A 57173-nucleotide genomic window follows, 5' to 3' on the forward strand; every position below is an offset into this window, starting at 1 on the left:
GGTGACCCATTTGACCAGGCGCAGAATGCAGGTCAGGCACAGCAGCGTCGGCAGGGCCACGGTCAGCCAGAACGGCGCCACCTTGATATAGCTGGTGGCCACGGCAATCGTATTGGTCGTCAGCAGCAGGTAGAGCAGAGGAATCTGTTTGGCGAAGGCGTCATACTGGGCACGCGACAGCTCCGCATTTCCAGAGGGCACCCGGAAGACATTCATTACGCGCTGAAAAAGCAATAATCCGGACACCAATACCCTGCACCTGTCTCCCGCCCTCTGACGGCGGCGGGTACAACCATAGCGCAGTTATGTATATAATCGGTTAGTGGCCGCGTTTTATGCCGCCAGGTTGTCCATTTCCTGCTTCACGCGCCCGGATTCCTCCGCCACATGGGCAAAGGTGTGGCTGATATTTTCCAGGCTCTCGTTGATTTCGCTGACCGCCGTGACCGCCGCCTGCATGTTGGCGGTGATTTCGCTGGTGGCGGCGCTCTGCTGCTCCAGCGTGCCGGCCACGGAGGTCACATTGCCCAGCACCTCATTCATCGAACTGGAAATCAGGCCGAGCGCACCGACCACCTCGCCGGTCACCGACTGCATATTGGCGATTTCGGCGGCGATGGTCTGGGTGGAGCGCGCCGCCTGGTTGGCCGGGGACTTGACCTCGGAGGCGACGACGGCAAAGCCGCGGCCGGCCTCCCCCGCGCGGGCGGATTCGATGGTGGCGTTGAGCGCCAGCAGGTTGATCTGGCCGGCGATATCCTGGATCAGGGTCACCACATTGGTCATGGAGGTGGCCGACTTATTGAGGGATCCGGCCGAGGTGTTGGCGACTTCGGTATGTTTGAACACACCTTCCACACTGCCGCGCGCATGACCCATGCTGTTGGAGATATCGCGCACACTCTGCGCCAGCTCTTCCGAGGCGGCGGCGACGCTATGGATCATGGCCCCCGTCTCGGTCGAGGCGCTGGCGGCGATGCCGGCCTTTTCGTGGGCCTCGGAAATGCTGCCGACCACCACGCCCAGTTCGCCATTGAGTTCGGAGCCGCGAATACGGCGCTTGACCATGTCGGTGATGTCGGTGGCGAACTTGACGACCTTCACCACCGCGCCGGTGTCATCGAAGATCGGGTTATAGGTGGCCTGGATATAGATTTCGCGGCCGTCCTTGCCGATGCGGCGGTATTCCGCAGCCTGGTATTCGCCGCGGCCGAGGCTTTCCCAGAACTGGCGATAGGCCGATGACTGCACATAATCCGGTTCGCAGAACAGGGCGTGGTGCTTACCTTCAATTTCGTCAAGGCTATAGCCGACGGCCGCCAGGAAATTCGGGTTGGCGGTGAGTATGGTGCCGGTCGGGGTAAATTCGATGACCGCCTGAGCGCGGCTGATCGCCTCGATCTTGCCGTTGACATCGAGCTCGCGCAGCCGGGACTCAGTGATATCGCAGGCGAATTTGATGACCTTGATCACCTTGCCGGCCTCATTGCGGATGGGATTATAGGTGGCCTGGAGCCAGATCACCCGGCCGCCCTTGCCGAAGCGCTTGAAGGTATTGGACGCAAAATGTCCCTGCGCCAGGTCGTGCCAGAACTGGCGGTAATCCGGCGTTTTTATATATTCCGGATCGCAGAAGAGACTGTGATGCTGGCCGGTAATCTCGCCCAGGCTGTAGCCGACGGTGTTGAGAAAGTTGCTGTTGGCGGTCAGGATCTGGCCTGACGGTGTGAATTCGATGACGGCCTGCGAAGCGTGAAGGGCGTCGATGATAGCCTTGGTATCGGTCTGGTCGGTCTTTTTGAAAAACATGATACGCCTCACGCCCCTGACACGGTTACTCTTCCGGATCTGGTGCAGGCTAGGCTGTATAAGGTTAATGGGCGGTTTACTGAACTATAAATATATAGCGGATACTTTTTACGTATATCGGATACGGATTTATATATTCAGTAAAGGAAATAAATACTGATCATGCGTTTAAATAAACGAAAGTAAGTTTTGTATCGCTGCATTTTTAATGCAGAGACGGCAGAAAGCTGAAGGCGTGAAATTGTTTGCGGACCGTAACAATTATGGCGTGTATATTGGTCACTCGCTGGCCGCGAACATTGATCTATATTCGCCAGAAGGGCGAAATTTCCATCTAAACAGATTTTGAGCAATTCAAGATTGCGAAGGGCGCGTGAAAGTTGATTATTGTGCTGTCCGAACCGGCACCTGCGCATTGCAGATATCGACCGCGCCGGCGGGCCTGACGAAAAAAACGCCGGAGCGATTAGCGCGGGCCTTGACCCACGCGGCAAAGGCCGGGCTGTCGCTGTCCATTACCTGAAAGGATGGGCGTTCGGCTGGTGGCAGGTCGGCGGCCATTTTCGCGGAGATGATCTTTATGCGCTGGCTGTCGTCCTTGTAGAAGCCAAGCTCTTCCGTGCCGCGCGGGCGATCCGTCAGGAATTCCATGCCGCCCAGGATGCGCCCGACCACGGCCAGGTTGCGGTCGAGATGACGCGGCGCATGGCCGATCACGGTGTAGAGTTGCGTGCCGGAGCCGGTATCGGGGGCCACGTCGCGCGCCACACCTATCATGCCATAGCAATGGATCAGCCAGTCCGTTTTGCCGTCGCTGGCCACCGGCCAGGATTCGACGTGACCGACTCGCTCAGCATAGGCGTCCCGATAGGGGAATGGCTTTAAATCGGCCGGCGGGACGAACTCATATTCCGCCGGCGGGGTGGGGTTTATCCCCTTCGCCTCGGTCTTGTCCTCATCCGGGCGGCCCCATTGCACCACATAGGCATCCTGCACGCGCAGGATCGAGGCGCCGTCGAAATAGCCCGAGCGCACCAACTGGCGGATATTGGCGACATGGACCGGCGCGAATTCGGGCGCCAGTTGGTATTCGACCTGATGACCATCGGCCAGGGTCATTACCACCAGATCTTCAGGCGACACGGTCATCCAGGCGCTGGCTGGCGCGGCATCGAGCACTTCCTGCGGAGACGCCTGGGTTGCGCTGCCCTGTTGCGTAACGGGCGCGGCGCCGATCAGGAAGAGGGCGGCGGTGCTGGTCAGAAGCAGGCGCTTGAGCATGGAGGTCTCCAATCTGTTTCCAGCGAGACTACCCGGCGGGCGCGATCCTGCAAGCAAAATAAAATCTTAACCATGTCTGTTCACCGCGTTTTCGCATCCCTGCTCTAGGCTATGAACATCAACCAATGGAGTTCGCCTTGCTGCCCCAGATGTCCCGCGCCGCTAAAATGACCTGGCTTGTCCGTACCTGCCTGGCGGTGCTGACCGTGACCATAGCCATACTGGTCTTCGGGCCGTTCGGCGGCCTGGAGCAAAAAGGTCGGCTTCACCGACAAGGAAGCGCATGTGCTGGCGTTTTATGCCCTCACGACCCTGAGCCTGCTGGCCATGCCGAAGATCCGCAAATGGGATGTGGCGCTGATCTGCCTGGCCATCGGCGGCCTGATCGAGGTGGTGCAGGCCCTGGTGGGGCGCGATGGCAATGTACCCGACTGGCTGGCGGATGCGTTCGGCATAACCCTGGTCATGGCGCCGCTGGTGATGCAGTCGTTGCGCCGGTCGATGCAGGGCAATCGCCCGTCACGCCGCCGCACCGATCGCGTGGGCGCGAATGCCGATGCGGTCAGCAAACTGCAACCCTGAAGTTTCAACAGGCATAAAAAATGGGGCCGGCAGCTTAAGCTGCCGGCGCCATTTCATTTTGTTCGGGTGTCAGGCCCTATTCGACATAATTGCTGTCGATGGAGGCATAGACGATGCCTGGCTTTTCGATCTGGGCCAGTTCGACCGCACCGGTCGCATCGACTTTTGCCTTGCCGTCAACGGCATAGGCAACATTGTTCGAGACGTAGTTGTAGGTGAACCAGGTGCTGACCACGCCGTCATTGACCTTGCAGCCTTCGACCTTGATCAGGCGCTTGCTTTGGGCGGGGGCGCTGTCGCGCACCTTGTCGGCTGCCGCATCGGCGATGGGCTTGCCAACGGCTTCTTCCTGGGCGGTGGTGCAGCTATGCGAGGACGGATTGCTGAAGCTGCCTTCGGCAAAGCTCGGCGTGGCGGCGATGGACGCGGCCAGCAGGGCGGCGCTGGCGAGGAGAGAGACGGATTTCATCATGGGACACACTCACAAAGTTGGGGTTGCGGTTTACAGCGTGTCACGACCCAGAGAGAGGGGGAGGAGGGCTGTGACAAACCGAGGCTGCACCACATTGACAGCGCTGTCATTAAAAATACCGCGCTGCAACATTTTGTGATCGTATACGATTGTGGGTGAATTAGGCTCTGATGGGCAGGTGTGAAACGTAATCCTCTTCAATCGCATATCTGAATATGAAGGATTGCGCCTTCTAAAATCCCCTCTCCCCATATATGGGGAGAGGGTTAGGGTGAGGGGCTAAATGGTCTGCCGCCTGTGATTTAGATGGTTTTTTTCGCCCCTCACCCGGTCACCTGCGCCGCTAAAGCGGCTTGTTTCCCGTCGGCACCGGCCGCCCGGCTCTCCCCGCTGCGCAAGGAGAGGGGGAAGCCTGAATGACCTAACCCCCGCACCATCTTTTATTGCGGTATATCTTTAAGCCCGCTCGCTTTTCAGCGGTCGTGACAGCAGCGCTTCGATGGCGCGGGAAACGTCCATCTCGCCCGTCAGGACGGCATTGACCGCCTCGCAGATCGGCAGTTCGACCTTGTGTTTGCGGCCGAGATCGACCACGGCGGGGGCAGATTGCACACCTTCCGCCACCGACACCTTGCCTTCCAGGAACTGGGCCAGGGTTTGTCCCCTGGCCGAGCGCCGGGCCGACGCTCATATTGCGCGACTGTGGCGATGAGCAGGTCAGGACCAGATCGCCCAGCCCGCACAGGCCGGACATGGTCTCGAAGCGGGCGCCTAAAGCCATCGCCATACGCGACATTTCGGCGAACCCGCGCGTGATCAGGGCGGCATGGGCATTTCGGCCCAGTCCCTTGCCTTCGGCGATGCCGCAGGCGATGGCGATGACGTTCTTGATCGCCCCGCCGGCTTCGGCGCCGATCAGATCGGTCGATTGATAGGGCCTGAAGGTCGGACCGGCGAGGGTGGCGGCGATGCGCGCGCCCAAGGCTTCGTCCTCACAGGCGATGGTGACGGCTGAGGGCAGGCCCATCGCCACTTCTTTCGCAAAATTCGGCCCGGCCAGCACGCCGGGACTGGCTTCGGGCAGGACATCCTCCAGCACCTCGGTCATCAGGGCGTCGCTGCCGCGTTCGACGCCCTTGGCGCACAGCACCACCGGCAGACCGTCACGGACGTAAGGCTTGAAGGCGGTGAGCGTCGCACGCATGAACTGCGCCGGCGGTACGGCCAGAATCAGGTCGCAAGCCGCCAGGTCGGCAAAGTCGCTGGTGGCGGTTATATCGGTCGATAGCTTTACACCACCCAGATAAAGGCTGTTTTCGTGGCGCTCGTTAATAGAGGCCACCACCTCGGCTTCGCGGGCGTGGAGGATGACCTTGTTACCGCCGAGCGTTGAAACCTGCGCCAGGGCGGTGCCCCAGGCGCCGGCACCGATCACGCCTACCTTGTTGAAAGTTTGAACCGTCACGCCTTGGCTCCCTTGCGGCCGGAATATTTATGGATCGGCGCGTTGGTCGCGCTCGCCTCATCGAGCGGCCAGCGCGGCCGCGCGATGGTGCCCATGCTAGAAGTGGTATCAGGAAGCGCACCCTTGCCCAGCTTTTCATAATGTTCAAGCCCCGCCAGGGCGATCATGGCGGCATTATCGGTGCAGTATTTCAGCGGCGGGGCTTTCAGTACAAAGCGGTTTGTCTCGGCCGTGGCAGTCAGGGCCGCGCGCAGGGCCTGGTTGGCCGCCACGCCGCCGGCCACCACAAAGGCCGGATGGGCCACGTCATTTTGGTCCTTGAAAAGCTTCATGGCGCGATCGGAGCGCTCGACCAGTTGCCGGGCAATAGCCGCCTGAACACCGGCGCAGAGATCGGCGCGGTCCTGTTCGGTCCTGACCTCGGCATGGGCGATCAGGGCCGCGGCGGTCTTGAGGCCGGAGAAGGAGAAATCACAATCCTTGCGGCCGAGCAGCGCGCGCGGCAGGGTAAAGCGGCTGGCATCGCCGGTTTTCGCGCAGGCTTCCAGCGCAGGGCCACCAGGATAACCGAGGCCCAGCACCTTGGCGATCTTGTCGAAGGCTTCGCCGGCGGCGTCATCGATCGTGGTGCCGAGGCGCTCATAATCGCCGACGCCTTTGACGCCCAGAAGCTGGCAATGGCCGCCGGAAATCAGCAGAAGCAAAAACGGGAATTGCACATCCTCGGTCAGGCGGGCGGAAAGCGCATGGCCCTCAAGATGATTGATACCGATGAGCGGCAAATCGCGCGCCAGGGCAAAGCCCTTGGCGAAGGAAAGGCCGACCATCACCCCGCCGATCAGGCCGGGTCCGGAGGTAGCGGCTACCAGATCGAGCACCGGATCACCGGCCTCTACCATCGCCTGACGCGCCAGGTCATCGATCGTCTCGACGTGGCTGCGCGCGGCGATTTCTGGCACCACGCCGCCGAACGCCTTGTGCTGCATCACCTGGCTGTGGATGACCGACGACAGCACATGCGTGCCTGCGCCATCACGGCGCACCACCGCCACGGCGGTTTCGTCGCAACTCGATTCAATGCCTAAAACGGTGAGGGTCTGCGTCATGGGGGTTCTACACCCTTTCATATGGTCGCCCGTCAAGTACTTTGCCAAGTCTTTTGCATTGATCCTGCATGACAAAGTGCTAGTGAAGGCGCATGAGCAAGCTGAAAATCGGTACACGCGGATCGAAACTGGCCCTGACCCAATGCGGCTGGGTGCAAAGGCAGATCGTAGCCCTGATGGGTTTTGATCCGGCGCAGGCCGACGACATCGCGCCGCTGACCATCATTACCACCCAGGGCGACCGCATCCAGGACCGCCGCCTGATCGAGGCCGGTGGCAAGCAGCTTTTCACCAAGGAAATCGAAGACGCCCTGCTGCGCGGCGATGTCGATGTCGCCGTCCATTCGCTGAAGGATATGCCGGCCGCCGAAATCCCCGGCCTGTCGGTCTGCGCCATTCCGGTGCGCGAAGACCCGCGCGATGCCTTTATCAGCCTGAAATATGAGCGTGTGGAAGACATACCGGCTGGCGCGCGCCTCGGCACGGCCAGCCTGCGGCGCCAGGCGCAGATGCTGAGCCTGCGTCCGGACCTTGAGATTGTCATGATCCGCGGCAATGTCGATACGCGCCTGGCCAAGCTGACTGCCGGCGACTGTGACGCCATGCTGCTGGCGGCGGCGGGTCTGAACCGCATGGGTCTTTCGCAGCATATCCGCTCCTTTATCGACGCCGATATTCACGCCTCCGCCCCCGGCCAGGGCGCGCTGGCCGTGCAATGCCGCAGCGATGATCTCGGGGCCGATTGGATGCGCAAACTGCATCACGAACCGACCTTCCTGGCGGTCCAGGCCGAGCGCGGCGCATTGGAAGCGCTCGAAGCCTCGTGCCGCACGGCGGTGGGCGCCTATGCGACGATCGACGGCGATACCCTGTCTCTGTTTGTCGAGGCCCTGAGCGCCGATGGCCGGACGCGCTGGCAGAGGCGGGAAACCCTGACCCATCCGAATGCCCTGAGCGCCCGCAATCTCGGCCTGCGGCTGGGCGTCGAGATCAAGGTCGAGGCCGGGCCTGATCTGATTCAGATCGGCGGCTAGGGATGACGGAACGCGCGCCTCTCGTCTGGGTTACGCGCACCACCGAAGGCGCCCGCCGGACCGCTCGCGCGGTCGAAGCTCTGGGCTATCACACCCTTGTCGCGCCGGTGCTGAAGATTCAGGCGTTAAAACCGGTCATTGATCCGCACAGTTTCGACGCGATCATCTTCACCAGTCGCAACGGACTGAATGCCTTCTCTGCGCTGTGCAGCCGCCGTGCGCTGACGGCCTGGTGCGTGGGGGACGCCACCGCCCAGGCGGCACGCGAAAAGGGCTTTCAGCCGGTGATCAGCGCCGGCGCCGATGGCAAGGCGCTCGTCGAATTGATTCGCCAGACAGCCGATCGCCACAGCCGTTTTTTCTATGCCGCGCCAGCCGAACCGGCGGCGGCGCTCGGCAAGGCCCTGCGCGCCGATGGCTTTCAGGTCAGCGAAGCTGCGGTTTACGAGACGCAAAGCGTGGTGCCGCGCCTGAACGCTGCCGATCTGACCCGCATCAGCCATATTCTGGTGCAGTCGCCCAAGGCCGGTCGCGCCATCGCCGAAGCCGTGATCGCCTGGCATGATAAACTTTGCTTCCCCAATCTCTGCTTTATCTGTATTTCTGAAGCGGCATGGCAGGGTGTAGAAGCGGGTTTGCGCCAAAGCACGGCACCGGAAATCAGGCAGGCGGTGGCGGCGGGCCTGGACCGGCGCATTGCCGAGACGCCCGATGAAGCCGCCATGCTGAGACTGTTAGAGACGGACGGATGATATGAGCGACCCGCTAAATACCAGCGACATCAATGCCGAGGGCCAGGCCATAGAGACTCAAGATTGGGCCGATCCGAAAACCACAAATATCGCGCGCCTGATGGCCTTCTTCATCCTGCCGTCGGTGTTCGTCCTGATCGCCATTTTCGCCGTCTTCTGGGGGCTGACGCACCAGAAAAAGCCGGCCGTCGCCACCACCACCACGCCGGTGCCGGCCGTCAGCGCCCCAGCCGTGGCCACCGACAAGGATGCCCAGATCGCGCAACTGCAAGGCCAGCTTCTGGCCCTGCAAAGCCAGCTTCATCCGGTTGAAGGCGCTCCTGCGGCTCCGGCGCAGCCTTACTATTCTCCAGACCCCACGGCCCTGGCGCAGTTATCCGCCCGTCTTGATCGCGTCGAGGCCGCCCAGCGCGAACTGGTCAAGGCCACCGCCGCGGCCTATGCCGCGCGCAGCCTGCAACTGGCGGCACAGGACGAAAAGCCCTTCCTTTCGGAACTGGCCGTGGCCGAGCCGGCGCTGAACGATCCGGCTGTCGCCGCGGCCTTACGTCCCTATGCCGAAAAGGGTGTGCCGAGCGCGGTGGCCCTGGCCGTCACCTTCCCCTCTGTCGCCGCCCGCGCCAATATCGCCGCCCATGCCGATGACGGCAAGACTGGCCTCTTCGACAAGATTCGCCATGCTCTGGGCGGCTTCATCTCGGTGCGGCGCATTGGCAATCCGGGCGGGCAGGGCGCGGAAGCCATACTCGAACGCGCCGAAATCCGCCTGAACGGCGGCGATCTCAAGGGCGCCGTCGCCTATCTCGATACGCTTTCGCCGGCGGCGCAAAAGGCCCTGACGCCCTGGCTGGAGGAGGCCCGCGCCCGTGTGCTGGTTGATGACACCACGCGCCGTCTTTCGGAAACCGCGCTCAACCGTCTGAGCCAGATGACCAATGCGCAGACGGCGCCCCTGACTAACGGGGGCGTGCTGTGATCCGAACGGTCCTTATCCTGCTGGGCATTATCGCCCTCCTGGCCCTGGCCATTGCCGGTATCGGCGATGCCGGTCAGGCGTCGCTCGTCTGGCTCGGTTATCGCATCGATACATCGGCGTCGGCGGCCATCATTATCGTCGGCGTCATGGCCTTCTGCGCCGTCGGCTTTTGGAATGTTGCCCTGTGGCTGTCACGCTCGCCGCAGCGCGCCGAACGCGCCCGCGCCCGTGCCCGCCGCAAACAGGGAGATGAGACCCTGACGCGCGGTTTCCTGGCCGTGGCCAATGGCGATGGCGCCGAGGCCCGCCGCCAGGCCGCCAAGGCGCTCGACGTCTGCGATAATGTCGCGCTCGTCCGCATCCTGACCGCCATGGCGGCCGAACAGTCGGGCGATGACGCGGTGACCAAAACCGCCTATTCCGCCATGCTGAATGTGCCCGAACTGAAGCTGGCCGGCCTCAAGGGCCTGATGCAACTAGCAAAAGGCCAAGGCGAAAAGACAGAAGCGATCCGTCTGGCCACCGAAGCCTACAACCAGTCAAAACCAGCCATGTGGGCTTTTGAGACCTTGTTCGAGGCCCGTCTCGAAGCCGGTGAATGGGCTGAAGCGCTCGATCTGATCGATGGCGCCCTGAACCGCAAGCTGATATCGCCGATCTTCTCCGAGCGCGCCAAGGCATCGCTGATGGCCGCCTCGGCCGCGCGGCTTGAAACCTCTGACGATGCTCAGATGCGCGACCAGGCGCTCGATTACGCCCAGCGCGCGGCCAAGCTGCAACCGGCCTTCACACCGGCGGCGATCATCGCCGCGCGCCTGCTGAACAAGGCGAAAAAAGTGGGTCGCGCCGAGGATGTGCTGGAAGCGGCCTGGGGTGCCCAGCCGCATCCGGCCATCTGGCTGACCTACCGCGATCTCGTTTCCAGCGAGACGCCGAAGGAGCGCGCGCGCCGCCTTCAGGGTCTGATCGACCGCAACAAGGCCCACCGCGAAAGCCGGATGCTGCAACTGGAACGCGCCTTGCTGGCAGGATCGAAGCCCGACATCACCGCCGCCATGGCGGCCCCGGCTGATGACGCTACGGAAGACAGGCTGACCAAGCGGGTGAGCGGGCTGATGTCGCGGGGGCGCAGGCCCTGGGCGCCCTCGATGCCGCCCGTACCTGGGTGGCGCAGGCGGCCCTGGCGAAGGGCGAACCGGAATGGTCGGATATCGATGCCGAAGGCAATGCCTTTGCGTATGGCGCCTCGGACTGGAGCGATCTGATCCTGACCTTTGCCCGCAACGCCACCCTGGCCCATCCGCGCTATGAACGGGGGGAAAAGGGCCTGCCGGAAGTGCCGGACCTGTCGTCACGCTATGTGCCGTCCATGCCTTTCATCAAGGCGACGCGCAAAACGGCCGGCGGCAAGATCAGTCCGGTTCCGCAGCCGGACGATCCGGGCGATTACGATACGGCGATCACCGGGCAGGATCTGGATATGATCGCGGTGCCGCAGGTCAAGACGGCCCGTCCGCGCCGCACGTCGCCGCGCACAAAGAAATAGCTTTTAGGCCCTTGGCAAGGCGCGCGGAGATGTGTAATGAACGCGCCTGCTCGCAGGCCACGCGCCGCGACGCTGTTTCCGGGCCGCTTTAGCTCAGCCGGTAGAGCACATCATTCGTAATGATGGGGTCAGGTGTTCGAGTCACCTAAGCGGCACCACCCACCTTTGTGTGGAAAATTTCCCTTTAAAAACAACAAGTTAAACATTGCCGCCAAGGTGATGTGTATGAGTTTTTTCAAGGATGTGCACGAGTTTGTGTATGAGTTTTTGCTGTGGGTAATAGAGGTGAAATTCACGCACCTTGCCTAAATACTAGCATGACAATCAGTTACCCTCGCCTCGCCACGACTTACGCCGCTCCCAAAGCGCCTTCTCATATCTATCACCCTGAAAACATCGACCGTTTGATTGATGTTCTGAATGCTCACTTGGACGATGATACCAAGATGACGCTGGTCATGGCCATGCCAGGGCTACAGGGGCATTTGAAAGCTGGCGATCAGGGCGAAGTATAGCATTCACAAATCCTAAAGTTCGGTCGCCTATCTTGCCCCATTTGGAGGGGCAGAACATGACTCTGTATCAAGCGCTTCTTGTAATCACACTGGTCTGCATTTGCTTCTTTGTGTCAGAGACTTTTCAGTTAGTCTTGAAGACCGAACATCGCAGTCAGAAACGATGGAACTGGTCTTTTGGTTTGCTGATCTTGGACATGGTGCTTGTCAGGGTCTTAGATGGCGAATGGTGGCCATTGGCTCTATTACCTTCTGCCATCAAGGGAGTATCGACCCTGATTATGTGCATCGGTGTGTTCTTCGTTTTCGCGTGGGCCTTATAGGCGACGCAATGTCTAAAGTTCCGAGCAAACGGGTCACTTCCGCAGGGTCGGACTCCGATGTTGATTGCCCGACTGGCATTTGATCTGCGGGCAATTCTGTCGGCAAATTCAGCGTTGAAGACATTTGGCTCATAGTGGTTGCTTTCAAAACAGTTTGGCGAGGAGTTCGTCGTGGCTACGCACAAAAGCGCTAGCTAATGGCGAACCTTTTTTAACGGACTTTGCCGATTGAGCCACGGCGAGCGCATCACGTTGCCAGAGGCTGAAAAGGGTTGTGGTGACATCGGTTACGCGATCGATCAGCGCGGTCATATTGACGTCTGCGAGCGCGATTTGAGCGCTGGTAACTTCGTTGGAAGCTTCGAGTGTCTGCAAATTGGCCAGACGCCGCTGAAAACGTTCAAGAAGAAAAGGATCGGCGCCAGGATCGGCATCGATCGCCCGTCGAGAAGCGCCGATGATCCGGCGAAGCCGTCCTTGCTCGCCTTTGATGGCCTCCAGCGTTTGACGCAAGTCATTACGAAGGCGATTTGCCTGGAAGGCCTTGGCCTGTAATTCGCGGACATCTGCGGACACTTGCCGCACATCAAGATCGAAACGCATCTTTGCCTCGATGTCTGCCCCGGTCAGCTGGCTGAGCGGCCCTTGGGACCGGAAAAGTCTTTCCAAGTTCAGATCGCGAAGTTTATTCACCAGGTCGTGGATAGCCGACGTAAGGTCACGAACCGGACTTTGAGTCAGACTGTCTTCGGGCATCGGTACACTGCGGGCCGCCCGACCGAGAAACTCAATCGAAGCCTCATCGATTGCGATTTCACGCCGCTTCCGCTCGGTCGATAAATTTTGCTCTTTTGCTGCCGAGTTCAAGGCGCTCCCCCCTATGACGGTCTGCCAACAAATCGCATCTTCGGGTTGAATTCAGGTTAAGGGGGAGGGTTAACGAGGCTTATCCCATTACCGTTCGAACGCTAAAGGTAAGCTCCCGTTCAAAACCTGGCGAATGGCATGACTGCGGGCGAAATGGCCTTAGCGGAAGCGATGGCCCACAAATTGAGAGGCGAACTCAACTGAACAGCTACGGATAATTCCTTATTTGGGGTGAAGAGAGGCAGAGTATCATGCCCCTAGAGCTGATCTCCGCTGCTCTATCAGGCCGCAGCTCTAGGACAGGAATCGAATCAAATGGCTGTAATGGGATGGATTGGCTGCTCCCTTTGCAGAACATCGGCGCCACAGGGGCTGCGAACAGACTGATCCAAGTTATTTTTTGGCGGAGCCCCCTGCGCAACGCTGTGTCGCGCAGGGGTAGTTTTACTAGGCGTGGTGTTTCACCTCGGTAGCGGAGGTCGTGTCATTCTGGGCGCGCTTCTTCTGCGTCGCCTCCAGAATGACGGCCGAGATCGCTGGCAAGACGAGGAGTGTCAGGAAGGTGGCGCCTACCAGCCCGCCGATGACGACAGTGGCCAGCGGCTTCTGGACCTCGGCGCCGGTGCCGTGGGCCAGGGCCATGGGGATGAAGCCGATGGCAGGCACCAGGCCCGTCATGATGACCGGTCGAACCCGTTCAAACATACCGCTGACGATCGCTGTCTTGAGGTCAGCGCCGTTATCCGTATGGCTTCGGATATTGCTCATCACAACGAGACCGTTGAGGACGGCCACACCCGACAGACAGATAAAACCAACAGCGGCGGAGACCGAGAAGGCGATACCCGTCACGGCGAGGGTAAACACCCCGCCGGCCAGACCCAGAGGCACAGCCGCGAAGACGGCTATGGCGCGTCCGAAGCTGCCCAGCGCCAGATAGAGCAGGGCGAAGATGGCCGCGAAGCAGATCGGAACCACGAGCATCAGGCGATCGCCCGCTGCCTTCAGGTTCTGGAACTGACCGCCCCATTCGAGGTAAGAACCGGCCGGGATGGCAACGGCTTCGACCTTGGATTGGGCTTCGGCGACGAACGATCCGACATCTCGGCCACGGACATTGGCCTGGATGACGACGCGGCGCTTGCCGTTTTCACGTGAGATCTGATTGAGACCGTCCGTGAAGGTGAAGCGCGCCACCTGGCTGAGCGGGATGCTGCCGCCTTGCGGTAGGACGACTGGCAGTGCCATCAGTTGGTCCAGGCTTTCGCGGGTCTGCTGGGGCACACGAACCATGATCGGAAAGCGCCGATCGCCTTCGAAGACGACGCCAGCTTCACGACCACCCATTGCTGCGGCTACCGTGTCGGCGACGTCTTCGACGGACAGGCCGTATTGGGCGATAGCCGCCCGGTCGAACTGCACATCGAGGGTCGGGGCGCCGCCAGTCTGTTCGGCCTTAACATCGGCAGCACCGGGTATGGACTGCAAAACTGCCACAATCTTGTTGGCGGATGCCGACATCTTGTCGAGGTCGTCACCATAGAGTTTGATAGCGACGTCACCCCGCACACCGGCGATCAGTTCGTTGAAACGCAGCTGGATCGGTTGGCTCAGTTCATAGGCATTGCCGATCTGGCCGTTCGCAGCGGCTTCGACCTTGGCCACGACATCTGCCTTGGATTTCACATCCTTCGGCCATTCTTCGGACGGCTTCAGGATGACAAACCCATCGGAAAGATTGGGCGGCATCGGGTCGGTGGCGACCTCTGCCGTACCAGTCTTCGAGAACATCAGTTCGACTTCAGGAAGCGCGGCGACAGCTTTCTCGACACCCAACTGCATCTTGAGCGATTGCTCCAGCGAGGTCGAAGGGACCCGCGACGACGCCAGCGCCATGTTCTTTTCGTCGAGCTGCGGGATGAATTCCTGGCCGAGGGTCGTATAGACCAGGCCTGAGGCAATGAAGATGGCCGCACCGCCGGCGATGAAGCGCCAGGGCTTTGCCACGGCCATGTTGAGCAAGGGCGCGTAGAGCGTCTTGGTCCTGGCAATCAGCCAAACATCCTTTTCCGCCACCTTGCCGCGGATCAGCAGAGCGATCAGAGCGGGCACAAAGGTAAGCGACAGGATGAACGCGGCGCCCAGGGCCAGCATGATGGTGATGGCCATCGGGGCGAAGGTCTTGGCTTCGACGCCCGAGAAGGCAAACAACGGGGCGAAGACGAGGAAGATGATGGCCTGGCCGAAGATGGTCGGTTTGATCATCTCCTGCGCGGCCGCCATGGTTTCTTCCAGGCGCTCTTTGAGCGTCAGCAAACGGCCCTCGTGATGCTGGCGCTCGGCTAGGCGCCTTAAGGCATTTTCGATGATGATTACGCTGCCGTCAACGATCAGGCCGAAGTCGAGCGCCCCGAGGCTCATCAGGTTGCCCGGCACCTTCAGGACATTCATCCCCGTCGCCATCATAAGGAAGGAGAAGGGAATGATCAGGACGGCGATCAGGGACGCCCGCCAATTACCCAGCAGCAAGAACAAGGCGGCGGCCACCAGGATGGCGCCTTCGGTCAGGTTACGCTCGACGGTCGCGACGGTCGCATTGACCAGCTTGGAACGGTCGAGCGTGGTCGTCAGAGAAATGCCTGCGGGCAGAGATTTCTTGACGGCTTCCAGACGTTCACCGACCGCCTTGGCGACGGTACGGCTATTCTCCCCGATCAGCATCAGGGTGGTGCCGACCACGACTTCGTGGCCGTTCATGCTGGCGGCGCCCGTGCGGAGATCGCCACCGATGGTGACGTTTGCCACGTCGCGGACCGCGATACCGACACCATTGCGGCTGGCGACCTTGGCGGAAGCGATGTCATCCAGCGACCGGATGCGGGCATCCGCGCGAACCAGGAAGGCTTCGCCGCCACGGTTGAGATAGTTGGCGCCGGCCGCCGTGTTCGAGGCCTCAAGTGCCTTTGCTAGTTCGGTGTATGAAATGCCCAGGGCCGTCATACGCGCCGGATCAGGCTCGACGACGAACTGCTTTTCATAGCCGCCGATCGAGTCGATGCCGGCCACACCCTTCACTGTGCGCAGCTGCGGGGCGATAATCCATTGCTGAACGGTGCGCAGATATGCTGCTCGCGCAACATCAGTCGTCAGGCGCTCGCCTTCAGGCGTCAGGAAGGCACCGTCCGATTGCCAGCCGGGTTCGCCGTCCTTGATCTTGGCGCCCTTGCCACCGGGATTAGTGAAGTCGACGGCGTACATGTAGACTTCGCCGAGACCGGTCGTGACCGGGCCGATGGCCGGCTGGACGTCGGAGGGCAAGCTATCGCGGGCCTGCGACAGACGTTCACTCACCTGCTGGCGGGCGAAATAGAGGTCGGTCTTGTCGGAAAAGATCGCCGTGACCTGGCTGAAGCCGTTACGCGAAATCGAGCGGGTGCTTTCCAGGCCGGGAATGCCGGCCAGGGCCGTTTCGACCGGGAAGGTGACGCGCTTTTCCATTTCGACCGGCGACAGGCCGGGATCGACAGAGTTGATCTGGACCTGCCGGTTGGTGATGTCAGGGACGGCGTCGATAGGTAGCTTCATCAGTTGCCAGGCGCCGAAACCGCCGACGAGCAGCACGAGGACGAGGACCAGCCATCGCGCTCGAACGGAGAGATTGATAAGGTTCCCGATCATCCCTATTCCTCCTCAGCGCTTTTGCTGATTTCGGCCTTCAGGAGAAAGGCGTTCTTGGTAGCGATCGTGCTTCCCGAGGCTAGGCCCGAGGTAATCTCAACGCGGCCGGCGCTGCGCTGGCCCGTTACGACCGGCTGGGGCTTGAAGCCTTCAGTCGTCCGCACAAAGACTACGTCCTTGCCCTCTACCGATTGAACGGCCTCTTCTGGCACAACGATGGCGCCGGGATTTCCGGTAGAGCCGGAAACGAACAGACGGACACGCACACTGCGGCCGGGCACAAGGCCCGAAGATGGGGCATCGATAACGGCCGTGGCGGTACGCGTTTGGGCGTCAAGCGCGGGCGTCACGGACCGGACAGTGCTTTCAATCGTTTGGCCGTCGCCCAGATCAAGCGAAGCCCGATCGCCGGGAGTGACGCGGCTGGCGTCCATGGCACTGATGGACACCTGGACTTCCGTCTTGGCCGGATCGGAAACACGGAACAGCTCAGTCTCCGGCTGAACAGACGCGCCGAGGATGGCCGTCGCGGCCGTGACGCGGCCGCTGATCGGAGAAATGACGGCTGTGCCGCGCCCATTCGAGGTGACGCCGGCATTACTGGCGGCAATGCTGGCGCGGGTGGCATCGGCCCTGGCGGCTTCGGCTTCGGCAGAGGCGCGCTCATATTCGGAACGCGGCGTGACGCCCTGTTCGAACAGCGATTCTTCGCGGGTCAGGATCTGTTGCGCCAGGGTGGCACGGGCACCGGAGGCACGACGATCGGCGGCGATCTGGGCGGCCTCATTGCTGCTGACCAAGGCAAGGGTTTCGCCGGCCTTCACCGGATCACCCAGGCGTTTTAAGATTTGCAGGACCGTGCCGCCGGTCTTGGCGGTCAGTACAGCCTGGCCGGAGGGGCTGGATGTGACGGTGCCTTGCGCCAGCACTTCAAACGACAGACCGCCGGCCTGAACGGTTTCAACCGCGATGCCGGCGGCGCGAACAGCCTCCGGCTTCAGGGTTAAGGCCTTTGCCGCCGCGACCTCGGCCTCGGCAGCTTCGGTTTTTGGGGCGGCTGGGCCGGAGGTCAGCCTGGCGATGCCAAAGCCCAGCAGGGCGGCAACTATGACCGCAGCAGCGACACCGCCATACAGGGCTGTGTTTGATTTCTTTTTTGGGTAAAGTCGGGGCGCATTAGAGGTCTCCGAATGGTGTGGTGCCGGCCAGGTGGGCAAGTTCCGCTTCGGCGTTGAGCCGGTCCTGGCGGGCGGTAAGCGCCTGGGCGCGGGCTTCGGTAAGGGTGCGGCGGGCAATCAGCACTTCGCTGAGCGCCAGCTTGCCGGATTCGTAGCCGATACGTGTGAGGCGATAGGCTTCCTGGGCGGTGCGTTCACTGTCCTGAGCGGCTTTAACGCGAGCGAAGGAGGCCTTGAGCCGGGCCGAAGCCGACTGAATGTCGGCCTGGGCGTCGAGGCGGGCAATGTTGAGGTTTTGCTCGGCGGCGGTGAGTTCGCTGCTGATGGCGGCGATATTGCCCTTATTGCGGTCGAAGACCGGAAACGGTACGGACACGCCGCCGACGAGGGCCTGGGCATCGTCCGCCTGGAACTGACGCACACCCAGAGACAGGGTGACATCCGGCGTAGCGCGCGTCTGCTCAACCTTGACCCGCCGGGCGACTTCTTCCCGTTCGGCCAGGGCCACGAGATAGGCCGGCGAGGTCAGGGGATCGACCAACAGAACGGTTTCAGCGGTGTCGGCGTGTGCCAGCAGGCTGTCAGGGATAGAGGAGAATGCGACTGGAGAGTCGACCATCGCCGTCAGCTTGGAGAAGGCGGCGTCACGGGCGGCTTGCGCTTCACCGAGTTCGGCGCGTGCGGTCTCCACCGCCGTCTGGGCCTGAAGACTGCGCAGATCGGCTTCCTTCCCGGCCTTGACCAGGGCATGGGCGACGCGGGCATCATCTTCAGCCAGTGATAAGGCCTCGGTCGCCAGTTGCACGCGCAGGTCCGCGACCTCCGCCGCGCCATAGGCTTCCGCCAGATCGAACGCGAAGTCTGCTTCAGTCTGGCGAGCGCGAGCGCGCGAGAGCTCGACGCCGGCACGACCAGCATTGATGCGGGCGCTGCGTTTGCCACCCAGTTCCAGGGTCTGTTCGACCGAGGCAGTAGTTTCGGTCAGTTGCGTGCCCTTGTAAGGGCCGTTGCCGCTGAAGTTCTCGCTTTCGATCGAGAGGGTCGGGTTGAGGCGGGCACCGGCCTGGCGGGCTAAGCCTTCGGCCTGCGAAATACCAGCCTGAGCGGCTTTGAGACGCGGGGCTGCATTGGCCTGACGCAAAAGGTCTGGATAGGACGGCGCCGGATCGGCAGCCGCGATGACGGGCACGAGCGCAATCAGGCTCGTTCCAGGAAAAGCGCGCGCAGCGCCTTCCCGCATGGAAATGACATGGAATTTTCCTCGAAAATGGAACCGAGCGCCAAGCATTGGCGCGCACGACAAAATATCGGTTAGATTTTCGGGGGTTGGTCTGCGGAGGATGGCGTGACGTCCTTGATCACAGCCGTGTAGGTGGGTGATCCTGAGCGCTTGCCGCTATGCAGCTTGGATATGTCGCAAAAATCGGAGATCATGGGACCAAACTGATAATCGGCATGGTGATGATGATGCAATCCATCAAGCCGGTCATGATCGCCGGTCTCATTGTTGGCGGAACAATGCTCGACGTGCGTATTGCACGGTGCCGTCCAGCCACCATCCGGCAAGATTTTCTCACCCTGAGCCAGATGGGTAGCCGTCATAACATTCGCTTGCGCGGACGCGAGGACGGAGCTGATCGCCAAACAGGCCAAGGCCGTGACGATCAAAAGGCGCATTAGCCGGGAAAAGTCGGGCCGCATTCTGATCATGACGAAAGCTTGTTTAGGAAATGCCTGTGAGTCAATATGTTATTTGATAACTCAGGCACACCGACTTTCTCCACTGTTTCTTCTGTCGCCACTCGATTGCACGCGTTGACTGCAATACGCGCGAGGGCGGATCCGATTAAAATCACCGCAGTCAAACTATTTCGCCAAACGCGTTCATATGGCATCTGAAACGCACCGACCATGTCAGCCCGACTGATCTGATCTCCGCTTTGCTGAATGCCAAGTTCCCGATTCATGAGCCGATGTAAACGCAATTCAGTTTCAGGTTAAGGTAGTCGTCGAGCCCGTAATGCGAGCCTTCTCGTCCCAAACCGGATTCCTTTATGCCACCAAAAGGGGCTACCTCGGTCGAAATCAAGCCAGTATTAACTCCCACCATACCACATTCAAGGGCCTCGCTTACTCGACAGGCGCGTGCGATATCCCCTGTAAAAATATAAGCCGCCAGGCCCGCGCGGGTATCATTCACCATGCTGATCACTTCGTCCTCCGTATCGAAGCGAACGAGCCCGGCCAAAGGTCCAAAGGTTTCTTCCTGATTGAGACGTGCATCCCGACGTACGTTAGTCAGCACGGTCGCCGACACAAAATGCCCGCGCAGATCCGGCGGGGTCGCCTGGGCGATTATTTTCGCGCCCCTCTGGACGGCGTCATTAAGATGGTCGTGGAATTTGGCAATGGCGCGACCGTCAATCAGAGGGCCCTGATCGGTCCTGCCAGCCAGGCCGTCTCCGATTGTGAACGCCTCGACACGCGCCGCCAGGCCTGCGGCGATGAGGTCATAGATGCCGGACTGAACCAAAATCCGGTTGGCGCAGACGCAGGTCTGGCCTGTATTGCGGAATTTTGAAGCGATGATGCCCGAAATAGCCGCTTCCGGATCGGCGTCATTAAACACGATAAAGGGCGCATTACCGCCGAGTTCGAGAGAGACCCGTTTAACGGTGCTCATGCAGTTCGCAGCCAGTTTTTTCCCCACGGGTGTTGAGCCAGTGAAAGTGAACTTGGCGATGCGCGGATCACCCGTCAGCACATCTCCAATGGCTTGCGGCTGGCCGGTGATGATATTGAACACGCCGTCCGGGATGCCCGCCTCCTGCGCCAAAACACCCAAGGCCAAGGCAGAGAAAGGAGTCAGTTCTGACGGCTTGAGCACGAGGGTGCAACCGGCCGCGAGTGCGGGGGCCACCTTTCTCGTGACCATGGCGGCCGGGAAGTTCCACGGTGTGACCGCCGCGACGATACCGACCGGTTCCTTTGTCACCGTCAGGCGCATATCCGGCAAATGGCCGGGAATCACGTCGCCATAGGCACGTTTGCCCTCCTCGGCAAACCAGTCGATGAAACTGGCAGCGTAGAGAATTTCGCCTTCCGCCTCATGCAGTGGTTTGCCTTGTTCCGCCGTCAAAAGGCGTGCGAGATCAGTTTTGTGTGCCAGGATCAGTTCATACCAGCGTCGCAGAATGGCGCCGCGCGCCTTGGCCGTCATCGCTTTCCACGGACGAAAGGCGACCTGGGCCGCAGCAACGGCCGTCAGGGCTTCGACACGCCCACAGTCGGGCACTCTCCCGACAAGGGCCAGGGTCGCCGGATTGCGCACGGTAATGTCGGTTTCTGTCGTGATCCAAAGGCCGCCAATAAGGCAGGCTTCACGCAGCAGGTCGGGGCGGGCCAGCCCGAGCGATTTTTCCATAATATCGTTCATATCTTCAGAGCCTTTTCCAGAATGGCCAAGCCTTCATCGAAAACTTCGTCTTCGATAGTCAGCGGCATCAGGAACCGAAGGGTCTCCCCATGGATACCGCACGACAGCAGAATCAGACCCAGCTCGCGGGCCCTGGTCGTCACGGCCTTCGCCGCGGCGCCGTCCGGCTCATTGCCGCCTCTTTCTCTGACAATATCGAAGGCTATCATCGCGCCCAGTCCGCGTACGGCGGCGATCGGCACCAGATCCTCGCGCGAGGCCCAGGCGGTGAACTGCATCCGCATACGCTCACCCAATATGTCGGCGCGTGAGAGCAGGCTTTCGGCCTCAATCACATCAAGCACAGCCAATGCCGCGGCGCAGCCGACCGGTGAGCCACCGAACGTGCCGCCCAGGCCGCCCGGCTCGACCGCATCCATCAGGTCCGCGCGGCCCATTACGCCCGATAACGGAAAGCCGCCAGACAGCGATTTGGCCATGGTAACAAGGTCAGGCTCGATACCGAGATGTTCGATGCCGAACATCTTGCCGGTCCGGGCAAAGCCTGTCTGTACTTCGTCGGCGATCAACTTGATGCCATGCGTATCGCACAGGGTGCGCAGGGCGGTCATCAGTGTCTTGGGCGCAACGTGGAAACCACCTTCGCCCTGTACCGGCTCGATGATGATAGCGGCGACCTGGCCGGCATCGATATCGCAGCGGAACAGCATCTCCAGTGCGCGCAGAGTGTCGGCGATCGTCACGCCATAGTGGGCGATCGGCATCGGCAGATGCCACACCTCGCCAGGCAATGTACCGAAGCCCTTCTTGTAGGGATTGACCTTGCCGGTCAGGGCCGAGGTCATCAGGCTGCGGCCATGGAAGGCGCCGGAAAAGGCGATCACGCCATTACGGCCGGTGGCGGCACGAGCAATCTTGACGGCGTTTTCGACCGCTTCGGCGCCCGTGGAGAACAGGATGGTCTTGGCCGGACCGGAAAACGGCGCCAGCGCGTTGAGCCGCTCCGCCAGTTCGATATAGGGTTCGTAAGCCATGACCTGGAAAGCGGTATGGCTGAACCGCGCCAGTTGCGCCTCGACCGCCGCGACCACTTTCGGATGACGATGGCCGGTATTGAGCACGGCGATGCCGCCGGCGAAATCGATATAGCGCTTCCCCTCGGCGTCCCAGATCTCGGCGTTTTCGGCGCGGGCAGCGAAGACCGGTGTGGCGGTGGCGACGCCGCGCGGCACGGCGGCTTCCCGGCGCTTGAGCAGGGCGGCATTGCGGGTGACAGGTAAATGCGTATCCATGATTTTGTATCCTGAATTTGGGTAAGGTTTGGGCGTCGGGCGAAGAAAATTCGCTCGCTTGATAGGGAAATCTTGAAATTTTGTGAGTTATTCCAGGGATGCTTCTGACTGTCTTCCCTGTCGGTCGAGCGCCAGCGCGGGCAGGACCATGGCGATCATGCTGACGAACAGCGCTGCCACGGTCAGGTTGATTAGCAGGCCATAACCGAGCTTGGCGTTGACGATCAAGGCGGCAGCGAGCGGACCGCTGGCCAGCCCCATCTTGGAGAAGAAGCCGCCAAGCGCCGCCATCCGCCCCTGCGGATCGAAGGCCGCGCACATGCCGAGCAGGTAGGGAATGACGAAGGCCCAGGTTATGGCGGTGAGGATATTGGCCCAGAAATAGACATCCAGGCCGTGCACGCCATAGATCCAGTGAAAGGCGAAGGTGCCGCCAAGCGTCAGCACCAGCCCGGCCATGGCCGGCAGCAATCGCCCGAAGCGGAGGCCCATGACAATTACGAGGACCGAACCCAGTGTGCCGATCCAGTTCGCCCAGCCGAGCGCACTGGTCATCGGCTCAAGGTCGAGCCCGGCGTCGCGGCCCAGGCCGATGATGAAGGCCGCCAGTCCCATGTTCGCCGCCTGGAATGTGAACATGGCAACGAAGGTCAGAATCAGCGGCAATAGCTTCATCGGGCCGGTTTTTTGCAGGGGATCGACCGCCGGCCGCTCATAGGGTGCCAGGAACGGCACCATCAAAAGTGACATCAGGCTGAATGCCGCCAGCGACAGGAACAGCACGCCGAAGCCGAAGTGCGGTACCAGGCGCGGCAGGTACATCAGGCCGAGTCCGCCCAGTCCGAACTGCACCACCAGCAGGACACCGAAAACCTTTTCCGGCACCTTGGTGCGCGAAATGACGCCGTAGGAAATGCCGACCAGAAGCCCACCCATCAGGCCATGGATGAAGCGCAGGGCGATCAGCAACGGCGCCGTATGAACGAGCAGCGAGCCGGTGTCCATAGCCATCAGCAGACCGAGCAGAATTACAGCCGCTCTGCGCCAGGGTACGCGTTTCACCAGGAAGACCGCCGTCAGCGCTCCTATCGCCGCGCCATAGACATTGGCTGAAGCGACCATGCCGGCGTCCTTCGCCGAAAAGCCGAGGCCGCTCATCAGGCCGTCGACAATGGCCGACATGATGTTGACGTAGAACAGACCGGCCGTGGCCATGAAGGCCAGAAAGACGCCGGCCAGCAGGCTGTCCTCTCTCGCGTGCGGAAGCCGATTCATGCGCAGAGTCCCCTGATTCGGTTGGCCGTCCTGACGGCTGCGGTCCAGTCGAACTGCTTGCTGTCGCCGTAAAAATAAAAGGTGATGTCATGCGGCAGCAGGGCCACGGTGATGCCGCCGAAACCGGACATAAACGGCACCCAGACGGCATGGTCGCAGCCGATCACCGGGGCGATATTACGTGCCCAGAATCCATGCTGATAGCGGAAGTCAGGTGGATAGGCCATCAGGCCGCGCTTGTCGGTTTGCTGCAAGGCCTCGGTGCGCAGCAGCGGATCGAGGCCGGTGCCGTCATCGCGCAGCCAGTCGGCGATACGCAGGATGTCGTCGCGGCGATAGACGAGACCGTAACCGGCGAAAGGTTGGCGCGCGGCGTCGCTTGTGCGCTGGCTATAATCGAGGCGCTCGCTTAAATTAAGCCCGTCCCACACCGGCCGCAACGCGTCGTCGTAAAAATCGCCGCCGGTCTTTTGCCTGTAGAAGGCCTGCATAGCCGCGCCCAGCACATAGGTATCGGTCGTATGATAGACGAAAGTCGTTGCCGTCGCCACTTTGCGCGGATAGTGGCCGCAAGCAAAGGCGACCTTGCCGGCATGGTCGGCCGGCATGAAGAAGCCGGCCATGTCGTCGCTGTCTTCGTCGGCTTCGTAGGCATCGCTGTCGTAGCGGCCGGTCGCCATGTCGAGTGCATCAATGAATCGGACATCGCCCCAGGCGGCGCATTCAGGCACATAGTCGCTGATCTTTGCCTGGCTCACGCCGGGATAGAGACCTTCCAGCCGCATCAAGCCAGTGCCGGCGAAGATCGACTTGGCGGTCGAGAATGATGGCAGGTCGATATCGGCGCAAAGAGGGGTGTTGCCCGCCCGCGTGGCGCAGTCCGAGGCATAGACCGTGCCGTCGATGACAAAACCATAGCTGGTCGGCGGATCATCGGCCACGGCACCGCCGAATGGTTTGGCCAGCGGCCCTTTGTCGGGATGGAGGTCGGCCAGCGGACGAACCGGCAGGTGGCGCGCCGCGTTGGTTTGGCGGCGGGCGACGATCCGGGCTTTGTCCGCCGGCATGCCGGGCGTGAAGCCAACACGCATCGTGCCCCACAGGTCGAATTTGAAATAGGCGCAGGTTTCCGAGGCGAATTCATAGACAGCGAACGGCTTCAGGCCCGAACGGTCGAAGGCCAGGCTGAGCAGGCCGTTGTGCAGGCAGTTGGCCGATGGTTCTTTGAGGGTGATCGGGAAACTGATGCGCCCGCCCTCGCCACCATCGGACCAGATATGGCCGGGGCCGATCAGCACTTCCCAACTTTCGGCGCCCTCATTCAGCGGCCCGGAGATGACCGGGTAGAGATGGTCTTCGTCCTGTACGATATCGAAACTGAAGGCGGGCGGTTGGAGCGCCGCACCGTTGCTCAGGCCGTAGGCATGATCATTGGCCACCAGCTTGTAGCCGCCAACCTGCGCCGGCGTCAGGGTCAGTCGGCCCTCGAAGGCGACGGCGGCATCGAAAAAGTTGGCGTCGGCGGCCTCGTTGCCAGTCATGGCCGGGGCCAGTTGCGTCATGGCGACCGGAGCGCGCAATTCCACCTTGCCGGAGAACACCGCAGGGTCGAGCGCTGTCAGTCCGACCATCAATGACAGCCATATCATACCAGACCACCTTTACGCAGAATATCGGCCAGCGGCGCCAGTTCGCTTTCATAACGGCGCCACAGGCCAACCGAGGTGTTGTAGACCGGCTGGCGCACCTGGGCGGCGCTGGCCGTGGCGGCGGCCTGACGGTTCTCGTGGAAATTCAGGCAGGCATCCTGCCAGTCTAAACCCAGCGCGGCGATCAGCCGGCGCGTTTCGCCGGCGCAGTCAGCGACCATGTCCTCGTAGTGGATGTCGAAAATGCGTCCGGGGGCAATGGTGCGCCAGTGGCTCATCAGGGTGTCATGCGCCAGCATGTATCGCCCGATGTCCGTCAGGTCGTAGGAATAGGGACAGCCCATGCGGAACAGGGTCTTGTAGAGAGCATAACCGTTATCCATCGCGTCGCGCCGCAGGTGGACGATTTTCGCGTTGGGCAAGGCCTTCAGGATCAGGCCGATATAGAGATAGTTGGCTGGTGTCTTGTCGATGAAGTGCGCCCTGGTGACGCCATAGCCTTGCGCGGAAGACACATAGGCCGCGCCCAGCGCCGCCGGATCAATGTCGCGCGCCGCCTTCACCAGGTCGATCTTGCCGGCGGTCCCTTCGGCCAGACGCACCAGGCTGAGTGCGAAGTCGTTGATTTCGCCCAGGCTCTGCACGCTGTCATGCGAGGAGATGATGCGGTCGATCAGGGTGGTTCCAGACCGCGGCAGGCCCATCACGAAGATCGGTGCCGGGTTGTCATGGCCGGTGCGTCCGTCATTCAGCCAGGTGGCGTCGAAGGTGCCAGCGATAGCCCGCATAGTGTCGATATCCGCCTCCACGTCGTAGGACATGCGGCGGCGGCGGTGGTCAGCGCCGCGCTTGAGGTAATGAAACGACCGCTGCCAGTCGCCCAGGTCTTCCAGTTCCTTTGAGAGGGCATAGCCGAGCTGGACCTCGCCGCGGCCGGCGCCGCGTCCGTGGATCAGCGCCTCCAGCGCGACGACGTGGTTACTGTCGCGCGTCTGCCGGCGCAGGGTCGAACGGTTCTGGTAGGCGTCGTAATCGTGGATATCGAGCGCGATCACCCGGTCGAGCAGGCTTTCAGCCTCTTTAGTTTCCCCGACTGCGATCAGCGCCGTGGCGAGATTGTATAACGCCGACGGATCTTGCGGCCGCAGCGCCACCGCCCGGCGATAGACGCGAACGGCCTCGGCATTCTGCTGGCCGAACATGAGGTGCTCGGCGATGTGCTGGAGCAGGATCGCGTCATTGAAGTGCGTTGCTTCCATCGCCCGCAATTCGGTGAGTGCCGCCCCGACACGGCCGGTTCGCATCATCGCCGTGATCGGGGCGAGAATGGTGCGCGGATCGAGGGAGGTCGGGACGGCGCTCATGATCAGAAGTTGTAATCGAGAGTCAGGCCGACGGTGCGCGGTAAGGAGATGAACTTCTTGTTGCCGTTGCCATAATAGCCTTGCGATGGCGAGGTTCCCATATAGGCTTCGGTGAATTCGCCGGTGATGCCGGGATCGTTGAACAGGTTCTTGACGTAGGCTGTGATGGTGATCTTGTCAGTGGAAATCGCCGATGACAGGTTCCAGAGGCTGAAGCCTTCCAGTTTGGTATTGTACTTGGGACCGCCCAGGGCATTGCGCGTGCTCGACTGGTAGGAGCCCGACAGGCGGTTGCTCCAGGTCAGACCGTTGCTTAAGGCGCGCGTGTCGTCGAGCGCCACGGTGAAGGCGTGTTCCGGCGCGCCCGGCAGTTGCGAGCCGGCTGTGGCCAGGACCGTATGCGCGGCTGTCGGTGACAGCAGATCGTCGGTCAGTTCTGCATGGGTATAGGTATAGCCCAGGCTGTAGCGCGTATGTGCGCTGAAACGGCCAGCGATGCGGCCTTCCAGGCCGTAAGTCTTGGCCTTGTCGCCATTGACGACGGTGTAGAAGCCCCAGTTCGGCGTTGCCGTATTGAGCTGAATGTCGCTCCAGTCGACGTAGAATAAGGCGGCATCGTAGGTAATACCGTTGCTGACACCTTTCAAACCGGCCTCATAGTTCGTCACGAAATCGGACTTGTAGGTTTGCCACGCCGGGTCTTCGGCGAATGTGCCCGTAAGCGGGACGGCATTGGCGCCGCCGCGGCGATAACCCTGAGACACGGTCGCGTAGGCCAGGCTGCGCTGGGTTAGCTGCCAGGACGCATTGAGTTTGAACAGGGGTTTGTTTTCCTTGGTGACGAAACGTGCAGTCGCCGGGGTGAAGCCCCACAAGGGTACACCAACCGCTGTGTCGTTCACCGCCTTGTTGCTGAAGTAGCGTAAGCCGCCTGTCAACTGGAAGGCCGCGGTGACATGCCAGGTCAGTTCGCCGAAGATGGCCGTGTCGGTGAAGGTTTCCTGACGGTCGTAGGCAAAGTCCTGGTCGGTGGCGACGATCGACGGGTTCCCGTACCAGCGGGCGAAGCCGCGCAGGTAGCTTTCCTGAGTCGCTTGCAGTTCCTCCCGCTTGTAAAAGGCGCCGGCCACCCAGTCGAAGGTGCCCCCGGCTGCTGAGACGAGACGCAGTTCCTCGACCAGCGACTTGTCCTGGTAGCCGCGAACGGCTGAGGCCATAGGACGCGGATAGTTGTAATAGAAGCCCAGGAAGCCCGCCTTGGCGTAGAAGCCAGTGTTTTCCGAGACGCTCTCGCCCTCGTGGTTGGTATAGGCAGTCGAGGAGGTCAGGGTGGCGAAACCGAGGTCGATATTGGCTTCCAGCGCGGTCATCTCGACCTTGCGTGTCGACGGCTCCAACTGCACTGACCCGTTCTCGTACTTCTGGTACTCTCGGCCGTAACCATCCTGGCCCACCGTCATCTGCCGGCGACCACCAACCTTGTCCGACTGCTCGGCATAGGTCAAGGTGGCGTCGAAAACGTCGTTCGGCTTGAACAGCAGGGCAGCGCGACCGTACCAGACGCCGACACGGTCGGCGTCCTTTTTGCTGTAATAACTGGCGGCGTTGTCATTGACGCCGTTGGGGGCTTCCGGAATGCCGTTGGCGTCGAGCTTGTAGAGGTTGACATAGTCGGTCAGGCCGGCGAGATCGAGGCGACTGACATTGGCACGCAGGGCCGGGGTGTCGCCGAGCGGCACATTGAGTACGCCGTCGAAGGAATAGCTCAGGCCGCCGGAACCATCGGTGGTCGAGACGCCGGTGCCGAGTTTGCCTTCGGTGACGCCCAGCTTCGGCGCCTTGGTAATGTAGCGAATGGTGCCGCCGAGCGAACCCGAACCGTAGAGCGTGCCCTGTGGTCCGCGCAGAATCTCGACGCGATCGAGGTCGCGCAGCAGAAAGTTGGCGAACAAAGGCGTGTCGTTGACATAGGTTGAGACCGGCGAAACGGCCGAGACAACATAGTCGCCCAGCGCGGCGCTGTCGGTATTGAGACCGCGAATGACGACGCTGTTCTGGACGCCCTGGTTGCGGTAGCCGCGGTCGACCAGCGACACGCCAGGTACTGAACGCAGCAGTTCGGCATTGTCGGCCACCTTGGCGGCTTCGATGGCATCGCCCGAAACGGCCGAGATATTGTAAGGCACGCTCAGTTGCTTCTGGCTGCGGCGGGTCGCGGTCACGATCACCTCAGTAGAATCGTTCGCCCCATCCTGGGCAAAGGCGGGTGAGACGGAGGCCGTCATGGCCGTGGTCAAAAAAGCCGCAGCCATGAGGGTGGTCAGTGCAGTTGTCTGCTGAAGCGTAAACTTGGTCATATCGGTCCCCTGAATGAATGTCGTGTTGATGTATGCGTCTGTCTAGTTCTTGTTGGACGGTTCATCCGTCTTTGGTCTTTTTGCGGTTTTCCGGCCCTGGGGTTTTTCAAGCGGACCCAGGGCCATGAGGGCTTCGGGAATGCTGCGGTTTCCTTCGTAAGGCGGGAAGCGTATGTCGCTGTCGCGAAAGCTCTTGAGCGGTTGCCCCAGGCCGTGCCAGCCGCGTTCGCGGACCCTCCGGACGTGTTCCATATCCAGTTCGAACGCCATGATCTCACGCCCTGTGCCGGCCTGATGGATCAACTCGCCGCCGGGGCCATAGGCACAGGACAGCCCTACGCCCAGTTCTCCGGCTACATTAATGTCGATAAAGTAGCATTGATTGGTGATCGCGGATGCGCGCGCAATGGCGAGTTCGGCTTCACGATCTATGGTATTGGTCATGGTGGGGTGAAGAATGACCTCGGCGCCCATCCAGACGAGCGAACGCGTCGTCTCGGCAAACCACATGTCGTAGCAGATTGAGATGCCGAAACGGCCGACTTCCGGTACGTCAAAGACAACAAATTCCGACCCCGCCTCGACGCCGGTCTCATAGGGCAGGAAAGGGAAGATTTTGCGGTAACGGGCAACGACCTCACCCTTTGGGTTGATTACGGAGGCGGTATTGTAGACCAAGGCTCCGGATTTCTCGTAGATTGATCCGGGGACCAGCCAGATGTCGAGTTCCCGTGCAAGATTGACCATGCGGTCTTCCGTGGGGCCCGGCAGGGTTTCCGCCTGGGCGGTATTGGCGCCAAACATGGCGAGTTCGCCAAGCACGACCATGTCGATCCATGGAAAACGCGTTTTGACCAGCCGCACCTCTTTTTCGATGACGGCAGTATTGTCCCCCTTGTTGAGGGAGAGCTGCAGGGCGGCGACGGCGAAAGAACGCATGGAAACTCCTGTTTGATGTCAGGAGAGTGACGGTCTTGTGACGGTCGCGGTAGCACCAGTTTCGGGTGATCTATGAGTCCAGTTGTGAGGTGTGCGCTGGTGTTTATCGAAACTGGACCTAAGCGCTGAGGTCGGCCTCATCGGGTCGGATATAGATGGCGGAATCGACGATAAGATGCATCTCGTCCAGCCAGTAGATGCGCTTGTCGTCAATAAGGATATGATAGCGACTGACCTCGCCATAGGCCCAGCTTTTCCACTGACGACACCACCTGCCATCCTCAATCCACCAGCGGCCGGTATCGCAATCTTCATTGGCGTAGCCAGCACGGCCAGTCATGCGTCCATCCGGCAGAAGGTCGATTGTGCAGGGATCACTGTAGACCGTTCGGTAGAGAAAACTGCTGCCGCTCAGGGCCAGGCGTATAGCCGCATCTGTCGCCAGAACCTGGCCGGTTTCAAGGGGCAAGGCCGGGTAGCCAAGCAACTGACGAATACAATCACGCAGGATAGCCATGCCCTGCCGGATGCGTTCCAGGGACAACGAGGTGACGCCCACCAGGAATTCGTTCTGAGGTGCATCTGATGCGTAATAGGGAGCGGCGCTTTCGATCAGCACGCCCTTCTGTTCCGCCAGATCAATCAGCTTGTGCACGTCCAGTTCGGGCGGCCCTTGCACCCAATAGGTGGTGCCACCATGCAGCGGCATGATCGTCGCCAGGTTGCGCATATAGTGATTCAGGGCGTCACGGAGCGCCGTGCGACGTTCGCGGAACAGCTTCCCGACACGCATCATGGTGGCATCATAGTGCCCCATGGCCAGAAAGTGGGCGGCGGCGCGTTGAATGTTCATGGGCGGATGACGGATGAGCAGCCGGCGCAGGGCCCTTGCCTCGGCTATGACTTCGGGCGCTGCCACCATGAAACCCAATCGCAGGCCGGGTGACAAAACCTTGGACAGGCCGGCGACATAGATGACCCTTTGCCCTTGAGCCAGGCTGTAAAGAGATGGCAGAGTAGTCTCCAGATAGTCGGTCTCGCTGGCGTAATCGTCTTCAATTACGATCTGATCATTGGCCTCGGCGGATTGAAGCAGGGCATGGCGGCGTTCCAGCGACAGGGTCGCGCCAGTGGGATACTGATGGCTTGGCGTGACGCAGATGATTTGACTTGATGATAAGGTTTCATCAACGATCAGTCCCTGATCATCCACTTTTTGGTGGCGTATGCGGCCGCGATTTTGTGTGATGAGACGACGAAGATCGGGATAGCCGGGTTCCTCGACCGCAACAGTGACGCTTTTGTCGACAAGCATCTGCATCAGCAGGCTGAGGGACTGCTGTGATCCCAGCGTGATGAGTATTTCATCCGCTCGTGCGGAGATGCCGCGTCGTGACAATACTTTGGTGCGGATTTCCTCGATCAGCATGGCGTCATCGGCATCGCCGGCATCGACTGACCAGGCATTGATCTCGGCGACCGCAAGGGCACTGCGCATCGCATCCCGCCATTCGTGAACCGGGAAAAGCGATTCATCAAAAAGGCCGTCGATAAAGGGGTAAGGGTATTGGCGCCAATGCGGTAACCGCCGTGCCCACTGTTTCCCCGCCGTGATGCGATTTTTGAAGCGGCTTGACCATATCGAACGCCGCACCCTTTTTTCGTCCGGGTGAGAGGAGCCTGGTCGTGTCAGACCTGCCACCTGATCGATAGCGACCCGCCCTTTTAACAGGACCGGATTGACGTAAAGCCCACTGCGTTCACGGCTGATAAACAGGCCTTCATCGATCAGTTTCTGATACGCCAGGAGCACGGTATTTCGGGATAGCCCCAGTTGCGATGCCAGAGCGCGTGAAGACGGCAGACGCTTCCCCGGCGTGAAAGCCCCAGCTATGGCTGCCAGCGTCAATTGCTTACGTAACTGATCCTGAAGCGTCACTTCGCTCTCGGGATCAATATAGAGAAAGGGACTGCGCGCTAATTTAGCCATCCGGAAAGAAGACGAATTATAGTGAACGCGTCAAGATAAACCGGAGCGCAAGAGCGCCCTTATGGATGCGGGTACGTCTGGTTTGGGCGCAGAGTCACAAATTTTTAGAAACTCGAGTCACCTAAGCAACACTCTTCTTAAGATCTATTCCGTCTGGAACTTCGCCACATCGTCGAGCAGGCCCTTTACGGCCGCAGCGATGATCTGTTCGCCATCCGAAACTGTGGCGAGTGACGAGTCCGAACCGATGCGGCCATCGGGGAAGCGGTCGCGGTAATCGAGCGCGTCGCGGATCGGGCCATTGGGCGCAATCTGCGGTTCCATGGCGGCCGACTTCACGAAATCCGGATAGGCAGCGAAGGTGACGGCGATCTCGGATGGCGTGGCATGGCTGCCGTGCCCCTGCGGATAGAGCCGGGCGCACAGGCTGGAAATGCCCGGCAGATCCCACCAGTTGCGCAGTTTCAGGATGAACGGGCAGGGCTCGGCCGCATAGGAATAGTGCGAATAGATCTGCGAGAAGGTCGCCTCGATGGTGGCGACATTGCCGCCGTGGCCGTTGAGAAAATAGATACGGTCAAAGCCATGTCGGGCCAGCGAGTCCACCCAGTCCTCGATCGCCGCCATGAAGGTAGTGGGGCGCAGGGATATGGTGCCGGAAAAGCCGAGGTGATGCTGCGCCATGCCGATATTGAAGGTGGGGGCGATCAGAAGATCGCCCTCTTTTTCAGCGGCCTGGGCGATGATTTCGGGGCACAGCCAGTCGGTGCCGAGCAGGCCCATCGGGCCGTGCTGCTCGTTGGAGCCGATGGGGATAATGACGGTGCGCGAGGATTTCAGGCGCTCGTCGATCTCTTTCCAGGTGGACATATGCAGCAGCATGGCGAACTCCGACGTTTCAACTACTACGACCATACGCATCCGGAAGGGGCATAGGCAACCATTGCTGTCGCATTCTGCATCGCTTGAAGGACAAAACCCGTCCGTGGCGGGTTTTTTCGCATTGGTCTTATGGACTCCGCAAACCGCGCGGCATAAGTTCGCACCAACGAAAAAATACTCCGCAGATACCCCAGGAAATACCCAGATGAGTGACGAGACCCTGTTCCGCGTGCCGGCCGATTTCATTCGCCCGAAGACCCTGACGGCTGACGGGCTGGCGGCGCAGCACAAGCTGTTCGAGACCGATCCGGATGCTCACTGGCGCACATTGGGTGACGCCCTGTCCTGGATGCAGCCCTACACCCAGGTCAAGGACGTGTCGTTCAACCGCGAGGACTTCCGTATCCGCTGGTTTTACGATGGCGTGCTCAATGTCTCGGTGAATTGTATCGACCGCCACCTGGCGACACGCGGCGAGCAGGTGGCGCTTATATTTGAGGGCGATGATCCGTCGGTCTCCTATACCGTCACCTACAATCAACTCGCCAAAGAGGTAAACAAGCGCGCCAACCTGCTGAAAAAATATGGCGTCAAGAAGGGTGACCGCGTCACGCTCTACCTGCCGATGGTGCCGGAAGCCGCTTACTTCATGCTGGCCTGTACGCGCATCGGCGCCGTGCATAATATCGTGTTCGGCGGTTTCTCACCGGACAGCATCGCCAGCCGCATCCAGGACTGTCGGTCCGATGTCGTTGTCACCGCCAATGAGGGTCTGCGCGGCGGCAAGATCATTCCGCTGAAGGCCAATGTCGACCTCGCCCTGCTGCAATGCCCCAATGTCCAGACCGTACTGGTGGTCGAGCACACGAAAGCCCATTACCTCAAGCACGGCGGCCGCGATGTCAGCGTGCCGGAAGCGCTGGAAGGGATTTCGGATGAGTGCGCGCCGGAGCCGATGAATGCCGAAGATCCATTGTTCATCCTCTATACCTCCGGCTCGACCGGCAAGCCCAAGGGCGTGCTGCATACCACCGGCGGCTATCTCGCCTGGGCGGCCTATACCCACAAGACCGCCTTCGATTACCAGGATGGCGATATCTACTGGTGTACAGCCGATATCGGCTGGGTGACGGGCCATTCCTATGTCGTCTATGGGCCGCTGGCCAATGGCGCCACCTCGCTGATGTTCGAGGGTGTACCCAACTATCCGGATAATTCGCGCTTCTGGAACGTGGTCGACAAGCACAAGGTCAATATCTTCTACACGGCCCCGACCGCCATCCGCGCCCTGATGCGCTTCGGTGACGAGCCGGTGACTTCGACCTCGCGCGCAAGCTTGCGCGTGCTGGGTACGGTCGGCGAGCCGATCAATCCGGAAGCCTGGCTGTGGTATCACCGCGTCGTTGGCAACGGCAATTGCCCGATCGTCGATACCTGGTGGCAGACCGAAACCGGCGGCCACCTGATCACCCCAGTGCCGGGCGCCACGCCGCTGAAGCCCGGTTCGGCCACCAAGCCCTTGCCGGGTGTGGTGCCGTGTCTGGTCGATGCCGAAGGGCAGGTGCTGGAAGGCGCAGTCGAGGGCAATCTGTGTATCGCCGATAGCTGGCCCGGCCAGATGCGCAGTGTCTATGGTGATCACCAGCGTTTCCTCGACACCTATTTTTCGACCTATCCCGGCAAGTATTTCACTGGCGATGGCTGCCGGCGTGACGAAGATGGCTATTACTGGATCACCGGCCGGGTCGATGACGTGCTGAATGTCTCCGGCCACCGTCTGGGCACCGCCGAAATCGAAAGCGCCCTGGTCTCGCACAGCGCCGTGGCCGAGGCCGCAGTGGTCGGCTTCCCGCACGATATCAAGGGGCAGGGCATCTGGTGCTACGTCACGTTGACGGCGGGGACTGAACCGAGCGAAGCGCTTAAAAAGGCCCTGCGCGACCATGTGCGCGGGGAGATCGGGCCGCTGGCCTCGCCGGATGTCATCCAGTGGGCGCCGGGCCTGCCGAAGACGCGTTCGGGCAAGATCATGCGCCGAATCCTGCGCAAGATCGCCGAAGGCCAGCCGGATCAGTTGGGCGATATCTCGACCCTGGCCGATCCATCGGTGGTGGCGGACCTGATCGAAGGCGCGAAGGGGCTTAAAGTCTGACGCATATGATCGATGACCAAATCCGAAAACCACGATAAGGTCCGTTTTTCGGAGGGCGGTGTCATGGTGAAAGAGCGGGTCAAATGGACGGCGGACTATGTCGCGCTGGGGCTGGCCGCGCTGGCCTTTGTGCTGCACGCGGCCTGCGCGGGCCGCTATGATGTGTTTCGTGACGAACTATATTTCATAGTCTGCGGACGCCACCCTGCCTTTGGCTATGTCGACCAGCCACCACTGATCCCGCTGCTTTCCGCAGGCTTCTATGCGCTGGGTCACAATGCCTGGATGTTGCGGTTGCCGGCGACCCTGGCCGCCGGCGCCCTGGTCTGGCTGGCCGTCCGCTTTGCCCGATTGCTCGGTGGCGGCACATTCGCGGCCGCCGGTGCGGGTATATGTGTCACGATTGCCCCGATGCTGATGGGAATTGTGGCCGTCTTCAACACGACCGTATTTGATCCGCTGGCCTGGACACTGATCGCTTATCTGCTGGTGAAGGCCGCCCGTGATGGCGACCGCTCGGCGCTCTTGTGGTGCGGCGTGGTGGCGGGGATCGATTTCGAGGCCAAGTACGCGCTTTACGTCTGGGCGATCAGTCTGGTCATCGGCCTTGCGGCGACGCCGGAGCGGCGGATTTTCCGCGACCGGATGCTGTGGCTGGGGGCGGCAATCGCCGTGGCTATTGGCCTGCCGTCGATCCTCTGGCAGGCGACGCATGGCTGGCCCTTCCTGGAACTGGCTGCCGCCGCGCGCGCCAAAAATACCGACATTCCGCCCCTGAACTTTATTATCAATCAGGTTCTGGTGATGAATCCACTGCTGGCGCCGGTCTGGATCGCCGGGGTGATCGCGCCCTTTGTTATCGCTTCGCTGAAACCTGTCCGCTTTTTGGCAATCGCCTTCCTGACCAGTTTTGCCCTGACGCTCATTACCCACGGCAAGGACTACTATATCGCCGCCACCTATCCGACGGTCTTTACACTGGGGGCCGTTGCCTGGACGCATTGGTTCGGGAAGGCCCGTGCCCGGATCGGTTTGGCCGCCTGGGGCGGGCTGGCCGTTGCCCTGTCGGTGGCGATATCACCGCTGGCCTTGCCGGTTTTGTCAGTCGAGGACTTGCGGGCCTATATCGCGCATTCGCCGTTCAAGCCGCAACAGCAGGAGAAAAGCTTCAAGGGCACCTTGTTGCCGCAGGTATTCGCCGATCAACTGGGCTGGCACGATTACACGGATCAGGTCGGTGCCGCCTGGCAGAAGATACCCGCCTCTGAGCGCGCCCGTACCGGTATCAAGGTGGAAAACTATGGCGAAGCCGCCGCTCTGGATATCTACGGCAAGGCCTATGGCCTGCCGCCGGCGCTTAGCGGTCATAATCAGTATTACCTGTGGGGACTGCGCGGTCAGAACCCGGTGAACCTGCTGGTGGTACAGAACAATCCGGATCGTCTGGAGCCATATTGCCAGAAGACCGTTATCTTGGGCGAGACCTATTCGCCGGATGCCATGGCTTATGAAAACGGCAAGACCATCGCCTGGTGCCAGGGTCTGAAGGTCGATATTGTAAAGCTGTGGCCGGAACTGAAGAATTTCAGTTAACTCGCTTACGCGGCCTTTATGATCACCACATAAAGTTACAACGCTGTTCTTATGGCGTCGGGAATAGACTTGTCTTCTTATAATATAAGGAGAAGCGTCATGATACCCGATGCCAGGGACAAGACACGCAAGCCCGAAGACGACCGCTTCGGCAAAAAGGTCTTTTCGCCCAATGAACTGAACCAGGCCGGTGAGGACAAGGAATATTTCCATCCTGATGGCGGGCACAAATTTCACGCCCCAAAGGATGCCAATGACCATGCGATCAAGCCCGATGTTGAGGTCACGCCGGACAATAAGGTCAGGCCCGTTCGCTAGGTTTTCAGCAGGCCACCGAGCATATTGCCAAGCCCGCCTTTTCCAGCAACCTGGCCCAGTATGTCGCCAATCCCGCCCTGCGGCAGTTGTCCGTTCGGCGTCAGGTGATCTATAAGGCCGGGCAGGGCGTGGGCCAGTTGCGAGCTGTCTATGCCCATGGATTTTGCCAGTCCGGCCACCTGTTCGGACCCCAAAACGGCTTGAATCTGCTCTGCGGAGATCGGCAGGTTGCCGCCAGTGCCGATCCACGACTGGACGACTTCTCCCATGCCGCCCTGCTGGAATTTGGCGACAATGCCTTCCAGGCCCCCATTGCCGAGATGGCCGGCGAGTTGATCAAGGTCGAGGCCGCCGGGAGCGGAAGCGCCGCCCATTAAATCGTCCTGCAGGCTCATGGCAGAAGCTCCTTCGCTTTTCGGATGGTCCGAATAGGCGCTTCATTTTGCGCTGCGTCAATTCACGACGTTTTTACCGCGCCATCTCTCCGCGCTTAACCGCGCCATACCACGCCCAGAGCAGGTGGGCGGCGATGGTGCGGTAAGGCGACCAATCGAGCGCGCGTTCGGCGCAATAGGCTTCGTTCGGGCGCTCCGGCAGATTATCCAGCCAGCCGACCGCCTCGCGCAGGGCGACATCGCCGACCGGAAACAGGTCAAGCCGGCCTTCGGAAAACATCAGATAGACCTCGGCGGTCCAGCGGCCGATGCCTTTCAGCGCCACCAGCCGCGTGGCCGCGTCTTCGATGGTCAGGGTTTGCAGCGCATCAGTATCGAAGCCGCCGGTGTGAAAAGCCTCAGCCAGGGCACGGGCATAAGCGATCTTCGGGCGCGACAGGCCGTAACCACGCAAGGCATCTTCGTCATGCGCCAGCAGGGCCTGCGGGGTGATGTCGCCAAGCCCGTCGCGCACCCGTCCGAAAATGGTATCCGCCGCCCTGACGGACAGTTGCTGTTCGACGATCAGGCCGAGCAGGGCCGGGAAACCGCCTGGACGTTTGCGATGCTGGATATGCGAAAAATGCTCGGTCAGCGGTTTGAGGCGCGGATCGCGGTCCGCCAGGTGTGCAAGGTGTTCCGGATCGAGGGGATTTGCGGTATTGGTCATGCCCTGTTTTAACTGTTCCCAGACGCAAATCTGTCAGGACGGTGCGCAAAAAACATCCGTCCAGCCTATGGCTGGTCAGGCAATGATACAACCCACCTGGGCCACGCGGTATTCGCGGCGCAGGGTATCCGAGACAATGCCGTAATTGCGCTTGGTGATGGTGGCTTCGGAGTCGTAGTCCGGCTTGCGGTCGGCCAGGCTGGCAATGGCGGTCACGGTTTCCGGCACTGAGGTATAGATGCGGCCGCGGCGCGGATTTTCCTTCAGGGTGATGCCCATGACATGCGAATTGTCATTGAGCGCGGGGCCGCCGATCAACTGGTTGAGGTCGCTTTTCAGCTCAAAGGTCTGGCCGGCCTTGGCCCAGGCCAGGACCGGTTCGCTGCCCTCGAAGCGCTTGGAATGTTTCATCATGGTGCGGCCGATCAGGCGCGCGGTCGCCTCACCGACTGTGCCGCCGGGATAGCCCGGCATGAAGGCGCGTATCCCCGGCTTGACATTGGCCGGGTCCGCCATCGAGAGCGGTCGCCCGCCGCCATCGGTCATGGCGATCAGATAGCCCTCATGGCCGGGAATGGGCCGCGTCTTGAAGGGGACAGCCAGGTTGCCGCCGATATTGAGGAAGGGGTGGGTGCATTTGCCGACGCTTTTTTCAGCCACGATCCATTCGCCGGTTTTAGAGATCGAGAAGGCCGTGCCGGTCATGACCTTGCGGTCGTCCACCGGCAGGTTGATGATCGAAGAGGCCGTGAAAGGCGTGTAGGTGGCGAAGAGGGACATTTCGCCGATTCCCGGCGGCGGCGGCGCCGGCGGCGCGTCGGAAACCTCATGCCAGCTTCCGGTCACCGTCACGAGGGCGGTGAGGGCAGCGGCGTAAAGGAGCCAGTCGAGTTTCATGGCCTGCGCCCTTTATGCGGCGACAGCAGCGGCGAGGACGAGGGCGGCGGCCAGCTTGGCGGAGACCAGCAGCACGGCGGCGGAAACCTCGCCCTCATTGATGCGGTTGGGCAGGCCGGCCAGCAGAAAGTCGACCAGGCGGAAGACGAACAGTTGCAGAAGGATGGTGGCACCGCCCCACAGCACGATATCGCGCACGCTTGTCGATGCGGCCATGGAGGCGGCCAGCGGAATGGCCAGGCCGATGATAACGCCGCCATAGGCCACGGCCGCAGCGGAATTGCCCTCGCGGATCTGGTGGATTTCCTTGTAGGGAGTCAGCAGCGAATAGATGGTGGCGCCGATCAGCAGCATCAGCAAAGTGACGCCGGCGTGCAGCAGGGTGATGGGAAAACCCGAAGCAAAAGCCTGAATTTCCGGCCGCAGGACCTCTGGCGACAGGAAGTTGAGATTGAAATTGTCAGGCGTCATTCTGGTCCCCTACACGCTGGTCTTCTGCGCGCCCGCTACATGCGAAGTTACCCATGTAACGGCCCGGCGCACTTTAGGGGTAAGTTCCCTGCAAGATCAAGGCCCCGCTGTTACGCCTGTGGATAAATTTTATATGACGCCGCGCATATCCATATAACGCAAAGGCTTAATCGATCATGCCACCGGCCAGGGCCGCGAAGGGCAGGCTCTCGCCGGCGGGCAGGGCGTCCTGATTTGAAGCAGCTTCCTCGCGCTGTTCACGACGGACCACCGAGGCGCGCTTCTTCTCGGATTCTGACTTCAACTGCCCGCAGGCCGCCAGGATATCGCGGCCGCGCGGGGTGCGGATGGGCGAGGCATAGCCCGCCTTGTTGAGAATGGCGGCGAAGGCTTCGATCGCGCTCCAGCTTGAGCACTGATAGTCTGTGCCGGGCCAGGGGTTGAAGGGGATCAGGTTGATCTTGGCCGGAATGCCCTTGAGCAGGCGCAGCAGGGCGCGCGCTTCATCGGGTGAGTCATTGACACCCTTCAGCATGACATATTCAAAGGTCACTCGTCGGGCGTTGGAAAGGCCGGGATAGGCGCGGATGGCCGCCATCAGCTCAGCGATATTGTACTTCTTGTTGAGCGGCACCAGCACGTCACGCAGCGGGTCATTGGTGGCGTGCAGCGAAATGGCCAGCATGGCCTGAGTGCGGTTGCCGAGCGCTTCCAATTCCGGCACCACGCCGGAAGTCGAGACCGTGATGCGGCGGCGCGAAATGGCGATGCCTTCGCCGTCGGAAATGATATCGATGGCGGCGGCGACATGGTCGAGATTATAGAGTGGCTCGCCCATGCCCATGAAGACGATATTGGAGAGCTGGCGGTCTTCCTTGGGCGACGGCCATTCGCCGAGGTCGTCGCGCGCCACCTGGACCTGGGCCACGATCTCGGCCGTGGTCAGGTTGCGCACCAGCTTTTGTGTGCCGGTGTGGCAGAAGGAGCAGTTGAGCGTACAGCCGACCTGTGAGGAGACGCACAGCGCGCCGGCGCGGCCGACCGAGGGGATATAGACGCTCTCGACCTCGATGCCCGGCGCCATGCGGATCAGGTATTTGCGTGTGCCGTCATTGCTGATCTGGCGCTCGACGATTTCCGGGCGCGCCAGCGAAAACTTTTCCCTGAGCAGGGCGCGCTGGTCCTTGGCGATATCGGTCATCAGGTCGAAATCTGTGAACCCGTAGTGATGCACCCAGCGCCAGATCTGCTGCATCCGCATCTTCGCCTTGCGGGCCTCGACCACACCCGATTCCACCAGCGCCTGCATCAGGCCGTCGCGGGTCAGGCCGGTGATATTCACCAGGCCGGTATTGGCGGATTTGACGGACAGGTCGAGCGTATGGGCCAAGATATGCGGCTTTCAGAAGAACATATGTGCGGGATTGGCGGACCCTATACAGGAAAGCCCGCGAAATGTCTAATTGCGCGGTTATTGTGCGCGTCGTAAGCTGCCGCAACTGATTTCGAGGACCGCATGACCCTTTCAATTAAAACGCTTGGTTTCGCCCTGGCCTTATCCGTGAGCCTGCCCCTGGCCTCGCAGGCCCTGGCCAGTCCGGAAACCGACGCCCTGTCGGCCTGCCTGATCCGCTCATCGACGCCGCAGGACAAGCTCGTCCTGACGCGCTGGGCGTTCGCCGCCATCTCGAAGCACGAAGGCGTGTCTGACCTGGCGTCGCTTTCGGATGCGCAGATGGCTTCTGTGGACAAGGCGGGCGGCGCGCTGTTTTCCCGCCTGCTGATCGAGAACTGCCCGACCGAGACCACGGCCGCCATCCGGAGCGATGGTGTCAAGGCGATCGAGACGGCGCTGAGCGATCTCGGTCAGTCGGCCATGCAGGACCTGGCCGGTGATCCGGGCGTTCAGGGCGCGCTGGTCGGCATGGTCGGTTATATGGACCAGGCGCGGCTCCTGAAGATGCTGAGTGACGCGGCGTCGAAATAGTTTGCCGGATTCTGATAGCGGCGGGGAACTGTCGTATTCAATCCTCATACGGCGGTGTTTACCTTTCGGATTGTGAAAGGAGACCGCCATGTCCGCAAAGAAATGGTCGAAAGAGGTCACCGAGCATTCCGATGCCCTGGACCTGAAGGCGCATGTCCTTGAATCGCACGATCCGAAGACCATCGCCAAATCGCTGAAAAAATCGGCGGAAGAAAGTCACCGCCGCAAATCGTCGCCATATCGTTCTGCCATGTCCATGCTGACCTTCTATATCAATCGCGCCGGTAAGAATCTGCCGGAAACGCAGAAGGATGTGCTTGAAAAGGCTAAGGACGAACTGCGCGAGTTATATGGAAAGGCTTGATTTTTGTCGCGCAATCTATCCAAAAAAGTGCGGTACACTTTATTGGATTGCGCTTACCGCCCGATATAGCGTTCCGGCTTGTGGAAGCCGACCATGACCCCGCTCATGGCGGCGGCGGAAATCACCGAAAACAGCAACTGGTGCGGATCGAGGATCAGGATCGACGCCGCCATGATAAGGGCGTCGCAGGCCAGTTGCGTCTGGCCGGCATTGATATTCTTCGTCTTTTGCAGATAAAGCGCCAGCACGCCGGTGCCGCCGGCGCCGGCGCCGTGACGTGCGAGCGCCAGTATGCCCATGCCGATGATTGTGCCGCCAAAGAGCGCGGCAAACAGCGGATTCAGGCTTTCCAGCTTGAAAGCGTAAGGCGCGTAATTGGCCATGCCCATGATGGCGAGATTGACGATCACCGTCTTGATCATGAAGCGCTTGCCCATGGCGGGCCAGGCGAAGAGAAAGAACGGTATATTGATCAGGATGAACAGCAGGCCGACCGGCAGGGGGGCGACATAGGAGAGGAGCAGGGCGATACCGGCCACGCCGCCGGTGGTCAGGCCGGCCGTATGCAGCATGACGATGCCGAGCGCAATAAACGAGCAGCCTATGGCGAAGGCGTAGACGTCCTCCAGCACCGTATGTTTCACGGTGGGGTAGAGGGCGTCCTTGCCGTCCTTGTCGATCAGTTGGCCGGTTGTCGTCGTCATCAGGCGGCGTCCATCAAAGGGGTTGGCCTGCGCGTTTCATTCCCTGTTATTTTGGTTTCTTATGACACAATTTTCGGGTGCTCGCTAGAGTGACAAACCGGGCAGGTCGGATCGGTGGCCAGTTTCACAATGCGTGAGGTCATATCCAGGCCATCGAAGATCAGGAGCTTGCCGCGCAGGGTCTCGCCGGCTCCGGAAATGACCTTAATCGCCTCCAGCACCGCCAGTGACCCCATGACGCCCGCCAGCGCCCCGACCACGCCGACCCGTTCGCAGGTTTCGGCATCGGGCGGGATTTCCGGCACCAGGCATTGGTAGCAGGGTGAACCGTCAAATGTCGCCAGTTGTCCGCTGAACCGCCCCAGCGCCGCCGAGACCAGCGGCTTTTTAAGTTCATGACAGACGCGATTGACCAGCAAACGGGTCTCGAAATTATCACAGCCATCGAGCACGACATCATAACGGCCAAGCACATCAGCGGCATTATCCTCGCTTAGCCTCAGGCGATGTATGCGGCAATCGCAATGCGGATTGAGATTGCTGAGATGCGTCGCCGCCGCCTCGGCCTTGGGGGCGCCGATATCCTTCGAGCCGAACAAGACCTGCCTTTGCAGATTGCTTAACGACACCTCATCATCGTCAATCAGGCCGAGCGTGCCGACACCCGCCGCCGCAAGATAGAGTGCTGCCGGCGAGCCGATGCCGCCCATGCCGACCAGCGCCACTTTCGCAGCCTTAAGCTTCATCTGGCCCTGGCCGCCGATTTCCTTCAGCACCAGGTGGCGGGCATAGCGGTCGATTTCATCATCTGTCAGCATGGCCTTCATATAGGCGCTGACGACTTGCGGAGCCACATCAAATTATTTACCGATGGGACAGATACTTTCCCCATTATTTGCAGGGTTATTTCTCATGGTTCCAGCATTGCGCCAGATGAGCGGCAGGCACCGCACGGAAGCGGGCGATGAAAGGCTGGGCACGCTCTTGGCCTTCGTGGCCGGCGCGATCAATGCCGGCGGGTTCCTGGCCGTTGGTTACTATACGTCGCACATGAGCGGCATTGTGTCGTCCATCGCCGATTTCCTCGTCCTGCATCGGTGGACGGCGGCACTGATATCGGTGCTGTCGGTCTTTTTCCTTCTTTTGTGGTGCCGTGACCTCCAGCCTGCTGATCAACTGGGCGCGCCGCCGGGGGCTGCACAGCGAATTCGCCCTGACCCTGATGTTGGAAGCGGTTCTGCTGCTTCTCTTCGGCCTGCTGGCCAGGGATGTCCAGGTGACGGTGGCGCTCCTGTGCTTCACCATGGGGCTGCAAAACAGCCTGATCACCAAGATTTCGCACGCCGAAATCCGTACCACCCATGTCACCGGCATTGTCACCGATCTCGGTATCGAATGCGGGCGCTTCCTCTTTGAACGCACCACCCACACCGAAGTGCGCTTTCACCTGAAAAAGGTCATCCTGCTCAGCCGCCTGCTGGTGGGCTTCCTGGCCGGCGGGCTTGTCGGGGCAACCGTGTTCAACTGGGCGGGGTTTATCACCGTCCTGCCGTTTGCCTTTCTGCTGGCGGTCGTCGCGGCCGGCCCGGTTTGGGATGACGTGTCGCAGAGGTTTCGCGGTAAAAGCTCTTGAACCGCGGCCGCAAAGCGCCCAAGTAACGCGGCATGACAGACTCAAACTTCCCGAACTGGCATGGCACCACCATCGTGGCCGTGCGCAAGAACAACAAGACGGTCATCGCCGGCGACGGCCAGGTCTCGATGGGGCCGACCATCGTCAAGGGTGGGGCACGCAAGGTGCGCACGCTTCAGGGCGGCAAGGTCATTGCCGGGTTCGCCGGCGCCACGGCCGACGCCTTTACCCTGCTGGAACGGCTGGAAGCGAAGCTGGAAATGTATCCCGACCAACTGGCGCGCGCCTGTGTCGATCTCGCCAAGGACTGGCGGACCGACCGCTATCTGCGTCGGCTGGAAGCCATGCTGCTGGTGGCCGACAAGCATACGGTCCTGACCATCACCGGCGTCGGCGATGTGCTGGAACCAGAAGATGGCGTGGCCGCCATCGGTTCGGGCGGCGTTTATGCGCTTTCCGCCGCGCGGGCCTTGCTGGATTACGAGCCCGATGCCGAGGTCATCGCCCGCAAGGCCATGAAAATTGCGTCGTCGATATGTGTATACACGAATGATCATCTGACCATCGAAATTCTATAATGAGTGGCACGGTCACCATAGAAGAGGCCATTCGCCAAGGTAAAAAGTCAGTATATGGCTTTGGGCGAATGCCGCTGATTTTAAACGCGGCCTTGGCTTTTCTATTTTACTGCCTCCAGGGTAGTTTGAATAGCCAGATCGTAAATGTGGCTCTTAACATTTCTTTGGTGACCCTGATACCGGCCTGGATTTTCATGTGGTTGTGGTGGTCGGTGCAGGTGCCGAAGTGGAAGCTTTGGGCATATGTCAGCGTCAATGACGTTGTTGCATTGAAAATTGCAGCGATCAAAGCTGGGATTATTTGGCCGGATAATCATATCTTTGAAAAGACTGAAATCTGTTCCAAAGATATTCGAGAGCAAATTCATCAACTTGAAGGGCGTGTGGGATGATCACCTTCCGGCCCCTCAAAGACAGTGACGCCGGTCTGCTGCTGATCTGGATGTCGTCGCCGCATGTTCAGCCGTTCTGGTCGACGGAAGGCTCGACGCCGGAGGATGAGGTCGAGACCGCGCTGGACCTGATCGGCTCGGATGAGGGTGCAGCCTTTATCATCGAACTAAACAGGCGTCCGATCGGCTATATTCAGCATTACGCTTGCGGCCCGGATCAACCGGAAGGCGCCTTGGGCATTGACCTGCTGATCGGCGATGTGTCGCTGACCGGCGAAGGTCTGGGTCCGCAAATCCTGTGCCAATTCGGCGATGACCTGCTGGCAAAGGGCGCAACCCGGCTGGTGATCGATCCGGCCAGTTCGAATGATCGCGCCATATCGGCTTTCCGCAAGGCCGGCTTTGAAATTTATGAAACACGGGACGGCGTCACGCTGATGTCCCGGAACCCGAAACTGAGTGCCTGAAAATGACAACCTTCTCCCCCCGCGAAATCGTTTCCGAACTTGACCGCCACATCATCGGCCATCACGATGCCAAGAAGGCCGTGGCCGTCGCCCTGCGCAACCGCTGGCGCCGCAAGGCGACCGATGAGAGCATCCGTGACGAGATCACACCGAAGAACATCCTGATGATCGGGCCAACGGGTGTCGGTAAGACCGAGATCGCCCGCCGCCCTGGCGAAGCTGGCCCAGGCGCCTTTCATCAAGGTCGAGGCGACCAAGTTCACCGAGGTCGGTTATGTCGGCCGCGATGTTGACCAGATCGTGCGCGATTTGGTGGAGGCCGCTATGATCATGGTCAAGGACAAGAACCGCGCTGGCGTGCGCGCCAGGGCTGAGCACAACGCTGAAGAGCGTCTGATCGACGCTTTGGTTGGCGAAAGCGCTGCCGCAGCCACGCGCGACTCGTTCCGCAAAAAGCTGCGCAATAACGAACTAGATGACAAGGAGATCGAGATTTCTTTGGCCGACAGCGCGCCGGTCGGGATCATGGAAATCCCCGGCCAGCAGGCGGGCGCCTTCAATCTAAGCGACATGCTGTCGAAGGCTATGGGCGGCCGCAAGAAGACGGTCAAGACGACGGTGAAGGCCGCCATGGCGCCGCTGATCGCCGAGGAATCCGACAAGCTGCTCGATCAGGAATCGGTCGCCAATGAGGCGCTGAAACTGGCCGAGAACGAGGGTATCGTCTTCCTCGATGAAATCGATAAGGTGGCCTCTCGCTCGGATCGTGGCGGGGCGGATGTGTCACGCGAGGGCGTGCAGCGCGACCTGCTGCCGCTGATCGAGGGCACGACGGTCTCGACCAAGTATGGTCCGGTCAAGACCGACCATATCCTCTTTATCGCGTCGGGTGCTTTCCACGTCTCGAAGCCGTCGGACCTGCTGCCGGAATTGCAGGGCCGCCTGCCGATCCGCGTCGAGTTGAAGGCCCTGACCCAGGAGGATTTCCGCCGCATCCTGAGCGAGCCTGAAGCCAATCTGATCAAGCAGAACCAGGCCCTGATGGCGACGGAGGGCGTCACTCTGGTGTTCGATGACAGCGCCATCGCGGTCATGGCCGAGGCGGCCGCGACGGTGAACGCCAAGGTGGAGAATATCGGCGCGCGGCGTTTGCAGACCGTGATCGAGAAGGTGATGGAGGATATTTCCTTCACCGCGTCCGATATGTCCGGCCAGACGGTGACGATCGATGCCGACTACGTCAGGAAGCGCTTGGGCGATATCGCCACAGACGCTGATCTGAGCCGCTATATTCTGTAGGTTTCCAGCAAGGCCGCACTGGCCTTTTCGCACAGCCGGTAAACCGCTTCGAAATCTGCCGTGCCGCCATAATAGGGATCGGGCACATTCTTTGTCAGGCCCAGGGCTTCTTCAAGGTAAAGCGCCACTTTCGCCGGCGAGCCTTGCGGTTGCATGGCGGTGAGGTGGCGGACATTATCGCGGTCGAGGCCCAGAATCAGGTCGAAGCGGTCGAAATCATCGAGATGGATCTGCCGCGCCCGCTGGTCGGAAATATCGATGCCATGCGCCTGCGCTACAGCGATCGAGCGTCTGTCAGGCAATTCGCCGCTGTGCCAGCCGCCGCAGCCGGCGGAATCGATGGTGAAGCGATTGGCCAGTCTTGCCGCCTCGACCTGATGGCGGAAGATACCTTCGGCCAGGGGCGAGCGACAGATATTGCCAAGGCAGACGAACAGAATGGCGGTCATTTCGGGCTTTCCGGAGAATCGGGCATAAGAGGCTCACATCTACTGTTGAAGCGCGCCGATGAAAACCACCAAGCCTAAAACCGCCAAAAGTCGTAAGGTCGATCCGGAACTGATCCGGCAACTGTTCGAGCGTTTCGAGCAGGACAAGCCGGAGCCGAAGACCGAACTGAACTATTCAAATGCCTTTACCCTGGTGACGGCGGTGGCGCTGTCGGCGCAGGCGACCGATGTGTCGGTCAACAAGGCGACTGGCCCTTTGTTCGCTATCGCCGACAATCCCGCCGACATGCTGGCGCTCGGCGAAGACAGGCTGATGCGGATGATCAGCTCGATCGGGCTCTACCGCAACAAGGCGAAGAACGTCATGGCCATGTGCCGCATCCTGATAGACCAGTATGGCGGGCAGGTGCCGATGAACCGCGAGGCCCTGATCAGCCTGCCGGGGGTGGGGAATAAAACGGCCAGTGTCGTGCTCAATGAAATGGATATTGAGCCGGCCATCGCGGTCGATACCCATGTCTATCGCGTGTCGCACCGGCTCGGCCTGGTCGATGCTAGCGCCAACACGCCGGATAAGGTTGAAAAACAGTTGACGCAGGTCATCCCGAAACACTGGCTGACGCGGGCGCATCATTGGCTCATCCTGCATGGTCGCTATGTTTGTGTGGCACGCAAGCCGAAGTGCGACATCTGCATCGTGCGGGATCTATGCCCCAAGATCGGCGTCGATTTCACACCGCTGGTTTAAGAAAGAAACCCCACCACCACGCCTCAAGAGAGGCGCGGTCCCCCTCCCCGACAAGCGGGGAGGTACGACTTTCCTTGATTCTCCCCGCTTGTCGGGGAGGGGAACCATGAGCGAAGCGAATGGTGGTGGGGCTTCTTACTTAATCCGGCTTAACGCGTTCCAGAATAAAGGTCGGCTGGCCATGGAACAGGCATTCGCGCAAGGGCTTATAGCCGTGACGCAGGGCCAGTTTCAACGAGGCCTCATTTTCCGGGGCGATGGCGCACTGGGTTTTGGGCAGGTTCAGGGTGTGGTCGGCATAGGTCAGCGCCGCCTTGAGTGCTTCCGACGCATAGCCCTGGCCATGAAAGGCACTATCAAACACCCAGCCGGTCTCATAGGCATCGAGCGGCGGATCGATGGCGCGCTTATAGTCGAAAATACCCATGACGCCGATATGCTGGTCTGTTTCCTTTAGCCGCACCGACCAGGTGCCAAAGCCGAAAACCTGCCAATGGCCGATATCGCGCAGCAGCCGCAGCCAGACGGTCTCGCGGTCCATCGGCTGGCCGGTAATATGGCGGTAGACCGGTTCCTGCGACCACAGGGCGTGCTGGGCGTCGAGATCGCTGGCGGCCAGCGGCTTGAGGATCAGGCGTTCGGTTTCAATGAACATGGTCGGAACTGCCGCAGCCGCAGACCATCATCGCCGCCTCGACGGCATCCTTGAAGCGCATGGCGGCTTCCGGATCGTAGGCCAGGTACAGGTCGGGCTCGATCAGCTCCAGTTCCATCAGGCAGAAGCCGCCATCAGGCGCGCGCACCATATCGACGCGGGCATAGAGCAGGCGGTCGCGGCCGATGAAATCGATGGCCGATTGCGCCAAGGCCAGGGCTTCCGGTGGCGGCGTCAATACGCGCAGGTGAGCATCATAATCGGGCTGCGAACGGAAGTCGCCGGATTTCGGCGTCTTCAGCACAGCATGGGAAAACTGGCCGACGAAATAGAGCAGGGACCATTCGCCTTCCGACTGGATGGCCGGCATGAAGGGCTGGATCATCGCCGGGCCGACCGGCGGCGTGGCTGTGGTGATAGCCCCCTCCACCACTTTGTGGTCCCCCTCCCCCGCTGCGCAGGGGAGGATGTCGCCTTCCCAGATCAGGGTATTCTTGGCGCCGGCGGAAATGGCTGGTTTAAGCACCAGCGCCCTCTGGCCGAAATCGGCACGGGCGCGCGCCACGTCATCGTCCGTCACGCCTTCTGTGAAGAGGGTCGGGATAATGCGCACCCCGGCCTCAGCGAGATCGCGCAGATAGCGCTTATCGACATTCCAACTGACGATTTCCGGCGGATTGAAGACGCGGCGCTCGGCCGCCAGCATGGCCGTCATGGCGCCGATAAAGCTGTTGGGCGCATTGTGGTAACCCCAGGCGACCAAAGGCAGGATCAGATCGTAATCCTCCGCAATCGGCTCGGACCACGGCTGATCGAAGATTTCGGCGTCGATACCGCTGAGGGCCTCGCGGTAGGCGTCCAGCACATAGGGCCAGCGGCCATGCTGCGACGGATGGTCTGGATTGGGGGTCAGGATCAAAATACGCTTGCTCATGGACTCTTTATTGATCATTAGGTTACGCCATATCAACTGATTTCTGAGGCCCTGCCCATGACCGTCGAATATGACATCACCGCCGTTGGACATGCCATTGTCGATGTGCTCGCCCCCTCCGATGATGCCTTTCTGGCCAGGCATGACCTGCACAAGGGCTCGATGACCCTGATCGATACGCATCGCGCGCTCAGCCTCTCCGAAGTGATGAATGACAGCGAAATGGCGTCGGGCGGGTCTGCCGGCAATACCATTTCCGGCGCGGCGTCTTTCGGCGCCAAATGCGCCTATGTCGGCAAGGTGGCGCATGATGCCATGGGTGAGTTCTTCGCTCACGACCTGCGCAAGATGGGCGTCGAATTCCGTACGCCGGTGCTGCACGATGACCCCACCCCGACCGGTCGCTGCCTGATCAATGTCACGCCCGACGGCCAGCGCACCATGGCCACCTTCCTGGGCGCCGCCGCTCTGGTCAGCCCGCAGGATCTCGATGAGGACATTATCCGCGCCTCTCAGATCACCTATCTCGAAGGCTATCTCTTCGATACGCCATCCGGCCGCGAAACCTTCGCCAAGGCGTCCAGGTGGCGCGCGCTGCCGGCCGCAAGACGGCCATCACGCTTTCGGACGGCTTCGTGGTCAATCGCTGGCGTGAAGACCTGCTGGCCTTTATCGACCGCCATATTGATATCGTCTTCGCCAATGAAAACGAACTGCTGGCCCTGTTCCAGACCGATGATTTCTTCAAGGCCCTGCGTTACCTGCGCAGCAAAACCGACCTGGCCTTTGTTACCCGCTCGGAAGAAGGCTCTGTGGTGGCCAAGCTGGATGACACCCATATCATCAAGGCTGCCCCGTGCGCCAAGGTGGTCGATACCACTGGCGCGGGCGACAGTTACGCAGCGGGCGTGCTGTTCGGCCTGACGCAGGGACTGCATGTCACCACCTGCGCCGAACTGGGCTCGCTGGCGGCATCGGAGGTGATCGGCCATTATGGCCCGCGCGCACAGGTTTCGCTCAAGGCGTTGGCGACGGACGCGGGGCTGATTTAGCTTCTGCGTTTCAACGCCACATAGAGCGCGCCGGTGCCGCCGTGGCGGGCGTGGGCCTGTGAAATGCCGGCGACGATATGGCCGAGCGCCGGATCGGCCAGCCATTCCGGCGCATGACGCTTCAATATGCCGTTTTCCGCCATGCCCTTGCCGGTAATGACCAGAACGGCGCGATAATCATTGGCATAGGCCTGCTGCACGAAAGCTTTCAGACGGGCCTCGGCGGCAAAGGCGGTCATGCCGTGCAGGTCGAGCCGTGCCTCGATCGGATCGCGTTCGCGGGTGATGCGGCGCTTGCGTTTCGGCTCGATCGGATCGGGCGCGTGATTGGCGGCGCGGGTGATCTTGAAACCGCTGACGGGTTTCAGCGACTGACCGATCTTGAAGGGTGTCAGAGGCGCCGGCGCAGGCTTGGCGGCGGTCATTTCACCCGGCATATCGGCGATTTTTACGGTCTCGGTCTGCGATTCGGGTTCGGGCTTTTTCACAGGCTTGTGCGGGCGAACGGTCGCCGTCACCAGCGCCCACAGCCGCAAATCCTCCGCCTTGAAACCGAACCGTGCCATCTGCCTGTGCGTAAAAAAGTCAGAAACCCCACCACCACATCTCACTCGCTGCGCTCGCTCGTGCGGTCCCCCTCCCCGACAAGCGGGGAGGTACAAGAAGGTGAGGGTATCTTATTGAGAAAAGCGGCCAGAGGCTACCGATTTATCAGAACTCTTCCGACTGAAAAGCCTGCAACTGGCGGGTCAGGCGTTCGCCGCGCTTGCCGGCGGTCAGGGCCGCTTCCGACAGGCGGCGGATATTTTCCGGGCTTTCCGGCTGGCGGGCCATGACTTCCAATGCGCCATTGATGACGCCCAGCATCTGGGCGAAATCCTGCGCCACGTCGCTGGTCAGGCGGCCGACCGTCTCGTAGCGCTGGGCATGACCGAGGGCCTCATGCAGCTTGTCGAGCTGGGCCTGCATGTCGGACAGTTGCGCCTGCGCCTTTTCCAGCGCGCCCTGATCGGTGGCGGACGCCTTTGCCGTATTCGCCTGCTCCAGACGGGCCTGGGCGTCATGATAGGCGGCCTGCCACTTGGTGGCCTCGAACTGCGCGGCCTTTACCTTGGCTTCCCATTCGGAGGTGTCCGGTTCCGGCGCCGGTTTATCGAGCAGCGCCTTATGGGCTGCCTGAAGCTCAGCATGACGGGCGGCGGCCTGATCGAGCGCGTTTTTCAGGCCGGTGATGCGCGCTTCGTGCATCCGGTAATCCGGTTCCGGCGCGGGCGCATTGGAAAGGACATGATAGCGCTGGGCCAGGTCATCATGGCGATGTTGGGCCGTTTTCAGGCGGTCTTCCAGCGCGGCTATGCGTGCTTCGAACTCGCTGTAATCAGGTTCCGGCGCGGGGTTTTCGGCCAGTTCGCGCAAGCGCCGGTCCAGATCGGCCTTATCTGCTTCGGCGGTTTCCAGTTCCGCCTGCAAGCTCCGGATGCGCGCATCATGGGCGCTGTAATCGGGCTCGATGACAGGTGCATTGCGCAGGGCGTCCAGTTCGGTTTCGAGCGCGGCCTGAACGGCGCGGGCCATGGAAAGTTCAGCGCTCATTTCGGCGATGCGACCTTCTTCGGCCGGCCTGGCGGCCAGGAGCGCATCGATTTGTGCCTGAAGGGCATTCTGGCGCTGTTCAGCCTCCGCCACCTGCGCCTTCAGGCTCTCATTTTCGGCCACGACCAGCGGATCAGGTTCGTGGACAATAACCGGATCGGGAAGGGGCGCGACGGTGGGGGTATGCCAGTCATAGGGCGACTGCATTTCCGATAATGCCTCTTCGCGGGCCACGGCGGCGGCTTCGGTAATAGCGCTCTCGCGTTCCAGCGCTGCCTCGATGCGGACGGCTTCCAGTTCGGCTTCATGAGTGGTGCGGGCCTCGGCGAGGGCCTGCTCACGCGCCGTTTCGCGGGCCTTGGATACGGCGTCTTCCAACTCGGCTTCGCTGATTCCGGTCGACTGAATGACCGGCTCCGGCGCGGGCTGCGGGCCTTTCCAGGCCGTGCAGTCGAAGGCAACGCCATGGATGTGTCGCTGGCCGTCAATGGCCTTCGCCTGGCCTTCAAGCGCGATCCAGCGCTCGCTGCCATCCGGGCGGGTGACCTTGATATCGAGCGCCAGATGGTCGCTTTCGCCGCTCATCAGTTGCCCGAAGGCGGTATCGGCCACGGCCTGGTCGGCATCGGAAATCAGGGTCGGGCCGCCGGGATAGTCGCGGCCGATCAGCGCCATCATGCCGGCGTCTTCGACAATGGTATCGGCGTCCGCATCATACTGCCAGGTGCCGACGCCAAGCGCGGCGCGCGCCTGTTCGGCCAGGCGATGATCAGCCAGTTCCTGAGTTGCGAATTCCTGCGCCTCATTGGCGGGAGCGGCAGAGGGCGCCGCGGCAGGCAGGATACCGGAGGGCAGGGCGGTAACGGTCAGACCGCTTTCGCCGCCTTCGTGGGTACGCACCACCCAGGCCGTGACGACGCAGGGCTGGCTGTCGCCGTTCGGCGCCTTGAGCGTCAGTTGCATCGATGTCTGGCTGTGGGGCGAGGTTTCGTCCAGACGGTCGCCGAGATAGTCGATCGCCTTCTGGAAATCGCCGTCCGCCACGAAGAACTGCGTCCAGTTCTGGCCGAGCGCCTGTTCGCGCGTCATCTCGAACGCATCAAGCGCGGCATTGTTGATGTCGATCACCTGGCCCTTGGAATCGAGGCCCCAGAAGGGCACGGTGGCCGAGGCAAACCAGTGGCCGCGCCACAGGCCGTTCAGGTCGTCGATGCCTTCGCCGGACGAGGTTTCCAGTTCGACCATGGCGGCCGTGGAGCCGATGACCTCGCCGGCGCCGTTCATGATCGGCATGGAGGTGACGCTGACCAGCACCTTTTCGCGGCTGCCGTGATTGACCAGCAGGTGCTGGAAACCCTTGACCGTCTGGCCGCGCAGGGTGCGGGCGATCGGCAGCAGATCGGCCGGGATCATGCGGCCGTCCGGGTAGGTGATGCCCCAGGTGGCGGAATGGAAGCGCAGGCCCAGCAGTTCGGAATCCTTGCGCCCGAGAAGCTGGTGCGCCGCCCGGTTGGCGAAGGTGAACTTGCCGGTGTTGTCTGTTTCGACCAGGGCCACGGGCACGGCGTTCAGCACATTGAACATGCGGCGTTCCAGGTTATCGATCTTGCGTTCGGCCTTGAACAAAAGATCCTGGAACTGGCGGACCTGGAAGGATTTCAGCGAGGCGATGACGCCGCCAACAATGGCCAGGGCAAGCAGGATGAAGGCGGCTACGCCGAGCAGCGCAATCAGATCATGCTCACTTTGCAACAACATACCCGAACCCTATTCAAACCCAGACCGCCGGCTGCGTCATTTTGTGACAGAGTCCGCACGGTTGCCCCAGAGCCAGCAAAAACCGTACCTGATCCGGATGCAAGTGAAATCATCTTGAATTGCAGGGATTTAACCCGCCGTGCCCCTGGCGGGAGAATGCCAGGCGGCGGCTAAGCCGTATGGGCGAACGGCCCAGTTTTTTGGCTACAAACCCATTACCGCCAGCATCACGAAAGTGGCGAACAGGACGAAGTGCGTGGCGCCTTCTATGGCGTTGGTTTCGCCGTCATGCAGATTGATGGCGGCCACGATCAGGGTAAGCACGGTCATGACGGTCTGTGGCGCACTGAGCGCCATCTGCACCGGATGGCCGGTGACCAGCGCCATGATCTCGATCACCGGCACGGTCAGGATAACGGTGGAAAGCGAGGCGCCGAGCGCGATATTGACCACGGGCTGCATCCGGTTGGCGAGCGCGGCGCGCAGGGCGGTGAGGATTTCCGGGCTGGCGGAGATGGCCGCCACCAGGATGGCGGCGACGATCGGCGGCACGCCGGTGCCGGTCAGGCCGCGGTCCATGGTTTTGGCCATGACCTCGGCCAGTATGCCGATCAGCACGACGCCGATGACGAGGGCGGTGACCGAGCCGGCCGTGCTGCCGTGGTGCTTATGCTCGCTGTCGCCGGTTTCGGCATAGGTATAGCTGAAGAAATAGCTGTGGCGCGTGGTCTGGAGGCGCAGAAAGATGCCGTAGAGCAGCAACATGCTGCAGATGGTGAAGACCGAAAACACCTGCCAGTGGTGCGACGGAATGAACTCTGGCACCACCATGGAAATGCCCATGCCGGTCAGGATCATGACGATATAGGTATTGCCGGAATCGACATTATAGGGCTGTTCGCCATGACGCAGGCCGCCGAGGATCGCTGCCAGGCCCAGTATGCCGTTCATGTCGATCATAACGGCGGAATAGATGGTGTCGCGCGCAAGCGTCGGCGATGAGGTGTGGCTCAGCATCATGATCAGGATGATGACCTCGACCAGCACGGCCGAAAGCGTCAGGATCATGGTGCCGTAAGGCTCTCCCACCTTTTCGGCCAGCACCTCGGCATGGTGCGCCACGCGCAGCGACACCATGATGATGACGGCGATCAGGCAGAGCCCGGCAATGAGCGATACTGCCTGGCCGCTTTCGAGGATCAGGTGTTCGCTGAAAAAGGCGGCGCCGGCGATAAGCGCCCCAATGATGAGGAATTTTTCGGATTTCAGAATGGCGGACATGATCATGCGTAGACTACAGCGCGCGGTTGAAAGTCAAGATGCAACGTGGATGGAAGGCCTGGAGCACTTTCCGAAAAGTGTGACGCACTTTTCGGGCTAAAAAGTGCGTTAAAACATAAAATTAGAGCGCCGATCTGAACCAATCAGATCGGAAGACGCTCTAATGGCTCAGCACCGGCGCGCTGTAGCCCGGCCCCACGCCCTGCGGTACGGGCACCGAGGAGCCGGCATAGCCGTTATTGATGACCAGGACCGGGTTTTTTGTCAGGGTCAGGGTATCGGCCACGATGATGCTCCAGGCGGAATCCTGGGCCACATTGCCGGTTGTGGCAATATTCAGTTCGGCGTCGGGAATATAGATCGTGCCGAGCAGCTTGCTGACATTGTCCGATGCGATGCTGAAGACCTGATGGTTGTCGCGGGTGGTGATGATCAGGAAACCGGCAAAGGGTCCGCTTTTGCGGGCGCTCAACTGGACCGTGGCCCTGTCGGCGAAGTTGATCTTCTTGGTCGAGCCGAAGATCAGCACCACATCGTCGCCCTTGATGACGGCGTTTTCGTGCGCTTCGAGGTCGTCCATGAAGTAATGATCGCCGGGCTGCAGGATCAGGGTCGCGTCCTTGTCGATCATGTAGTGCTCGCAATGGACGCCGGGCGGCAGGATGAGGGCTTCGCCCTTTTTCTGGGTGATCCGTTCCGGCTTGCCGACGCAGTCAAGCGGCGGGGTGAGGGAGAGGGAGGCGAACGGATCGGAAATGGGCAGGGCGCCGCCATTGCCCGCCGGCGAGACCGGGCCCTCGACCGTCCCCACGGCCTGTGTCCGTTCCGCCTGGATCATGGCCGAGCTCTTGACCCTGATATTCTGGTTGGCATGGATCGTGCAGCCGGTGGCGCGAATGCGGGCATTATTTTCCAGCTTGATGCCGCCCGCGCCCGTCTGGAGGACGCACAGGGGAACAGAGCCCAGATTTTCGGCGGTGGCCCTGGCGGTGAGTGTGGTGTCGCCGAAGCCAAGAAAGCCGATAAGGGCCTTATGGTCGGCCGCCGCCGTCACGGTTATGGTGCTGGCCTTTCCGTCAATGGCGGCGCTGAACGTGGCCTTCGACCGTAGGCGTGATCTGGCGGCGCTTTGCTGCGCCACAGTGACGGCGTTGTCGATCGGCGTTTGCGTGGCGGTATTTGCCATGGAGAGGCGCCCGGCGCCGGCCAGTGCACCGGCATCGACGGCCTCCTGAAGACTGGCCCGTTCCGTGGAAACGCTGCTCAGTTCGATAATGCCGAAGGCGGCGAACATCAGCGGAATGGCCGTCAGGGTGGCAATAATGGCGACATTGCCACGGCAATCGGCAAGCCATTGTTTTGTAATTTCCGGCTTCATGCCATCTCCTTAAGTATTTAGGAAATTGGCATGTAATAGTAAATATATAAATTATATATAATTGATGTGCTTAAGGCAAAAAGCGCATTAAATATACAAATTACGAAATTAGTTTATATTTCGCATATTGGATATACTGAGACTTACTAAGTATTTATAATAAAAATATGCTTTAAAAAAATAGGCTTTTTGAGCGAATAAAATAGGTAAACTCATTGTTTACCCTCTTCCGGGGTTTACATTTCGCGTCCGGCTGATAGCTTCGTCTCCATAGTAACGAGCGGCCCGGGACCAGTGGTTTCGCTCCTGTGTTTTTGCATCTCACTGTTGACATTTTAACCGGTCGCCCGGTTTGAAGACGCATATGCGTTTCAAACCTGTGACCCTGGAGCGCGCTATGGATCTTGACCGGGAAATCGACAGGCTGATGAAGCGTATCGAGCAGAGGGTGGCCGAGCCGGAAGTCATTTTCGCGGCCATCAAGCAGCTTGTCGGATCGCACTATGCCTCAAGCCTGCCGGCGGAGCTGGGCGCCTTCAATCACTTCATGGATATGTCGTTGCAGCGCCGGCTTTCTGGCCCCGGTCTGGCCGTGTTG

At 60.7% G+C, this 57173-nt stretch carries 51 protein-coding genes, 1 tRNA gene and 4 pseudogenes (2 of these 56 running past the window's edge); 22 read left to right on the plus strand and 34 right to left on the minus strand.

From position 1 onward, the window contains the following. The 3 genes from NVV72_09250 to NVV72_09260 form a co-directional block, all read right to left on the minus strand. A protein-coding gene (locus NVV72_09250) for an EAL domain-containing protein (GenBank protein MCR6659513.1) crosses the window boundary here: on the minus strand, nucleotides 1-201 show its start. Its footprint begins 1698 nt before the window's first position; 201 of the gene's 1899 nt are visible here — the first part of the coding sequence; the start codon lies at nucleotides 199-201; its stop codon lies off the left edge, out of view. Between the two features lie 132 nt (nucleotides 202-333). After that, nucleotides 334-1809 (minus strand): PAS domain-containing methyl-accepting chemotaxis protein, encoded by a 1476-nt coding sequence (locus tag NVV72_09255; protein ID MCR6659514.1) that lies wholly within the window; start codon nucleotides 1807-1809, stop codon nucleotides 334-336. 384 nt (nucleotides 1810-2193) lie between these two features. Beyond that, nucleotides 2194-3090, minus strand: a complete 897-nt coding sequence (locus tag NVV72_09260) for a peptidylprolyl isomerase (GenBank protein MCR6659515.1) — start codon at nucleotides 3088-3090, stop codon at nucleotides 2194-2196. A gap of 285 nt (nucleotides 3091-3375) precedes the next feature. Here NVV72_09260 and NVV72_09265 point away from each other — a divergent pair, with 285 nt between their 5' ends. Then, nucleotides 3376-3672 (plus strand): hypothetical protein, encoded by a 297-nt coding sequence (locus NVV72_09265; GenBank protein ID MCR6659516.1) that lies wholly within the window; start codon nucleotides 3376-3378, stop codon nucleotides 3670-3672. A gap of 76 nt (nucleotides 3673-3748) precedes the next feature. Here the strand turns inward: NVV72_09265 and NVV72_09270 are convergent, their stop codons facing one another. The 3 genes and pseudogenes from NVV72_09270 to tsaD all read right to left on the minus strand — a co-directional run bounded on the left by NVV72_09270 (nucleotide 3749) and on the right by tsaD (nucleotide 6715). Next, the gene (locus NVV72_09270; GenBank protein ID MCR6659517.1) at nucleotides 3749-4144 is read right to left on the minus strand and encodes a hypothetical protein; all 396 of its coding nucleotides are present in this window, start codon (nucleotides 4142-4144) and stop codon (nucleotides 3749-3751) included. Nucleotides 4145-4600: 456 nt separating this feature from the next. Next, a pseudogene (locus NVV72_09275) lies at nucleotides 4601-5609 on the minus strand (NAD(P)-dependent glycerol-3-phosphate dehydrogenase). Then, a complete protein-coding gene (tsaD, locus tag NVV72_09280) occupies nucleotides 5606-6715 on the minus strand; it encodes a tRNA (adenosine(37)-N6)-threonylcarbamoyltransferase complex transferase subunit TsaD (GenBank protein MCR6659518.1) in 1110 nt (369 codons plus the stop codon). Before tsaD ends, NVV72_09275 begins: the two are co-directional and overlap by 4 nt. Before the next feature lie 92 nt (nucleotides 6716-6807). Between tsaD and hemC the strand changes: the two genes are divergently transcribed. From hemC to NVV72_09315, 7 genes are all read left to right on the plus strand, one after another. After that, entirely contained in the window at nucleotides 6808-7749 is a 942-nt protein-coding gene (gene hemC / locus NVV72_09285; GenBank protein ID MCR6659519.1) for a hydroxymethylbilane synthase, read from the plus strand. A 2-nt stretch (nucleotides 7750-7751) separates the two neighbouring features. Beyond that, nucleotides 7752-8501 (plus strand): uroporphyrinogen-III synthase, encoded by a 750-nt coding sequence (locus NVV72_09290; GenBank protein MCR6659520.1) that lies wholly within the window; start codon nucleotides 7752-7754, stop codon nucleotides 8499-8501. Nucleotide 8502: 1 nt separating this feature from the next. Continuing rightward, a complete protein-coding gene (locus NVV72_09295) occupies nucleotides 8503-9477 on the plus strand; it encodes a mitofilin family membrane protein (protein ID MCR6659521.1) in 975 nt (324 codons plus the stop codon). Continuing rightward, the gene (locus tag NVV72_09300) at nucleotides 9474-10742 is read left to right on the plus strand and encodes a heme biosynthesis protein HemY (GenBank protein MCR6659522.1); all 1269 of its coding nucleotides are present in this window, start codon (nucleotides 9474-9476) and stop codon (nucleotides 10740-10742) included. Before NVV72_09295 ends, NVV72_09300 begins: the two co-directional genes overlap by 4 nt. After that, nucleotides 10643-11023 (plus strand): hypothetical protein, encoded by a 381-nt coding sequence (locus NVV72_09305; protein ID MCR6659523.1) that lies wholly within the window; start codon nucleotides 10643-10645, stop codon nucleotides 11021-11023. Before NVV72_09300 ends, NVV72_09305 begins: the two co-directional genes overlap by 100 nt. Nucleotides 11024-11105: 82 nt before the next feature. Beyond that, nucleotides 11106-11181: transfer RNA gene (locus tag NVV72_09310), tRNA-Thr, on the plus strand. A gap of 159 nt (nucleotides 11182-11340) precedes the next feature. Continuing rightward, nucleotides 11341-11538 carry a hypothetical protein gene (locus NVV72_09315; protein ID MCR6659524.1) on the plus strand — a complete coding sequence of 66 codons (198 nt, stop codon included), beginning with the start codon at nucleotides 11341-11343 and terminating at the stop codon, nucleotides 11536-11538. Between the two features lie 467 nt (nucleotides 11539-12005). Here NVV72_09315 and NVV72_09320 read toward each other — a convergent pair whose 3' ends face one another. The 14 genes from NVV72_09320 to NVV72_09385 all read right to left on the minus strand — a co-directional run bounded on the left by NVV72_09320 (nucleotide 12006) and on the right by NVV72_09385 (nucleotide 32768). Further along, nucleotides 12006-12728: a hypothetical protein gene (locus NVV72_09320; GenBank protein ID MCR6659525.1), complete on the minus strand. Its 723-nt coding sequence runs from the start codon at nucleotides 12726-12728 to the stop codon at nucleotides 12006-12008. 447 nt (nucleotides 12729-13175) lie between these two features. Continuing rightward, nucleotides 13176-16406: a CusA/CzcA family heavy metal efflux RND transporter gene (locus NVV72_09325; protein MCR6659526.1), complete on the minus strand. Its 3231-nt coding sequence runs from the start codon at nucleotides 16404-16406 to the stop codon at nucleotides 13176-13178. Between the two features lie 2 nt (nucleotides 16407-16408). After that, complete coding sequence (locus NVV72_09330) at nucleotides 16409-17623, minus strand: efflux RND transporter periplasmic adaptor subunit (protein ID MCR6659527.1); 1215 nt, start codon at nucleotides 17621-17623, stop codon at nucleotides 16409-16411. Further along, nucleotides 17583-18773 (minus strand): TolC family protein, encoded by a 1191-nt coding sequence (locus NVV72_09335; protein MCR6659528.1) that lies wholly within the window; start codon nucleotides 18771-18773, stop codon nucleotides 17583-17585. Before NVV72_09335 ends, NVV72_09330 begins: the two co-directional genes overlap by 41 nt. 122 nt (nucleotides 18774-18895) lie before the next feature. After that, nucleotides 18896-19186: a hypothetical protein gene (locus tag NVV72_09340; GenBank protein ID MCR6659529.1), complete on the minus strand. Its 291-nt coding sequence runs from the start codon at nucleotides 19184-19186 to the stop codon at nucleotides 18896-18898. A gap of 361 nt (nucleotides 19187-19547) precedes the next feature. Continuing rightward, the gene (locus NVV72_09345; GenBank protein MCR6659530.1) at nucleotides 19548-21020 is read right to left on the minus strand and encodes an NAD-dependent succinate-semialdehyde dehydrogenase; all 1473 of its coding nucleotides are present in this window, start codon (nucleotides 21018-21020) and stop codon (nucleotides 19548-19550) included. Next, nucleotides 21017-22312 carry a 4-aminobutyrate--2-oxoglutarate transaminase gene (gabT, locus tag NVV72_09350; protein ID MCR6659531.1) on the minus strand — a complete coding sequence of 432 codons (1296 nt, stop codon included), beginning with the start codon at nucleotides 22310-22312 and terminating at the stop codon, nucleotides 21017-21019. Before gabT ends, NVV72_09345 begins: the two co-directional genes overlap by 4 nt. An 87-nt stretch (nucleotides 22313-22399) precedes the next feature. Continuing rightward, nucleotides 22400-23587, minus strand: coding sequence for an MFS transporter (locus NVV72_09355; GenBank protein ID MCR6659532.1), 1188 nt, complete (start codon nucleotides 23585-23587; stop codon nucleotides 22400-22402). Next, nucleotides 23584-25236 carry a hypothetical protein gene (locus NVV72_09360; protein ID MCR6659533.1) on the minus strand — a complete coding sequence of 551 codons (1653 nt, stop codon included), beginning with the start codon at nucleotides 25234-25236 and terminating at the stop codon, nucleotides 23584-23586. Before NVV72_09360 ends, NVV72_09355 begins: the two co-directional genes overlap by 4 nt. Then, nucleotides 25233-26600: a sulfotransferase gene (locus NVV72_09365; protein MCR6659534.1), complete on the minus strand. Its 1368-nt coding sequence runs from the start codon at nucleotides 26598-26600 to the stop codon at nucleotides 25233-25235. Before NVV72_09365 ends, NVV72_09360 begins: the two co-directional genes overlap by 4 nt. A gap of 2 nt (nucleotides 26601-26602) precedes the next feature. Further along, a complete protein-coding gene (locus tag NVV72_09370; GenBank protein MCR6659535.1) occupies nucleotides 26603-28957 on the minus strand; it encodes a TonB-dependent receptor in 2355 nt (784 codons plus the stop codon). 42 nt (nucleotides 28958-28999) lie between these two features. After that, nucleotides 29000-29896 (minus strand): carbon-nitrogen hydrolase family protein, encoded by an 897-nt coding sequence (locus NVV72_09375; protein MCR6659536.1) that lies wholly within the window; start codon nucleotides 29894-29896, stop codon nucleotides 29000-29002. 118 nt (nucleotides 29897-30014) lie between these two features. After that, entirely contained in the window at nucleotides 30015-31835 is a 1821-nt protein-coding gene (locus tag NVV72_09380; GenBank protein MCR6659537.1) for a PLP-dependent aminotransferase family protein, read from the minus strand. Between the two features lie 195 nt (nucleotides 31836-32030). Next, nucleotides 32031-32768 carry a creatininase family protein gene (locus NVV72_09385; GenBank protein ID MCR6659538.1) on the minus strand — a complete coding sequence of 246 codons (738 nt, stop codon included), beginning with the start codon at nucleotides 32766-32768 and terminating at the stop codon, nucleotides 32031-32033. A gap of 205 nt (nucleotides 32769-32973) precedes the next feature. On the opposite strand from NVV72_09385, the gene acs reads away from it, so the two are divergent. From acs to NVV72_09400, 3 genes are all read left to right on the plus strand, one after another. Next, nucleotides 32974-34920: an acetate--CoA ligase gene (acs, locus tag NVV72_09390; GenBank protein ID MCR6659539.1), complete on the plus strand. Its 1947-nt coding sequence runs from the start codon at nucleotides 32974-32976 to the stop codon at nucleotides 34918-34920. A gap of 12 nt (nucleotides 34921-34932) precedes the next feature. Further along, on the plus strand, nucleotides 34933-36513 hold the full coding sequence (locus NVV72_09395; GenBank protein MCR6659540.1) for a glycosyltransferase family 39 protein: 1581 nt from the start codon (nucleotides 34933-34935) through the stop codon (nucleotides 36511-36513). Between the two features lie 99 nt (nucleotides 36514-36612). Beyond that, nucleotides 36613-36831, plus strand: coding sequence for a hypothetical protein (locus NVV72_09400; GenBank protein ID MCR6659541.1), 219 nt, complete (start codon nucleotides 36613-36615; stop codon nucleotides 36829-36831). Here NVV72_09400 and NVV72_09405 read toward each other — a convergent pair. The 5 genes from NVV72_09405 to rlmN form a co-directional block, all read right to left on the minus strand. Further along, nucleotides 36828-37226 (minus strand): YidB family protein, encoded by a 399-nt coding sequence (locus tag NVV72_09405; protein ID MCR6659542.1) that lies wholly within the window; start codon nucleotides 37224-37226, stop codon nucleotides 36828-36830. The two genes, NVV72_09400 and NVV72_09405, sit on opposite strands and share 4 nt — an antisense overlap. 73 nt (nucleotides 37227-37299) lie before the next feature. Then, nucleotides 37300-37935 (minus strand): DNA-3-methyladenine glycosylase, encoded by a 636-nt coding sequence (locus NVV72_09410; GenBank protein MCR6659543.1) that lies wholly within the window; start codon nucleotides 37933-37935, stop codon nucleotides 37300-37302. A 75-nt stretch (nucleotides 37936-38010) separates the two neighbouring features. Next, nucleotides 38011-38832 (minus strand): peptidase, encoded by an 822-nt coding sequence (locus NVV72_09415; GenBank protein ID MCR6659544.1) that lies wholly within the window; start codon nucleotides 38830-38832, stop codon nucleotides 38011-38013. 12 nt (nucleotides 38833-38844) lie between these two features. Continuing rightward, nucleotides 38845-39303 (minus strand): DUF350 domain-containing protein, encoded by a 459-nt coding sequence (locus tag NVV72_09420; GenBank protein ID MCR6659545.1) that lies wholly within the window; start codon nucleotides 39301-39303, stop codon nucleotides 38845-38847. 166 nt (nucleotides 39304-39469) lie between these two features. Beyond that, nucleotides 39470-40693: a 23S rRNA (adenine(2503)-C(2))-methyltransferase RlmN gene (gene rlmN, locus NVV72_09425; GenBank protein ID MCR6659546.1), complete on the minus strand. Its 1224-nt coding sequence runs from the start codon at nucleotides 40691-40693 to the stop codon at nucleotides 39470-39472. Nucleotides 40694-40819: 126 nt separating this feature from the next. On the opposite strand from rlmN, the gene NVV72_09430 reads away from it, so the two are divergent. Together NVV72_09430 and NVV72_09435 are read left to right on the plus strand one after the other, a co-directional pair. Further along, nucleotides 40820-41290 (plus strand): hypothetical protein, encoded by a 471-nt coding sequence (locus NVV72_09430; protein ID MCR6659547.1) that lies wholly within the window; start codon nucleotides 40820-40822, stop codon nucleotides 41288-41290. 88 nt (nucleotides 41291-41378) lie between these two features. After that, complete coding sequence (locus tag NVV72_09435) at nucleotides 41379-41654, plus strand: DUF3175 domain-containing protein (GenBank protein MCR6659548.1); 276 nt, start codon at nucleotides 41379-41381, stop codon at nucleotides 41652-41654. A 53-nt stretch (nucleotides 41655-41707) separates the two neighbouring features. Here the strand turns inward: NVV72_09435 and NVV72_09440 are convergent, their stop codons facing one another. Next, nucleotides 41708-42358 carry a YitT family protein gene (locus NVV72_09440; protein ID MCR6659549.1) on the minus strand — a complete coding sequence of 217 codons (651 nt, stop codon included), beginning with the start codon at nucleotides 42356-42358 and terminating at the stop codon, nucleotides 41708-41710. 59 nt (nucleotides 42359-42417) lie between these two features. Beyond that, nucleotides 42418-43185: a HesA/MoeB/ThiF family protein gene (locus NVV72_09445; protein MCR6659550.1), complete on the minus strand. Its 768-nt coding sequence runs from the start codon at nucleotides 43183-43185 to the stop codon at nucleotides 42418-42420. A gap of 106 nt (nucleotides 43186-43291) precedes the next feature. On the opposite strand from NVV72_09445, the pseudogene NVV72_09450 reads away from it, so the two are divergent. The 6 genes and pseudogenes from NVV72_09450 to hslU all read left to right on the plus strand — a co-directional run bounded on the left by NVV72_09450 (nucleotide 43292) and on the right by hslU (nucleotide 46727). After that, nucleotides 43292-43429 (plus strand): annotated as a pseudogene (locus NVV72_09450) (DUF1275 domain-containing protein). Between the two features lie 82 nt (nucleotides 43430-43511). Next, nucleotides 43512-43991: a DUF1275 domain-containing protein gene (locus tag NVV72_09455; protein ID MCR6659551.1), complete on the plus strand. Its 480-nt coding sequence runs from the start codon at nucleotides 43512-43514 to the stop codon at nucleotides 43989-43991. 32 nt (nucleotides 43992-44023) lie between these two features. Continuing rightward, on the plus strand, nucleotides 44024-44569 hold the full coding sequence (gene hslV, locus NVV72_09460; protein ID MCR6659552.1) for an ATP-dependent protease subunit HslV: 546 nt from the start codon (nucleotides 44024-44026) through the stop codon (nucleotides 44567-44569). After that, complete coding sequence (locus tag NVV72_09465; GenBank protein ID MCR6659553.1) at nucleotides 44569-44961, plus strand: hypothetical protein; 393 nt, start codon at nucleotides 44569-44571, stop codon at nucleotides 44959-44961. The genes hslV and NVV72_09465 overlap by 1 nt, the downstream gene beginning before the upstream one ends. Further along, nucleotides 44958-45428 carry an acetyltransferase gene (locus tag NVV72_09470; GenBank protein ID MCR6659554.1) on the plus strand — a complete coding sequence of 157 codons (471 nt, stop codon included), beginning with the start codon at nucleotides 44958-44960 and terminating at the stop codon, nucleotides 45426-45428. The genes NVV72_09465 and NVV72_09470 overlap by 4 nt, the downstream gene beginning before the upstream one ends. 2 nt (nucleotides 45429-45430) lie before the next feature. After that, nucleotides 45431-46727: pseudogene (gene hslU / locus NVV72_09475) on the plus strand (ATP-dependent protease ATPase subunit HslU). Here hslU and NVV72_09480 read toward each other — a convergent pair. Next, nucleotides 46715-47176, minus strand: a complete 462-nt coding sequence (locus NVV72_09480; protein ID MCR6659555.1) for a low molecular weight phosphotyrosine protein phosphatase — start codon at nucleotides 47174-47176, stop codon at nucleotides 46715-46717. The pseudogene hslU and the gene NVV72_09480 overlap by 13 nt on opposite strands. A gap of 58 nt (nucleotides 47177-47234) precedes the next feature. Here NVV72_09480 and nth point away from each other — a divergent pair, with 58 nt between their 5' ends. Further along, nucleotides 47235-47924: an endonuclease III gene (gene nth / locus NVV72_09485; GenBank protein ID MCR6659556.1), complete on the plus strand. Its 690-nt coding sequence runs from the start codon at nucleotides 47235-47237 to the stop codon at nucleotides 47922-47924. Nucleotides 47925-48063: 139 nt separating this feature from the next. Here the strand turns inward: nth and NVV72_09490 are convergent, their stop codons facing one another. Together NVV72_09490 and NVV72_09495 are read right to left on the minus strand one after the other, a co-directional pair. After that, the gene (locus tag NVV72_09490; protein MCR6659557.1) at nucleotides 48064-48579 is read right to left on the minus strand and encodes a GNAT family N-acetyltransferase; all 516 of its coding nucleotides are present in this window, start codon (nucleotides 48577-48579) and stop codon (nucleotides 48064-48066) included. Next, nucleotides 48569-49513, minus strand: a complete 945-nt coding sequence (locus NVV72_09495; protein MCR6659558.1) for a hypothetical protein — start codon at nucleotides 49511-49513, stop codon at nucleotides 48569-48571. The genes NVV72_09490 and NVV72_09495 overlap by 11 nt, the downstream gene beginning before the upstream one ends. Nucleotides 49514-49570: 57 nt before the next feature. On the opposite strand from NVV72_09495, the pseudogene NVV72_09500 reads away from it, so the two are divergent. After that, nucleotides 49571-50565, plus strand: a pseudogene (locus NVV72_09500) (adenosine kinase). Here the strand turns inward: NVV72_09500 and NVV72_09505 are convergent. From NVV72_09505 to NVV72_09520, 4 genes are all read right to left on the minus strand, one after another. Continuing rightward, entirely contained in the window at nucleotides 50562-51131 is a 570-nt protein-coding gene (locus NVV72_09505; GenBank protein ID MCR6659559.1) for a Smr/MutS family protein, read from the minus strand. The pseudogene NVV72_09500 and the gene NVV72_09505 sit on opposite strands and share 4 nt — an antisense overlap. 145 nt (nucleotides 51132-51276) lie before the next feature. Next, nucleotides 51277-53916, minus strand: coding sequence for a PAS domain S-box protein (locus NVV72_09510; GenBank protein ID MCR6659560.1), 2640 nt, complete (start codon nucleotides 53914-53916; stop codon nucleotides 51277-51279). Between the two features lie 204 nt (nucleotides 53917-54120). After that, nucleotides 54121-55197 carry a calcium:proton antiporter gene (locus NVV72_09515; protein ID MCR6659561.1) on the minus strand — a complete coding sequence of 359 codons (1077 nt, stop codon included), beginning with the start codon at nucleotides 55195-55197 and terminating at the stop codon, nucleotides 54121-54123. A 160-nt stretch (nucleotides 55198-55357) separates the two neighbouring features. Further along, complete coding sequence (locus tag NVV72_09520; GenBank protein ID MCR6659562.1) at nucleotides 55358-56575, minus strand: pilus assembly protein; 1218 nt, start codon at nucleotides 56573-56575, stop codon at nucleotides 55358-55360. Nucleotides 56576-56939: 364 nt separating this feature from the next. Between NVV72_09520 and NVV72_09525 the strand changes: the two genes are divergently transcribed. Further along, nucleotides 56940-57173, plus strand: partial view of a hypothetical protein gene (locus tag NVV72_09525; protein ID MCR6659563.1) — the 5' portion only. It continues 84 nt past the right edge of the window; the window shows 234 of its 318 coding nt (coding positions 1-234); it begins with the start codon at nucleotides 56940-56942; the stop codon falls past the right edge of the window.

This window comes from Asticcacaulis sp., from assembly GCA_024707255.1.
GTDB lineage: Bacteria > Pseudomonadota > Alphaproteobacteria > Caulobacterales > Caulobacteraceae > Asticcacaulis.

What these genes read in the sequence shown, in the direction of transcription:
- NVV72_09255 (MCR6659514.1), bottom strand. Translation starts at nt 1,809, where the DNA reads ATGTTTTTCAAAAAGACCGACCAGACCGATACCAAGGCTATCATCGAC.
- NVV72_09260 (MCR6659515.1), bottom strand. Translation starts at nt 3,090, where the DNA reads ATGCTCAAGCGCCTGCTTCTGACCAGCACCGCCGCCCTCTTCCTGATC.
- NVV72_09270 (MCR6659517.1), bottom strand. Translation starts at nt 4,144, where the DNA reads ATGATGAAATCCGTCTCTCTCCTCGCCAGCGCCGCCCTGCTGGCCGCG.
- tsaD (MCR6659518.1), bottom strand. Translation starts at nt 6,715, where the DNA reads ATGACGCAGACCCTCACCGTTTTAGGCATTGAATCGAGTTGCGACGAA.
- hemC (MCR6659519.1), top strand. Translation starts at nt 6,808, where the DNA reads ATGAGCAAGCTGAAAATCGGTACACGCGGATCGAAACTGGCCCTGACC.
- NVV72_09290 (MCR6659520.1), top strand. Translation starts at nt 7,752, where the DNA reads ATGACGGAACGCGCGCCTCTCGTCTGGGTTACGCGCACCACCGAAGGC.
- NVV72_09295 (MCR6659521.1), top strand. Translation starts at nt 8,503, where the DNA reads ATGAGCGACCCGCTAAATACCAGCGACATCAATGCCGAGGGCCAGGCC.
- NVV72_09315 (MCR6659524.1), top strand. Translation starts at nt 11,341, where the DNA reads ATGACAATCAGTTACCCTCGCCTCGCCACGACTTACGCCGCTCCCAAA.
- NVV72_09325 (MCR6659526.1), bottom strand. Translation starts at nt 16,406, where the DNA reads ATGATCGGGAACCTTATCAATCTCTCCGTTCGAGCGCGATGGCTGGTC.
- NVV72_09340 (MCR6659529.1), bottom strand. Translation starts at nt 19,186, where the DNA reads ATGACGGCTACCCATCTGGCTCAGGGTGAGAAAATCTTGCCGGATGGT.
- NVV72_09345 (MCR6659530.1), bottom strand. Translation starts at nt 21,020, where the DNA reads ATGAACGATATTATGGAAAAATCGCTCGGGCTGGCCCGCCCCGACCTG.
- gabT (MCR6659531.1), bottom strand. Translation starts at nt 22,312, where the DNA reads ATGGATACGCATTTACCTGTCACCCGCAATGCCGCCCTGCTCAAGCGC.
- NVV72_09355 (MCR6659532.1), bottom strand. Translation starts at nt 23,587, where the DNA reads ATGAATCGGCTTCCGCACGCGAGAGAGGACAGCCTGCTGGCCGGCGTC.
- NVV72_09360 (MCR6659533.1), bottom strand. Translation starts at nt 25,236, where the DNA reads ATGATATGGCTGTCATTGATGGTCGGACTGACAGCGCTCGACCCTGCG.
- NVV72_09365 (MCR6659534.1), bottom strand. Translation starts at nt 26,600, where the DNA reads ATGAGCGCCGTCCCGACCTCCCTCGATCCGCGCACCATTCTCGCCCCG.
- NVV72_09370 (MCR6659535.1), bottom strand. Translation starts at nt 28,957, where the DNA reads ATGACCAAGTTTACGCTTCAGCAGACAACTGCACTGACCACCCTCATG.
- NVV72_09375 (MCR6659536.1), bottom strand. Translation starts at nt 29,896, where the DNA reads ATGCGTTCTTTCGCCGTCGCCGCCCTGCAGCTCTCCCTCAACAAGGGG.
- NVV72_09385 (MCR6659538.1), bottom strand. Translation starts at nt 32,768, where the DNA reads ATGCTGCTGCATATGTCCACCTGGAAAGAGATCGACGAGCGCCTGAAA.
- acs (MCR6659539.1), top strand. Translation starts at nt 32,974, where the DNA reads ATGAGTGACGAGACCCTGTTCCGCGTGCCGGCCGATTTCATTCGCCCG.
- NVV72_09395 (MCR6659540.1), top strand. Translation starts at nt 34,933, where the DNA reads ATGACCAAATCCGAAAACCACGATAAGGTCCGTTTTTCGGAGGGCGGT.
- NVV72_09400 (MCR6659541.1), top strand. Translation starts at nt 36,613, where the DNA reads ATGATACCCGATGCCAGGGACAAGACACGCAAGCCCGAAGACGACCGC.
- NVV72_09405 (MCR6659542.1), bottom strand. Translation starts at nt 37,226, where the DNA reads ATGAGCCTGCAGGACGATTTAATGGGCGGCGCTTCCGCTCCCGGCGGC.
- NVV72_09410 (MCR6659543.1), bottom strand. Translation starts at nt 37,935, where the DNA reads ATGACCAATACCGCAAATCCCCTCGATCCGGAACACCTTGCACACCTG.
- NVV72_09415 (MCR6659544.1), bottom strand. Translation starts at nt 38,832, where the DNA reads ATGAAACTCGACTGGCTCCTTTACGCCGCTGCCCTCACCGCCCTCGTG.
- NVV72_09420 (MCR6659545.1), bottom strand. Translation starts at nt 39,303, where the DNA reads ATGACGCCTGACAATTTCAATCTCAACTTCCTGTCGCCAGAGGTCCTG.
- NVV72_09430 (MCR6659547.1), top strand. Translation starts at nt 40,820, where the DNA reads ATGACCCTTTCAATTAAAACGCTTGGTTTCGCCCTGGCCTTATCCGTG.
- NVV72_09435 (MCR6659548.1), top strand. Translation starts at nt 41,379, where the DNA reads ATGTCCGCAAAGAAATGGTCGAAAGAGGTCACCGAGCATTCCGATGCC.
- NVV72_09440 (MCR6659549.1), bottom strand. Translation starts at nt 42,358, where the DNA reads ATGACGACGACAACCGGCCAACTGATCGACAAGGACGGCAAGGACGCC.
- NVV72_09445 (MCR6659550.1), bottom strand. Translation starts at nt 43,185, where the DNA reads ATGAAGGCCATGCTGACAGATGATGAAATCGACCGCTATGCCCGCCAC.
- hslV (MCR6659552.1), top strand. Translation starts at nt 44,024, where the DNA reads ATGACAGACTCAAACTTCCCGAACTGGCATGGCACCACCATCGTGGCC.
- NVV72_09465 (MCR6659553.1), top strand. Translation starts at nt 44,569, where the DNA reads ATGAGTGGCACGGTCACCATAGAAGAGGCCATTCGCCAAGGTAAAAAG.
- NVV72_09470 (MCR6659554.1), top strand. Translation starts at nt 44,958, where the DNA reads ATGATCACCTTCCGGCCCCTCAAAGACAGTGACGCCGGTCTGCTGCTG.
- NVV72_09480 (MCR6659555.1), bottom strand. Translation starts at nt 47,176, where the DNA reads ATGACCGCCATTCTGTTCGTCTGCCTTGGCAATATCTGTCGCTCGCCC.
- nth (MCR6659556.1), top strand. Translation starts at nt 47,235, where the DNA reads ATGAAAACCACCAAGCCTAAAACCGCCAAAAGTCGTAAGGTCGATCCG.
- NVV72_09490 (MCR6659557.1), bottom strand. Translation starts at nt 48,579, where the DNA reads ATGTTCATTGAAACCGAACGCCTGATCCTCAAGCCGCTGGCCGCCAGC.
- NVV72_09495 (MCR6659558.1), bottom strand. Translation starts at nt 49,513, where the DNA reads ATGAGCAAGCGTATTTTGATCCTGACCCCCAATCCAGACCATCCGTCG.
- NVV72_09505 (MCR6659559.1), bottom strand. Translation starts at nt 51,131, where the DNA reads ATGGCACGGTTCGGTTTCAAGGCGGAGGATTTGCGGCTGTGGGCGCTG.
- NVV72_09510 (MCR6659560.1), bottom strand. Translation starts at nt 53,916, where the DNA reads ATGTTGTTGCAAAGTGAGCATGATCTGATTGCGCTGCTCGGCGTAGCC.
- NVV72_09515 (MCR6659561.1), bottom strand. Translation starts at nt 55,197, where the DNA reads ATGTCCGCCATTCTGAAATCCGAAAAATTCCTCATCATTGGGGCGCTT.
- NVV72_09520 (MCR6659562.1), bottom strand. Translation starts at nt 56,575, where the DNA reads ATGAAGCCGGAAATTACAAAACAATGGCTTGCCGATTGCCGTGGCAAT.